The sequence below is a fragment of the Phaeodactylibacter sp. genome (assembly GCF_040219495.1).
In the GTDB taxonomy this organism is placed as follows: Bacteria; Bacteroidota; Bacteroidia; order Chitinophagales; family Saprospiraceae; genus Phaeodactylibacter.
On the sequence record NZ_JAVJSK010000096.1, the window covers coordinates 1 to 57,671 of the forward strand.

Annotated in this window: 34 protein-coding genes; 16 read left to right on the forward strand and 18 right to left on the reverse strand. The window is 51.7% G+C overall.

Annotated features, from left to right (window positions below; translation table 11 throughout):
• The first annotated feature begins 183 nt into the window (after positions 1-183).
• On the forward strand, positions 184-762 hold the full coding sequence (locus RIC19_RS14735) for a YdeI/OmpD-associated family protein (RefSeq protein WP_350179096.1): 579 nt from the start codon (positions 184-186) through the stop codon (positions 760-762).
• Positions 763-814: 52 nt separating this feature from the next.
• Here the strand turns inward: RIC19_RS14735 and RIC19_RS14740 are convergent, their stop codons facing one another.
• From RIC19_RS14740 to RIC19_RS14795, 12 genes are all read right to left on the reverse strand, one after another.
• On the reverse strand, positions 815-2,239 hold the full coding sequence (locus RIC19_RS14740; protein ID WP_350179097.1) for a T9SS type A sorting domain-containing protein: 1,425 nt from the start codon (positions 2,237-2,239) through the stop codon (positions 815-817).
• Positions 2,240-2,588: 349 nt separating this feature from the next.
• The gene (locus RIC19_RS14745; protein ID WP_350179098.1) at positions 2,589-4,247 is read right to left on the reverse strand and encodes an FAD-dependent oxidoreductase; all 1,659 of its coding nucleotides are present in this window, start codon (positions 4,245-4,247) and stop codon (positions 2,589-2,591) included.
• 172 nt (positions 4,248-4,419) lie between these two features.
• Positions 4,420-6,807: a glycoside hydrolase family 95 protein gene (locus tag RIC19_RS14750; RefSeq protein WP_350179099.1), complete on the reverse strand. Its 2,388-nt coding sequence runs from the start codon at positions 6,805-6,807 to the stop codon at positions 4,420-4,422.
• The gene (locus RIC19_RS14755) at positions 6,804-8,327 is read right to left on the reverse strand and encodes a sulfatase (RefSeq protein ID WP_350179100.1); all 1,524 of its coding nucleotides are present in this window, start codon (positions 8,325-8,327) and stop codon (positions 6,804-6,806) included. The genes RIC19_RS14750 and RIC19_RS14755 overlap by 4 nt, the downstream gene beginning before the upstream one ends.
• A gap of 292 nt (positions 8,328-8,619) precedes the next feature.
• Positions 8,620-9,981: an arylsulfatase gene (locus RIC19_RS14760; RefSeq protein WP_350179101.1), complete on the reverse strand. Its 1,362-nt coding sequence runs from the start codon at positions 9,979-9,981 to the stop codon at positions 8,620-8,622.
• Positions 9,982-10,022: 41 nt separating this feature from the next.
• Positions 10,023-11,300 carry a sulfatase-like hydrolase/transferase gene (locus RIC19_RS14765; protein ID WP_350179102.1) on the reverse strand — a complete coding sequence of 426 codons (1,278 nt, stop codon included), beginning with the start codon at positions 11,298-11,300 and terminating at the stop codon, positions 10,023-10,025.
• Positions 11,301-11,306: 6 nt separating this feature from the next.
• Positions 11,307-12,671, reverse strand: a complete 1,365-nt coding sequence (locus RIC19_RS14770; RefSeq protein ID WP_350179103.1) for a sulfatase family protein — start codon at positions 12,669-12,671, stop codon at positions 11,307-11,309.
• Between the two features lie 254 nt (positions 12,672-12,925).
• Positions 12,926-15,301, reverse strand: a complete 2,376-nt coding sequence (locus tag RIC19_RS14775; protein WP_350179104.1) for an alpha-L-rhamnosidase-related protein — start codon at positions 15,299-15,301, stop codon at positions 12,926-12,928.
• A gap of 100 nt (positions 15,302-15,401) precedes the next feature.
• The gene (locus RIC19_RS14780; protein WP_350179105.1) at positions 15,402-16,838 is read right to left on the reverse strand and encodes a sulfatase; all 1,437 of its coding nucleotides are present in this window, start codon (positions 16,836-16,838) and stop codon (positions 15,402-15,404) included.
• A gap of 87 nt (positions 16,839-16,925) precedes the next feature.
• Positions 16,926-18,407 carry a sulfatase family protein gene (locus RIC19_RS14785; protein WP_350179106.1) on the reverse strand — a complete coding sequence of 494 codons (1,482 nt, stop codon included), beginning with the start codon at positions 18,405-18,407 and terminating at the stop codon, positions 16,926-16,928.
• Between the two features lie 220 nt (positions 18,408-18,627).
• Positions 18,628-19,656: a zinc-dependent alcohol dehydrogenase gene (locus RIC19_RS14790; RefSeq protein WP_350179107.1), complete on the reverse strand. Its 1,029-nt coding sequence runs from the start codon at positions 19,654-19,656 to the stop codon at positions 18,628-18,630.
• A gap of 6 nt (positions 19,657-19,662) precedes the next feature.
• Positions 19,663-21,618, reverse strand: coding sequence for a GH39 family glycosyl hydrolase (locus RIC19_RS14795; protein ID WP_350179108.1), 1,956 nt, complete (start codon positions 21,616-21,618; stop codon positions 19,663-19,665).
• Positions 21,619-21,694: 76 nt separating this feature from the next.
• Between RIC19_RS14795 and RIC19_RS14800 the strand changes: the two genes are divergently transcribed.
• Both RIC19_RS14800 and RIC19_RS14805 read left to right on the forward strand, forming a co-directional pair.
• Positions 21,695-22,465 carry a formylglycine-generating enzyme family protein gene (locus RIC19_RS14800; protein WP_350179109.1) on the forward strand — a complete coding sequence of 257 codons (771 nt, stop codon included), beginning with the start codon at positions 21,695-21,697 and terminating at the stop codon, positions 22,463-22,465.
• Positions 22,458-23,225 carry a formylglycine-generating enzyme family protein gene (locus tag RIC19_RS14805; protein WP_350179110.1) on the forward strand — a complete coding sequence of 256 codons (768 nt, stop codon included), beginning with the start codon at positions 22,458-22,460 and terminating at the stop codon, positions 23,223-23,225. Before RIC19_RS14800 ends, RIC19_RS14805 begins: the two co-directional genes overlap by 8 nt.
• Before the next feature lie 186 nt (positions 23,226-23,411).
• Here RIC19_RS14805 and RIC19_RS14810 read toward each other — a convergent pair whose 3' ends face one another.
• The 5 genes from RIC19_RS14810 to RIC19_RS14830 form a co-directional block, all read right to left on the reverse strand.
• Complete coding sequence (locus RIC19_RS14810) at positions 23,412-24,773, reverse strand: hypothetical protein (protein WP_350179111.1); 1,362 nt, start codon at positions 24,771-24,773, stop codon at positions 23,412-23,414.
• 71 nt (positions 24,774-24,844) lie between these two features.
• Positions 24,845-25,840, reverse strand: a complete 996-nt coding sequence (locus RIC19_RS14815) for an alpha/beta hydrolase family protein (protein ID WP_350179112.1) — start codon at positions 25,838-25,840, stop codon at positions 24,845-24,847.
• Positions 25,830-27,227 carry a glycoside hydrolase family 28 protein gene (locus RIC19_RS14820; RefSeq protein ID WP_350179113.1) on the reverse strand — a complete coding sequence of 466 codons (1,398 nt, stop codon included), beginning with the start codon at positions 27,225-27,227 and terminating at the stop codon, positions 25,830-25,832. Before RIC19_RS14820 ends, RIC19_RS14815 begins: the two co-directional genes overlap by 11 nt.
• A gap of 9 nt (positions 27,228-27,236) precedes the next feature.
• A complete protein-coding gene (locus tag RIC19_RS14825; protein ID WP_350179114.1) occupies positions 27,237-29,876 on the reverse strand; it encodes a glycoside hydrolase family 2 TIM barrel-domain containing protein in 2,640 nt (879 codons plus the stop codon).
• Between the two features lie 47 nt (positions 29,877-29,923).
• A complete protein-coding gene (locus tag RIC19_RS14830) occupies positions 29,924-31,282 on the reverse strand; it encodes an arylsulfatase (RefSeq protein ID WP_350179115.1) in 1,359 nt (452 codons plus the stop codon).
• A gap of 102 nt (positions 31,283-31,384) precedes the next feature.
• On the opposite strand from RIC19_RS14830, the gene RIC19_RS14835 reads away from it, so the two are divergent.
• The 13 genes from RIC19_RS14835 to RIC19_RS14895 all read left to right on the forward strand — a co-directional run bounded on the left by RIC19_RS14835 (position 31,385) and on the right by RIC19_RS14895 (position 55,261).
• Positions 31,385-32,158 (forward strand): SDR family NAD(P)-dependent oxidoreductase, encoded by a 774-nt coding sequence (locus RIC19_RS14835; protein WP_350179116.1) that lies wholly within the window; start codon positions 31,385-31,387, stop codon positions 32,156-32,158.
• Between the two features lie 146 nt (positions 32,159-32,304).
• Positions 32,305-33,579, forward strand: a complete 1,275-nt coding sequence (gene tyrS, locus RIC19_RS14840) for a tyrosine--tRNA ligase (RefSeq protein WP_350179117.1) — start codon at positions 32,305-32,307, stop codon at positions 33,577-33,579.
• 71 nt (positions 33,580-33,650) lie between these two features.
• Positions 33,651-34,448: a PhzF family phenazine biosynthesis protein gene (locus tag RIC19_RS14845; RefSeq protein ID WP_350179118.1), complete on the forward strand. Its 798-nt coding sequence runs from the start codon at positions 33,651-33,653 to the stop codon at positions 34,446-34,448.
• 407 nt (positions 34,449-34,855) lie between these two features.
• Positions 34,856-36,367 carry a hypothetical protein gene (locus RIC19_RS14850; RefSeq protein WP_350179119.1) on the forward strand — a complete coding sequence of 504 codons (1,512 nt, stop codon included), beginning with the start codon at positions 34,856-34,858 and terminating at the stop codon, positions 36,365-36,367.
• A 20-nt stretch (positions 36,368-36,387) separates the two neighbouring features.
• Positions 36,388-38,847 carry a DUF5723 family protein gene (locus tag RIC19_RS14855; protein WP_350179120.1) on the forward strand — a complete coding sequence of 820 codons (2,460 nt, stop codon included), beginning with the start codon at positions 36,388-36,390 and terminating at the stop codon, positions 38,845-38,847.
• A gap of 65 nt (positions 38,848-38,912) precedes the next feature.
• On the forward strand, positions 38,913-39,608 hold the full coding sequence (locus tag RIC19_RS14860) for an SIR2 family NAD-dependent protein deacylase (RefSeq protein WP_350179121.1): 696 nt from the start codon (positions 38,913-38,915) through the stop codon (positions 39,606-39,608).
• A gap of 23 nt (positions 39,609-39,631) precedes the next feature.
• Positions 39,632-41,749 (forward strand): glycoside hydrolase family 97 protein, encoded by a 2,118-nt coding sequence (locus RIC19_RS14865; protein WP_502930842.1) that lies wholly within the window; start codon positions 39,632-39,634, stop codon positions 41,747-41,749.
• Positions 41,750-41,860: 111 nt separating this feature from the next.
• The gene (locus RIC19_RS14870) at positions 41,861-43,168 is read left to right on the forward strand and encodes an ABC transporter permease (RefSeq protein WP_350179122.1); all 1,308 of its coding nucleotides are present in this window, start codon (positions 41,861-41,863) and stop codon (positions 43,166-43,168) included.
• Positions 43,169-43,225: 57 nt separating this feature from the next.
• A complete protein-coding gene (locus RIC19_RS14875) occupies positions 43,226-44,173 on the forward strand; it encodes a magnesium transporter CorA family protein (protein ID WP_350179123.1) in 948 nt (315 codons plus the stop codon).
• Between the two features lie 383 nt (positions 44,174-44,556).
• Positions 44,557-45,783, forward strand: a complete 1,227-nt coding sequence (locus RIC19_RS14880; protein WP_350179124.1) for a DUF6089 family protein — start codon at positions 44,557-44,559, stop codon at positions 45,781-45,783.
• An 87-nt stretch (positions 45,784-45,870) separates the two neighbouring features.
• The gene (locus RIC19_RS14885; protein ID WP_350179125.1) at positions 45,871-46,839 is read left to right on the forward strand and encodes a glycosylasparaginase; all 969 of its coding nucleotides are present in this window, start codon (positions 45,871-45,873) and stop codon (positions 46,837-46,839) included.
• 658 nt (positions 46,840-47,497) lie between these two features.
• Positions 47,498-48,451 (forward strand): PorP/SprF family type IX secretion system membrane protein, encoded by a 954-nt coding sequence (locus RIC19_RS14890; protein WP_350179126.1) that lies wholly within the window; start codon positions 47,498-47,500, stop codon positions 48,449-48,451.
• A gap of 126 nt (positions 48,452-48,577) precedes the next feature.
• Positions 48,578-55,261: a T9SS type B sorting domain-containing protein gene (locus tag RIC19_RS14895; RefSeq protein WP_350179127.1), complete on the forward strand. Its 6,684-nt coding sequence runs from the start codon at positions 48,578-48,580 to the stop codon at positions 55,259-55,261.
• A gap of 76 nt (positions 55,262-55,337) precedes the next feature.
• Here the strand turns inward: RIC19_RS14895 and RIC19_RS14900 are convergent, their stop codons facing one another.
• Positions 55,338-57,614, reverse strand: coding sequence for a choice-of-anchor B family protein (locus RIC19_RS14900; RefSeq protein ID WP_350179128.1), 2,277 nt, complete (start codon positions 57,612-57,614; stop codon positions 55,338-55,340).
• Positions 57,615-57,671 lie beyond the last annotated feature (57 nt).

Here is a 57,671-nt window from a genome sequence, read left to right on the forward strand (position 1 = left end):
GACTTTAGTAATCGGTCTGTAAACTGCACTTTTTCGCTTATACTTCGCCCCGAAAATCCTCATTTAGCTTAGGCTAAACTCCGGTTTTCGGGTCTCGTCTAACCAAAAAATTGCTAGTTTTCGACTAGAAGACCAAAATCCTAACACGCTCTTATTTCCCTATTCAAAAGAATCATTGATGCCATGATAAAAACAGAGCATTTTAAAAAGGTAGAGGTCCACTCTGCTGAAGAACTTAGGCAGTGGCTATTGAAAAACTACACTCAAAAGGATAGTGTTTGGCTCGTAACCTACAAAAAATCAGAAGTTGGGAAATACGTTTCACGGGAAGAAGTGCTGGACGAATTGTTATGCTTCGGCTGGATTGATGGCATCCGCAGAAAGCTCGATGAAACACGTACCATGCAGCTTATCGCGCCCAGGAAAGCGCAGCATTGGGCAAAAACATATAAAGATCGCGCGCAAAAGTTGATGGATCAAAACCGTATGCACGAGGCGGGGTTGCAGTCCATTCAAACGGGCAAAGAAAGCGGGCTATGGGATTTTATGGACGATGTGGATAATCTGGTTGTCCCGGATGATCTAAACGCAGCACTACAACAATTAAAGGGTGCTAAAGACTTTTTTGACCGAATCAATGATTCAAGCAAACGGTTCGTCCTGCGATGGATCAAACTGGCCAAAACGGAAAAAACAAGGAAAAACAGGATCAACAAAATCGCACATCTATCCTCCATTGGAGAAAAACTGCCTGGGAGTTGATATGAAACAGTTTCGATTTACTTTTGGCGAGCAGTTTACTAACTCACGTACTTTACTTTTTCACAAAAGGCGCTGTCCCTAATATCTGCCCATTCTCTAACGAACGTATGTTTAGGTGATAAAGTCCCGGAGTAAGCCCGCTGACTACAATGCCATTGCCGGTAGTATCTCCGGTTTGCCAGAGCAAGAGTCGACCATCTGTAGAATATATTTCTGCAACAGTATGTTCCCAACTCGTATTTGATGGCAAGTCCACAAAGATCTCTGAGGTAGCAGGATTGGGAAATACCGTTAATGGGGGGGTAATACCTATGCCGATCGTCTCACTTTCAACCAGTAGTCCCTCGGCATTAGTTCGGACAATCAAGCATTTGTTTCCTACCCCCTGCTCGAAGAACCATCCTGCAAAAGTAATATGATTAGCTGAGGCAAGGATGTCATTGCTGGCTCCATTAATGGTTAGCCCATCAGTGCCTTCAATAATTCGCGACCAAATACTATCCCCGTTTTGATCTATTTTGAGTAATACTGGACCGCCACCGGTTGCCCAACCGCAGAGCACCATCGCTCCATCAGGTGTCTCCGTAATGCCATACGCAATTGCTCTGCCGGGAAAGTCGTAAGAACGTGTCCATAATTCTTCACCCCCGTAGCTCACTTTTTTGATTACCATCTGTCCCTCGGCGATTCCAAATTGCCCTTTTCCACCAACCACTACAAGCCCATCAGGTAGCAAGAGTGCATCCTCAAAATACTCGTTATCTTGGTATTCTCTTGTCCAATATTCCTCCCCGGCAATGCTCATAGCTTTCAGGAAAGAACGGACATTACCCGATAAACTAGGGCCATAGCCGCCCACAAAAATTGTATCTCCCTGACCCTCTATAAAGCTGATCATGGTCTCATAGTGGATACTAGAATTCTGAAAGGTATGGGACCACATCATACTATCTGCCTCCATATTGTAACGCCAGACAAATCCTTTTTCGCGGAAGGAGTGTTCTCCATCCATCGTACCTCCCAGGATATAGTCGCCATCATCAATAACATGCAGCCCGGACTGCAATTGTAAATTTGGAATATTGAGAACAAAAGAGTCTACTGTATTACCTTGCAGATCAGTTTCATACAACATTGTATAATGATAACCAATCAAAGTATCAGTAGGGTGGGTGACATTACTTAGGACAAACCCTTGTTGACCAGGGCGCTTCTCAAGGTTGTCAGTAGGCGAGCCATGACTATTGAGGTAGTCTTGTGGTCCGTACTGTTGCTGCCATTCATATTCACCTTCAGCGTTCACCTCGATTAGAAATGTACCGTTGAGCCCACCAAAGACTAAAAATTCCTCATTTTCCAGTGGAGCTAATTTATAGGCGACTCCGGGAAAATCTGATTTTACGAAAAGGGGTTGACTGACTCCCTGGAAGGCAGAAAAAACAAAGAAAAGCGTAAGCGCAGGAACAAGCGATTTCATGGTGAGCGGGTTGAGTTAATTCTAATCCTTTTAAGATACTAATTTTCGATGAAAATAAGTTGTATTGCCCAGCAAAAAGTAAGAGTATGTCTAAAATTTATCGCGCATTGAAAATCAGAGCTTTGTGGTTTTGACTAGACTCCGCCGAGGGCGTTTGGCGGGTCAAACAACCGAGGTGAGGCGAAGTCAAGTTCATAAAGCGTTATTTTTCAAAAGTTAGAAATTTAGACATACTCTAAACGCCCTTACGCTAAAAGACCTTAATTCTGAAGTTTGTAATTTTTAATCTTTAGCACTACTGGATTCGCCAATTTGTTTTCGACACGGTACAAACTATAAAGGTTAACTATCATGGTTTTTCGAAGCTCAAGATTTGCCCTACCTCTTCCAAATCCTTTTTGATACCAGTATACTCCACATCCTGAACATCAATGTTGTTTTCAATCGCATGTTCAGCAATCACGGCAGCACTCTGCCCCAAAATCATAAAAACGGGCTCCATCCGAATCGAGCCGAAGGCAATATGAGAGCTTGAGACGGCAACCGGCACTATGAGATTGGTGCATTCCGCTTGCTCAGGCAATATTGAACCCATATCAATTTGGTAGGGTTGTTTGGGCTTCACGCCAATATCTCCTTCATTTTGGACAAATCCCTCAGGTGTGATATAGCGCTGGGTATTGTGAGAGTCCATCACATAGGAGCCCATGCCTATTGAATTAGGGACTTGCCGGTGGCCTAAAACTTCATGCTCTGTCATGACGTAGGCCCCAATCATTCTTCTCGCTTCACGAACATAAATTTGATGCGGCCAATGCCCGTTATCAGTAAACTCATCTTTCGCCAATCCCCATTTTTTCATTTCTTCCTGAATGGAAGATGGAACTCTGGGATCCGTCTTGTAAAAATAAAGCAGCCCCTTTTGGTAGTCTTCGTGCTCCTGAATGATAGCTTTGCGTTGCTCATAATCAGCTTCAGGGTATTCATAGTTCATCCCAATAAAATCGAAGCTGAAGGGCCCATGGTTGTTGACATCCGTTTTTAAGTTGGGAATAGGGTCAAATTTGTTGAAGGTGCCGTCCCAACCACTACCCAGTATTCTGACCAGAAGCTCATAATTGGATGGGTCGTAGTTTTCAGGTTTTGGGATGGGAACTTTGTTTTCGTCTACTTTAGTCAGGCACATCCGAAAACAGTAGGCCTGTAGCCTGTGATCACCGGCGCCTTTTTCTCCGGGGGGCGTGGGGGAAACGCCGTAGAGTAGCCCACTCTCAGGATCATCAGGCAGGACATAAGGGCTGATTTTCGTATCCCCGAAGTGGTGTTGGTGGTGGAGTACGCCTACCTGAACACCATTCCAGGTTTCATTGTAGGTGTCGTTGGATTCTCTTCCGACATGATAACTGACCCCGGCTGCTGCCATGAGGTCGCCTTCATAGGTAGCGTCAATGAAAACCTTGCCTTTGAAGATTCGCTCGTTCAGCATTTGAATGGAGACAATTCTACCTTCCTCCATGCTGACGCCATTTTGCCGGTCCAACCAGTGGTTTCTAAAGACTTTGATGCCATATTCCTCAACAAAGTCCTCAAATACGCCCTCCGCAACGTGCGGTTCAAATATCCACATTGTTCTTTTATCCCCGTCTATAGCCGGGGTGCCCTGACCTACATTCCCATATTCCGATTTGGCTTGCCATCGCCAGGCTTCCTCTTTTTGATAATGGTCATATATTCTTTGGTAAAATTCTCTTGCGAGCCCTCCAATTACTGCTTTGTTGCCAGTATCTGTAAATCCCAAACCTCCGGAAGACAGGCCCCCCAGATGTTGATCCGGGCATACAATTACGACTTCCTTGTCTGCCTGTGCCAGTTGTACAGCCGCCATCACGGCAGCGGAGGTGCCTCCGTAAATGACTACATCAGCTTGAATGGTTTCGGCATTACCGGGGAGTTGCAATCCCAGAAAAGCGATAAGAAAAGTAAGTCCTGGTAACTGTTTGATATTCATGGCAATTAGTATTTTATACGATACGCTCTTAGCGAGACAGGTCCTGATCTGGCAAAAAATCCTCATTCATGACCTATACATTAATAAACTCTAATATAAACAATCACTAAATTTGTATTGCCGCTATCTGAGGGTCAGATAGTTGTGATCAACTTCTCCCGGTAAGTTTCCATTACCGGGTAAAAGTGTAAGTTTCTCCAGGAGAAAGGTTTAGGGACTGGCTTTCATCTTGATACACCAGCTTACACTTTCCTCCTACAGGTGCCGTAATGGTAGCACGGAGTAATTGGCCGTTTTCCCAAGTCATGGACACCTCGAAATTACCACGCGCTATCAGGCCACTGACTTCGCCCTTGTCCCAGGCATCGGGCAAAGCAGGAAGCAGGCGGATTACGCTTGATTCCTCCGATTGCAGCAGCATTTCGGCAATACCCGCTGTAACCCCAAAATTACCGTCAATCTGAAAACGATCGGGAGGATGAATATCGAAAAGGTTGTTCGATACCTGCCCGGCCAGCAATTGCTGCACATGGTGATGGGCTGCGTTGCCATCAAGCAGGCGGGCATAAAAATTCACTACCCAGGCGCGGCTCCAGCCCGTTTGCCCTCCACCTTCTTCCAGTCTCCTTTTGATCGTCTTCTGGGCTGCCTCAAACAGGGCCGGAGTTGCTGGGGTAATTTGATGGGAAGGGTATAAAGCATACAGGTGGGAAATATGCCGGTGACCTTTTTCTACCTCCTCATAATCCTCGTTCCACTCCTGTATGGTGCCGTTTGCACCGATCTTAATGGGCGGTAAGCGAGGCAGTGCCGCTTCAATCTCATCGGAAAGCTGATGTATACCCAATACTTTTTCTGCTTCCAGGCAGGCACCGAAAACGTCTCTTATGATCTGCATATCAATCGCTGCCCCAACCGTATTGCGGGCAGGTTGTCCGGTTTCGGGATTGATGTATTCATTTTCCGGGGAATAGGAAGGTACAGTGACCAATTGTCCTTTTTCATTCTCTTTTAATAAATCCAGAATAAAGCGGCTTGCACCCTGCAAAATTGGGTAGGCTTCCTCACGGAGGTAGGTGGTATCTTGTTGGAAAACATAATGCCGCCAGAGCGTAATAGACATCCAGGCACCAGCCAGTGGGAAACTGTAACCATTGGTAAGCTGAGACCTGACAGCTGAGCCGGAAGGGGTACTCCGCCCGAAAGGATTAGTGGCGTGGTGCGCCACCCAGCCTTCTGACCCAATAAACTTTTGGGCAGTGTTTTGTCCGCGCTCGGCAAGACCTTTCATCCAGTTGGACAGCGGTTGTACCGTTTCAGGCAGGTGGGTCACTTCCGCAGGCCAGTAGTTCATCTGCAAGTTGATGTTCAGATGATAATCGGCTTCCCAGGGTGCCCACATTTCCTCGTTCCAGATACCTTGCAGGTTGGCAGGTAAACGTGCATTCCCGCCCGAGCTACCCATGAGCAGATATCGTCCATATTGAAAGAATACCTGGGTCAGGTGATTATCCGTAGCTCCCTCCCTGACTTTTTGCAGCCGTATATCGGTAGGAATAGTATCTGGAATATATCCTCCTGTTAGGTTAAGATTTACCCGCTGATATACTGACTGGTGGTCGGTAATATGCTGTTGACGAATCTCTTCATAAGTAACGGACCGTGCTTTTTGCAGGGTTTTTCCGGCTATAGTCAGCGGGTTCTTTGTACGATCAAAAGTCATTTTTTCCAGGCTGTAGTCCGTGGCAGCGCTCAGGATGATGGTAAAGTCAGTCACATTATCCACCCGGAGCATCGTGTCTGCGGCGGCTACCTTGCCTGTTGGGGTAAGGATAGCAATTTGGGCGGCAAACTTCATGTGCTTTCCTCCCGGACCGGAACCACCGGGATTGTCATCGTAGCCTTCCGGGTCATCGTAAACCTGCCCTTCCACCAGCAGGGTTTTATCTTCCTGCACCCTGATCTGAATATCTTTCGGGCGCTCAAAATGGAGATCGCTGGTCAGGGGGGCTCCATCCAGACTGCGCACGTGGTGCACCACTACATCATAGGCCGTGGAAATCAGGGTTTCCCGTACAAAACGCTTTCCATCAATGGCATAGCTAACGGTATGGATGCCGGTGGACAGATCCAGGCTTCGCTCGTAGTCGGTTGGCTGGCTGTGCCCCTGTAGTCGCACAAACATATCGCCCAAAGGCTCATAAGAACGGAAAGAAGTGGGGTAGGCAGCCAAGTGTTCCTCCGCGTAGTTCATGGCTTCTTCAAACTTGCGTTGCAGGTTAAGTTCCTGAAACCGGGCATAATGCGCTCCTACATTCTCCGGGTAAGGTTCCGTAGGTTCACCCGCCCAGAGGCTCTCTTCGTTCAACTGAATGTGCTCCATTTCCGGCAGGCCATACACCATGGCTCCCAGGCGACCATTGCCCAAAGGCAGCGCTTCTTTCCAATGGCTTGCAGGTTGCTGGTACCAGAGCCGTTGATCCACTGGATCTGGGTTGCTACAGCTGGTTAAGATACCAAGGATTAAAAAAGTAACAGGGACAAATAAATATCGATTCATGAGGAAGTGATTTTTTCAGGATTACCGGAGGAACGAAGTCGGTTTTCCAGTAACTTTCTTTCCTGTTCGCCCAGTTGCAGACTGGATTTTAGGTTTTGATTGCCCGCTGCTCCGGGAATGTAGTTTTGGTTTTCTATAGGAAATTCGGCCTGCATCTGCTCCAGTTCTTTCTGAAGTAGCGCGTCCAATTCCGCTACTTTTCCAGGCATTTCCACGACCAGATTGACACGCTCGTAAGGGTCGGCGGCCAGATGATACAATAGAAAGCGCCCTTCCTCATCGTTGTAAAACCGGATCAGTTTCCAACCTTGGTAGATGATGGATGAAAATGGGCTGGCCGCATGGGTATAATGGGGGAAATGAAAAACAAGGGGCCGTTCCTTTATGGGCATATCTTGTAGTACAGGCAGGAAACTTCGCCCTCTACCCGGATCATCGGGGGCGGAAAGCCCGGCTACCTCCAGAAAAGTTGGAAAAATGTCACTTCCCAATACCCTTTCGTTCGTTTTGTTGGCTTTGATTTTTCCAGGCCAACGTACTACAAAAGGCACTTTCATTCCCGCTTCAAAAGGATAGCTTTTTCCACCTAGTAAGGGATAGTTGGAAGTTGACTTGGGTACCAATCCCCCGTTATCGGAGGTGAAGACGACTATTGTGTTCTCCGCCAGGCCCAGGCTATCCAGTGCCTGCATCACCCTGCCTACACTTCGATCTACGCTGGCCACCATAGCGGCATACTCTGGAATGTTCTGATCGTCGGTCTCGCGATTTTCAAACTTCCTGACCAGTTCAGGCAATCCTTGCAGGGGGCGGTGCACTAAGTAGTGGGATAAGACCCCTGCGAAGGGAGCGCCTCCGCTTTCCTCCATAAAACGGATCAATTCAGTGGTCAGCGCTTCTGAGACATAGGTTGTCGAATCGTACTGTTCTAAACCCGCCAGATTCCCGTTAAAGGAGTGAATGTAATGGCCTTTGGTAGAACTGTGCCTGGGCCGGTATCCTTTGGCTACATCAAAGCCCCGGGATTCAGGTAGAAATCCTTCGCCGGAGCCGCAATGCCATTTGCCAAAAAAGCCCGTTCGGTATCCTTGCTTTCTCAGGCGCTCTATCAGCATAGGAGTTTGACGTGGCACCGCATGGCGATGTAGCGCCTCTTGGTACTGATTGGTCTTCGCACCCGTATTCCGGCTGACTGCAAAAAGACTATCCCCTACAGGTACGTGGTTCCCAAATACGCAAGTAAATTGAGAGGCAGCCGGATTGAGACCGGTCAGAATTGCCCCCCTTGATGGTGAGCACACCGGACTGTTTGAGTAACCGTTGGTGAAAACACACCCTTCTTTCGCCAGGCGATCAATATAAGGCGTCTGGTAATAATCGCTCCCAGCATAGCCGACATCTTTCCAGCCCATATCATCAATCAGGATGAGCAGCATGTTAGGCGAGGACAATTGCTCTTCCTGTTTTGTTGAGCAGGCAAGCAGAAAGGTCATCAATAATAAAATCAGGGTGTGTTTCATTAGAGTTTATTAAGGTAAGTTTTGTGTAGGGTATGGATGAGTATTTTTTGCCAGATCAAGACCTGTCCCGCCAAACAGCGGGAGAACGCCCGGAACCTCGTAGCCTAAGCTACGAAGGTGAGGACGAGATGCAGAGCTGGTGAAAAAGACCATTCAGAGACATACAAAATTTGCGTTAATAAACTCTATTGTATAGAATATTTACCTTTCTGTGCCAATTCTCGCTTCAACACTTGTGCTTTTTCAGGTTGACAGTTCGAAAAAAGCTATATGAGCCCGGAACTGTTTGTTGTTACTTTTCTCCCCTGATCGGCCAGTATGGGCTAGGCTCATGCTCCTTTTGGATGATGGCTTCAAACTCCGCCACCAAATCTGGGCGCTCGTAGTGCCAGTTGTACAACTCTCCAGGGTCTTCTTCCAGGTTGTAGATTTGCAGCGGGCCGCCCATCCATTCTTTAACGCCTTTCCATTTGCCCTTACGCACTGCGAATTTGGCGTTGGGCTGATCCATGTAGGGGAATTCCCAGTAGAGATAATCCCTGGCCAGCGTATCGGCTTTGCCCGTAAGTAGCGGCACCCAACTAGTGCCATCTGTTCTTTGGGGAGGGTTTTCTGCCAATTCCCCCGCCGTAGCCATTAAATCATAGTAAGCCACAGGCTCTGCACTGACTATCCCCCCCTCAATAAAGCCTTCCCATTGGGCGATGAGCGGCACGCGGATGCCCCCTTCGAAGAGGTCGCGCTTCATGCCCCGAAAAGGGCCATTGGAGTTGAAAAACCGCGCATCGTGGTAAAAGTGCCGCTGCCCATTGCCACCCCCGTTGTCGCTCATAAACACGATCAGCGTATTTTCGGCAATGCCCAGGGAGTCCACTAAATCAAGCAGTTGCCCCATTTGCTGATCGATGGTATGAATCATGGTCGCCCAGCGTTTGTCGCCAACCGGCCAGGGCTTATCCTTATAGATTTCCGCAGGCTCGTAGGGCATGTACAGGTGGGGTAATTGGGTGGGGATGTAAGCAAAAAAGGGCGTGTCTGTAGCCGCTTCTTTCCGAATAAAACCCTTTGCCTTGTCGAAATACCAGTCGGCGGAGCTGTATTGCTTTTCTTCGGAAAGGGGTACAGGGATTTCCTGCTCATTTTCCCACAAGGAATCCACGTAGTAATAATGTGCCTTACGCTGATCAAGAAAGCCGTAAAACGCATCAAATCCTTTTTTGGTGGGGATGCCCTCGGTGCCGGGTTCGGCCAGCCCCCACTTGCCAAACAGCCCGGTGCGGTAGCCAGCATCTTTCAGCAGCTGCGCCACGGTGAAGGTAGAGTCGTTGAAATTGACCAGCTCGCGCTGCAAAGAGCGGTTGTTCCGTACCCGCGTATGCCCGGCGTGCAGCCCTTCCATCAGCGTGGAGCGGGAGGGCGCACAGACGGGTGAACCGGTGTAGGCATCGGTAAAGCGGATGCCCTGTGCTGCCATAGCGTCGAGGTTTGGAGTACTTATTTTGGACTGCCCGTAGCAGCCGGCATCGCCCCAGCCCATGTCATCGGCGAGGTAGAGGATGATGTTGGGGCGGGTTTTAATTTCTATGGGGCCTGATAATTGCTGGCTAGTTTCCTGTTTTGCTGTGCACGCTGATACAGAAACTGCTAGAAGCAATATTATGTAGTTGTATTTTTCAATCATACGCTTTTTAAAAATTAGTCTTTTATTACATTCTGCCTTTGTATTTGGAGGATGGGCAAGAGCTTTGCCAGTGCTTCCTGTGCAGCCGGGGAGAATAAGTCCGCTTCTTTCTCTTCCGGCAACTTCCGGCAATCTATCAACCGCTCCCCCTGATGGTGCAACCGCCACTGCCCATCAAAGACCACAAAGTCATCTTTAATAGCACCGGTTACCCATTGGCGGTGCCCTTCCTGCTGCCCCGCAAGTACCGGAAGCAAAGAGCGCCCATCCATTGTGAGTTCAGAGGGCAGAGGTACGCCTGCCAGGGCACAGATGGTTGGGAAAAGATCGGTCATGTCGACCAGTGCCTCAATGGTGAAGCCTTCGGGGAGGTTGGGACCGGCGATCAATAGGGGCACGTGCATCCCGCCGTCGTTTAGATCCCATTTGCCACCGTGGACGAGCCCGGTACGCGTGGAGCGAGGGGTCTGAGATTGGGTGCCATTGTCCCCGACAAAAATGATGTAGGTATTTTCAGCAATGCCCAGGCGTTCTAAAGTGGCCATCAGTTCTCCTGTGATCTGATCAAGATAGGTGATCATGCCGTCCAGGGAAGGATCGGTTCCATTAGCCCGGTCATCGGGCGTATCAATGATGGGGGTATGCGGCAAGACCATGTTGTGCTGTATGCAGAAGGGCTGACCTTTGGCAGTGGCTTTGGTCATTTCACTGATGACGTACTGAGCCATCAGGTCGGGTCCAAATGTAGCAGTGTCGACCGGAACAATAGCGCCATCCCGGTTATAAGTTACATTCCAGTACCGTTTGGTCTTAGCCTCCTCCTTCCATATTTGCCAGACGCACCAGGACTCAAAGCCGGCCTGCTTGCAGTGGTCAGGATGGTACTCCAGGGTAGCCAGCTGCCATTTACCGGTAACGGCAGTATGGTAGCCTTTCGCCTGGAGCAATTGGGCATAGCTGGTAAACTGCTCGAAATCCACGGCTTCCCGGGTACCCTTGTGCACAGGGAGTACCTCTGTGTAGCCATGCCGGTGGGCGTACTGACCGGTGTAAATGCTCATGCGGCTGGGGGTACATACCGGGCTGGTGTAGGCACGTTCAAAACGAACACCGGAAGCGGCGAGGCGGTCCAGGTTTGGAGTTTGGACTCCGATACCCCCGTAACAGCCCAGCTTTTCATAGCCCAGGTCATCGGCTACGATGAGCAGAATGTTGGGAGGCAGAGTGTCTTGGCTGATCCCCCCCTGGTAAAACATAACCAGGGCAGCAAGTGCCAGTATTTGCTTTTTCATCACAGGTTATTTTTGTAGGGGTGGAAGCGGAGCGATGCTGGCTTCGAAGGCTGCTATTCTGGCTTTTAGCTCGGCTACTTTATCCGGGTACTGATTCGCAAGATTCCGCTGTTCGCCGGGATCCTGAACGAGATTGAACAGGAGGTCATCTTCGTGTGGCATCGGCTCACCGCGGGCGCGGTCCGGGTTGGCCAGCTTCAGCTTCCAGGGGCCGGAACGGATGGCATTGAGCTGATCAAAGCGGTAAAAAAAGAAATCGCGCTCAGTCGTGGGTTTCAGCTTCAGCAGGTCTGTCCCATTTAGCTTGAGCTCCCTGGGTAGTGTGTAGCCGGTGATGGCTACAAAAGTAGGTAGCCAGTCGCACATGATACCAGGGGTGGAGATAATCTCACCTCCTTCAAAATATCCTTTTCCGTAAGCAATAGCAGGTACTCGAATCCCGCCCTCAAAGGTAGTCTGCTTCCGCCCCCGCAGCGGCGCATTGCTGCCACAGGTTTCCTTATTCCCCCAGCGCTGAGGCACCTGCCGGGCACCATTATCACTGGAGAAAACAATGATGGTGTTGTCTGAAAGCCCGAAGTCTTCCAGCGCCTTTAGGAGTTCGCCTACGCTGTTGTCCAGTTCCTGCACCACGTCGCCGTAGAGACCATACTTAGAGGTGCCTTCAAACTCGGCAGAAACGAAGAGCGGCTCGTGCGGGAAGGTATGCGGCCAATACAGAAAAAACGGCTCCTCCTGGTGCTTTGCGACGAACTGAATGGCTTCGGCCGTATACCGTTGCGTAAGCGTAGGCTGATGCACCGGCTGATCGATGATGGTGGTGTCCCGGTACAGGGCGAGCAATTGTTTGGGCTTGTAGTTGGGCTTCCAGGGGCGGGGCCAGTCCATATCATTGGAATACCGCAGGCCGAAAAAGTAGTCAAACCCATGCTGACTGGGATGGTGTTGCGGTTGATGCCCCAGGTGCCATTTGCCGATACAGGCGGTAGCGTAGCCCTGTGCTTTGAACAGCTCTGCCATAGTGAAGGTAGCGGTATCCAGCCCGCCTTTGCTCCAGGGGAAGAATACGGGCCCAATGCCATTCCGTATGGGGTACTGCCCGGTAAGCAGCCCGGCCCGGGAAGGCGAACAAATAGGTGAGGTACTGTAGAAGTCAGTATAGCGTACGCCATTCGCAGCGAGTTCGTCCAGATGTGGCGTATGTATGCTGTCGGCACCGTAACAGCCGAGATCACCGTAGCCCAGGTCATCGGCGTAGATGAAGACGACATTGGGACGTTGCTTCTCATTGGGTTGTGCGAAGGCAATGGCTGTGAGCAAAAGGAAAAAGAATACCACGCCAGCTTTGTAAATGGGTGTTTTATGATTCATAATTTGTTCTTTCTGGTGTGCTCACTCACAAGGTAAAACGCTTCACAATTTTTACGAATACATTCATTTAGAGCGTGTTGGGACTTTTGTCTTCTAGTCGAAAACTAACAATTTTTTGGTTAGACGAGGCCCGAAAACCGGAGTTTAGCCTTAGCTAAATAGCCTGTCCCGCAGTTTGCGGGAAGGATTTCCGGGACGAAGTATAATCAAAAAAGTGTAGTTTGCAGACCGATTACTAAAGTCCCAACACGCTCTTACAGCCTGTTGCTTCCGGTAGTAAGTTCGACGGTGCCCGTTTCCGTAATCAATTCGCCGGTAGTGCCTGCTGGCATTTCGACAGTTCCGCTTAACTTCCCGTTTTCCTTTTTGAGGTCTAGCTTGATATGTCCCTTAGGGTGGGGGTGCGTACATTGTAGGGTTTGCCCCTCTCTTAGTTGAGGCGCAATTCGTACGGCCTCAAACCCGGGCGCAGCCGGCTTCACACCCGCAGTAATGGTGTACAAATGGTAGTTCGGGCTAGCCCCCCAGGCGTGGCACTCTGAGCGGCTGCGCAGGGTGGTTTCCGGCCAGGTGGTGACCCCGGCGCGAAGCATCGTTTTCCAAATGCCCAGGTTGTCAAGGTATTCCTGCCCTAATCCGGCGGCTCGTAGGGCTTCAAACTGATAGAATTGCCAGTAGACTGTGGGCTGTGTCAGGGTGGTGTCGGTCAGGGCGCGGCGCATGAGCTGAGCAGCGGCTTCGCCTCGCACGATGCCGGTGAGGATGGCCAGGTGGTTGGTATGGGTAGAGTAGTGGTTACCATCCGGGGTGTCGGTATAGAGTTGACGACTGCTGTTCCAATAGTACTTCGGGATTGCTTCCATAAGGCCCTTGGCTGCGCTCTGATACTGATTGTAATAGTGGAAGTCGCCGGCGTAAGTTTCCAGCTCCATCGCCCACTCCAAGGCAAGTAATAAATGGAGGTCAACCAGTGCCGAATAGCCGTTGTCATCAAAGGGCGCTTCGCCTCTTGGGAATGCCCAGTCCACGAAGTTGTGGTAATCAGGCCGCCGGACGGTACCATCCTTCCGCAGCCGGTCCAAAAAGTAGCCCAGCAAAATGCGGGCAATGGGCAGCTTCTGCCGGATGAATGCCTTGTCGCCTGCGTACATCATATAGTCGTGCAGCATCCCAATCCAGTACAGGCTGTAGTTGGAGATGTAGTAGGTGGAATTGGTCGGGTAGCGGGCCGACAAAAAGCCCTCGCTGTTGAGCGACCAGGAAAACTGCTCGATGGAGTTTTTACCCAAACGGGCATCCCCAAACAGCACATAGCTGACCAGTGCCTGCACCCGGGTGTCGCCTTCAAACTGACTCTCCTCGTAGTAGGGGCAATCCATATAGGTATCGTGTGCACAAAGGCGGATGGTCCGCTCCCCAACCTCAAGAATCTTGTCGAGTGTATCCTGCTCAGCTGCGGGAATTCCTTCTACACGGAAGGTGGCTTCCGTGGTAAAGGGATAGGTAGAAAACCGGCTGTAAAAGTCTTCGATAACCAATGGCTCTTCCTGAGTTTCTATGGTCATTTCGATATACCGGAACGCCCGCCACCAAATCGGTTCGTAGTTTCGCTTGTTCCCGCCATCCGCTGTAAATTGATCGTAGTAGCCGATCAGCTCTTTGCCCGCTATTTCACCCCGGTGCCCCTTATTGCGGTCCTTTACAGGGCCGATGTTGGGGGCTTCCACGTATTCCAGCCGGATGCTCGCGCTCTTGCCACCACTAACTTGCAGTACCGGGTAAGCTGTGGTCATCACGCCCTGATCAAATACCAGTGTAGTTTTTGTTTTTGCCGGGATGGTTACCGGGGTGGCTTTTTTAGGAAAGCCTTTCGGAATGAAAACCCCTTCACTGCGCCTTACGCTTTGGAACCGCTGATCGGTTAGGGATTCATGCGGCAAAGTGCGCGGGGTCAGTTTCCAGCGGCTGGCCCAGATACAGGTTTTGGCGAAAGCGCTCTCCACCCGCTGGGCTGTCGGCCATTGGCTATCGTTATAGTCTAGGTCGCTCCAGCCCCAGTAGAGCTGCTGCCCATCCACCATTTCCCGGGAGCCGCCACCGTAGTAGCCCTGCACCTGACTGCCGTCTACGAGATTGGGCGAATAAGAAGGGTCGTGGATGGCTTTCCAGCCTTTACCGGTATTCAGCAACCGGAAGGATTGGTCGTCGGCAGCCAGCACAAAGCCGGTCTGTACACTCATTTGAGCGTCCGGCGGATGGGAACCGTAGTTGAGCACTTGCGCCGCCAAAACGTTCTTTCCGGGCTTCAAATAGGGGGCGATATCGGTAGACTCATAATACCAATGATTGAGGTCGCCCCGCTGCGGCCCGTAGGTTGCCCGCTCCCCGTTTACGAAAAGCTGATACCGGTTATCCCCGCTGCTGTGCACTACCAATCGTTCCGGGACGGTGTCCAGTTCAATGGTTTTCCGGAAACGATGCATGGCGTAGCTTTTCCAGGGGGCGTCTGACGGGGCAATCCACTGTGCGGGCCACACCTGAGTGAGGTCTTCGGGCTGCGCGGGTGAAACCGGGCTACACAAAAAGTAGGTCAACGTCGTAAGCGCAAGGGTGGTTAGTTTGCTTTTCATAGCATCAGTTTTTTGCTTTAGAGCGTTAGCGTCGAAAAACCAAGGGTAGATTAAACAGCCATGATCAAGACTTTATGTTGTTGATTAGTAGTACCAATCTCTATTCATTTTTAGAACGAAAATAAGGGTTGAATTTTGAATGGGAATACTCTGATGCCGGAGCCCATTGTGCCGGTATCCATTTCGAAAGCTGACTGATCGTATCCCGGTGGGCATCCAAAGGGGCCAGATTCACCCATTCATTGGGATCATTCAGAAGATCGTACAATTCCTGCGAGCCATCCTCGTATTGGATTAAGCGAAATTGCCGGTCGCGGACCACCACGTTTCCCGACCCGTAAAAAGACAAGGCTGGATAGGGCCAGTCAGCCTCCGGATCATTTATCAGGGGCAGCAGCGAACGGCCATCCGCCATCTCATAATCCGGTAAACCAGCCAAATCTGTAAGCGTAGGGTAGATATCCAGCAATTGCGCGGGCGCATCGATCCGTTGCCCTTTTTTCTGGCCGGGTTCTTTTACGATGAGAATCGTACGGGTATCCCGTTCCCAGATGGCCTGCTTGGCGAACCGGTTTTTCTCTCCCAGGTGGTAGCCGTGGTCGGACCAGAGGACGACAATAGTGTTTTCAGCATAGGCAGAGTTTTCCAATGCATCGAGCACCTTGCCTACCTGAGCATCTACAAATGCAATACACGCGAGGTAGGCCTGTATTACATCCTTCCACTCTCTGGAAGCGATCAAGTCCTCAGTGGTCGGCATCATCGGCGCCTCCGACACCCGGTAGCCCATCAGGGGAATATCTTCGAAGTCATTGGGGAGGTAGGGCGGGGTTTCAATCTTATCTTTGGGAAATTTATCAAACCATTTCTGAGGAGCATACCAGGGGACGTGCGGCCGTACAAAACCCACTGCGAGAAAGAATGGATCCTGATGCTCCTGATTCAGCTTATCAACGGCCCACGCTGCACTTTTGTAGTCTGTCATCAGGCTATCGTGCTCAGGGTAAGCCCCCCAGTCTGTTGCGGTATGCCCGATTTTTTCAGGCATCTGATGAGGGTCATAATTGAACCTTTCCTTCGGTTTGGGCCCAAACCAGTCAAATCCTCCACCGTACTCGTCGAAGGTGCTGGCCCGGTCTCCGTTATGGTATATTTTTCCCACGGCCATGGTTTTATAGCCGTGTGCTTCAAAATAATCAGGCATGAAGGTGGACTGGGCAACTGCGGCACTGCCTTTTTTAATGTTGACATCCTCTACCTGCTGGTAATTGCCGCTGCTGTGCGGTGAAAGTCCGGTGAGAATACTAGCCCGGGAAGGGCCACAGATAGGAGCCTGGCAGTGGGCGTTGGTAAACAGGGCACTCTGAGCGGCGAGCCGGTCTATATTTGGGGTTTCGGCTTTAATGCTTCCGCCCATGCAGCCCACGTAGTCATTCAGGTCATCAATGGCGATGAACAGGATATTAGGTTTTTGCTGGGCATGTGCCAGGAAAGTACCAAGTAACAGAAAGGTAAGTGGTATTGTAATTCTTTTCATCCTTTTTCATTTAGGTTAAGGTTTGAAGCCTGCAAATTGGGCAGCAGCCCATCTTACCCTGAAGCTTTACATTTTTAATTCCGTTGTTTACAGTATGGCATCATCGTGAACCCGCCGCTGCCAATCTATGATCAATTTGCGCAGGCTGTCTCTTTTAGCTTGGTAAGCTTTTTTGTAGTATAGATTGTGGACTTCACCGGGGTCATCATTTAGATTGAAGAGTTGGGAAAGATCGCTATCCCTTACACTTTGGCACATTTTGTAGCCATCCGGTGTGATAATGGTGCGGATCATTTGCTGGGCTGCGCGCAGGCAGTCTGCCTCATCCACTCCATCCGGACATCGTTCGATCTGGTTTTTGACCCCGCGGTAGCTGGAGTGCCATTCTACGAATACATTTCCGGCATGATCCTGATCAAGGTAAGGCAACAGGCTCTTACCAGGCAGTTTTGGAGGTATTTCCTGGCTCATAGCCGCGAGTAGGGTGGGTACCAAGTCGATTTGACTTACCGGATAGGTGATTTTTTTGGCCTCAACTCCGGGGACTTTAAGAAAGAAGGGCACTCGGGCAGCGGGATCGTATAGGACACTTTTACCGGTAAGGCCAAATTTACCCATCATCTTACCGTGCTCGCTGGTGTATACGATGATGGTATTGTCATAGAGCCCCAGTTCTTTTAGCTTGGCAACGATGGCCCCTACGCTCAGGTCAACCTGGTGAACCAGGCCCCAATATTTGGCCATTTCTTCCTGTAGTTTTTCTTTTTCAAGCCCTTCTTTATTCGGCTTTCGCTTGAGCTGATACTGTAGTGATTCATCCTCTGGCACAAAGTCCCCGTATGTCGAATCCAGCAAAATGGCTGAAGGGTCATGCAGATCGTCAAAGGGGCCGAAGTTGGGGGTATGTGGTTCGAGAAAAGAGAGGTACAGGGCAAAGGGCTTATCCTGGTTTTTTTCCAGAAACTCCAGAGCCTTTCCCTCCATATATTTGGATTTGGTATGCTCGAGCGGCAACCGGTTGCAAAAGCCACGGGAGAAGGTTCCCCAAAGTTCTACATCAGGCTGATAGCCTTTTTTCAGCAGCCATTGATGATAGTCACTGTACCGGGTGGTATCCGTTGCGGTATAGCCGTCTTCCGTGCTGATTCTTTCATCAAATCCTGCCCGTACATCGAGTTCCGAGCCCAGGTGCCACTTTCCAATGTAGCTGGTGACGAAAGTGTCGGGCAGTAAAGCGGGCAGTACGGGTACACTGTCCGGCAGGGGAATGTTATTGGCAGTCACGGTAGAGTAATGCGGGTAGTGCCCGGTCAGAATCGTTGAACGAGCCGGGGAACAGACCGGCTGGGTGACGTAGGCTTTTTCGAAAACCACCGCTTCCTGTCCTAATGCATTGAGATTAGGCGTTTTGATTTGTGGGTTGCCATAGGGCAGTGAGGTGTCAAAGCGGTGCTCATCGGTCAGAATGAACAGCAGGTTGTACTGATCCGGTTTTTGCTCCTCGGGTGAGCAGGACATCAGTCCCGCCAGGAAAATAAATCCAAGGGAAAAGCTAAGGTCTTTTATCATTCTTTTTACTGATTTAAGCCTCATAAAGGGCAGAGTTTATCCAAATCCTTCCAGCCTGGTTCCTAATTAAGACTATGCTGGGAATTCCCTTTTGAAGCGAATTCCCAATATAGTCTAAAGCAAATAGGGTATTGGGTGGCTGAATCTGCTCAGCTGGTTGAGCGGAATACAGATTGCAAGAACAGCAAAGCCCCAAAAGGAACAGGCTGGACGGAAGTTTTCACCGGCAGTCAATCAACACATGAATACTCTCCCGGTCTGATTTGTCATCCCGAAGGGTAAAGGCTTCACCGACTTTTTCCAGCGGAAAGCGGTGGGTGACCATTTCCACGGTATTGACAAGCCCGTCTTCTACCAACTGTAGGCCTTCCTGCCAGAACCGGCGCATGTCAATATCCCGTTTAGGTTCGGTAGAGTAGATATCCACGCGCTTTTTGTGCATCTTGAAGAAGTCAAAAGGTTCCTCGCAGGGGCCAATACAGCCGTACATCACAATACGACCGCCGAAGGCACAGGCATCAAGCGCATCCACCATGCCCGCACCTTCCAACAGGCAGGGGATGACCACATCGAAGCCATCGGGGAAGTCCTTCCCAACGATATCCATCGTGGGGGTGTCCTCGGACGGAATCTGATAGGTGTGAGTGGCACCGTACTTTTTTGCCAGTTCCAGCTTGGCCGGGTTGAGGTCGGTGACAGCCAGGTTTTTGGGGCTAAACAGGCTAATGACTTGTGTCATGACCAGCCCGCTAACGCCCTGCCCGGTGATGAGGACATTAGTGTTGGCCTGAATGTTGGACAGCTCCGCAGCGTGCAGAATGCCAGGCAGGACTTCCAGAGAACTGATCTCTTCGTCCGGAAAATTATCGGGTACGACCTTCACGTTGAAGGGCGTACAAACGATGTATTCCGCGAAAGCGCCCCAAACATAGCGGCAGGAAACCCGCTGCCCAACCTTCAGGGTGTGCACATTTGCCCCTACTTTATCGACCACTCCGGACACCTCGTGCCCCAGCCTTCCCGGGAAGGACACAAACTCGGGCCGCCGAATACCCCGGTAGGTTTCTATATCCGAGCCGCAGATGCCCACATAGTGCATGCGGATACGGATTTCCTCCGGCCCGGGCTCCGGGATTTCTGCATACACCATTTCGATCTGCCCGGGCTTTTGCAAAACCGCGACCCGTTGCGCGTTAGGGTGGCTGGCGTCTACAAATGAGAGGTCAGCCAGTTGCATTTTAGATGCCATGTTTTTTTACTTTTTTATAGTGAGTGTTTTCGAAAATGGGCCAGTTTGTTCCCCATAGTCTACCGCCCGGACTTTAAACTGCCAGCCTTCGGCTTCTTCCGTGGGGTAGGCAAAGCCTTTGCCCAGCAGGTGTGTGGGGTTCACTTTTTTAAACTCGGATGCGCCCGGTGCCTTGCCATAGACCTCATAGGTCAGCAGATTGCGGTGGGGCTGCTCGTCTTCCCAAAGGAGCATAACCATGTCTTCGCCGTTGTTACCCTGGTACAGGTTGTAATCCAGTTGGTTAGGTGCATTAGGCCCGGCTTTGGATTCCGGAGCAAGGATGATGACGCTGATGCCGCTCGATGGGAAGTCAATGGATTTGGAGAATTTGCCGCCACGTGTTTTGACCTTTTCGTTTTCGGTAATCGCCGGCTCCATAGTGGCAGCCATTTCCAGGTATTGCTCAGTGGTGGGGTCCTCCGGGCTGCCCATTGCGGTCCAGGTGCTGTAGGGGTTGGTATGCTCATCATCCACCCGGTAATGAACCATTTGGTAGTCTTTTCCGGTAAGGCCTTCAAGTTGTAGCGTTAACCGGGCACCCTGATTATTTAAGGCTTCCTGATGCTCCGGTGTCGGCTCCATGGTGGGCTTCCAGTTCAATGCTTTCAGATCAAGCTCAGGCTTGTTGAATAGCATAGCGATGACGGTGCCATCCGCTCTGCGCGTGACCATGCCACCGAGATTGGGGTGTTTTTCATCATCAATACCCAGCACATCGTGGCGGGTCTCGCCCAGCAGTTGCATAAGCGTCATCACGGTGAGGGAGGGTTGTTTGATGAGGAAAAACTGCTCTACCGGCGTCCGCTCATCTTCTTCCTGTCCTACTACCCTGGCCCCGCCCTGACGAGCGCTGCCCCGGGTATCCTGATCATTGTCGCCGGGCAGGAAACGGGCGAGTTGTGTGCGTTTGCCCCAGCTACCGAGGAAGCCATGGTCATTACTCAGTATTCGGTAATCGATATCCAGAGAGTCGATAATCAACCGGTTGTGGAGTTCCACAGATTGAGCGATAAAGGCACCGTACCACGGGCCCGTCCGCCAGTAGAAGGGGATGCCCCAGCCCGCAAGCGGGTCAGCTTCGTCATTAAAAACGGGAATACGCTCTCGGAATTGAGGGTAGTCGTTCTCAAAGTAGCGCCAGTTACCCAGCTCATCTTCGATCATTTTGTGGGGCGTATTCTTGCGGTGGGTCGACACAAAATCAATCCGCACGCCCTGCTCACCGGTGAAGTAGTTTTTGCCGTAAGCGCAGTGCTCCAGCAGAAGTTTGAACCAGGGCTTCACGCCTCTGGCATTGCCTGGACCACCGAACTTGATGTCTGGATCTGCTTCCCGCAGCCCTTCGCTGCAGGCATCATAATAATGCAGGAATTTGACGTACCCCTGATTCCAGAAGTGCCAGACATCGGGCTCATTTGTGTTTTCAAACCACCAGCTTTCCACCGTTTCTTCCCCGTAGCGATCGATAAGATGACGGGCTAAGTCCCTGACAAAGTTCTTCCAGGCGTATAAATCTTTGGGGTCTCCAAAGTCCAGCTCCCGGTCCGTGGGGTTGCCCATCAATTCAAAGATGAGGCGGAACCCCCGGTTGACCATAACATCCAGCTTGCTGTCCAGCCCGCTCCAGTCGTACGTGGGCCTGGGCGTGCCAAAACCTTCGACCTTCACATGATCAAGCAAATAGTGGGGCCGTAGGAAGAGAATGGATTCCGAAGCCTGCAGGTAGTCCAGCGTCATATGCATATCCGGGTAGTCGAGCAGGTCAGAGGGCGAAAACCCCGTGCTGCGCCAGTACTTCTCAAAGGATTTACCTTCTGATCCAAGATCAGTGGAAAAGGTGACCGAAGGAAGATCCTGAAGATGAGCGGTTATCGGCGTTAACAAGAAAGCCAGCAGCGCCAAACGGCAAATGATATTCATAATGGGTTACATTTTTTTTAAGTTATGGTCTTTGCTTTGAAGATGAAACTCAAGACCTTTTGTAATCGGAATTTTTATGTCTAGAGCGTTTTACTTATTGATTACTGTGATTGGCTTGCCGTTGCTGGCCGTTGCTCAGCCTTCTGCCAGGACGGTGTTTTTACCGGATAGTAAACCTTTGTATTTTCAGTACATCAGTACAGGTCAGTTTACTATGGGGAGCCCGGAATCTGAGCCGGGACGTGACCGGGATGAAGGGCCACAAAAGAAGGTGGGTATAGAAACAGGTTTTTACCTGGGCACCTACGAGGTCACCCAGCAGCAGTGGTTATCCGTAATGCATTACAACCCGGCTGTTTTTAAGCATCGGCCTAACCATCTGCAGTTTCCGGTAGAGTCGGTCTCCTGGTCAGAAGTACAGCTATTCCTGGAGCAGCTCAATCGTATGGGGCTGGGGCATTTCCGGCTGCCTACCGAAGCGGAGTGGGAATATGCCTGCCGGGCGGGCACAGATACACGTTTCTATTGGGGAGAGGAGGAGAACTGGACCGTCCATCGCAACGCCTGGGCGAACTCCCGGTCGATGGCAGAGCTTCATCCGGTCGGGGAGAAGCCGCCTAATCCCTGGGGGCTGTATGATATGTCAGGTAATGTATGGGAGTGGACTTCAGATAAGTATCAGCCTTACGACGAAAGCCGCCCGCCGGTGGACAGCCTCCGGGTATTCCGGGGCGGCAGCTGGTTCGATTTTGAAGATGCCGTCCGCTGCGCCAACCGCCACAAGCATGGCACCGCGCAGGGGTACCCGGCGATTGGTTTACGATTAGTATATGAGCCTAATGAATAGATTGAAATTGATTGTCCTTATCCTGGTGCTGGGCAGTACTTTATATGCACAGGAAATCCGTACTCTGGAGCTGGGTGAGAGCTTGTCCATGACCTTCGTCCGCATCCCGGCGGGCACCTTCGAGATGGGCAGCGAACCTGATAGCCCCCACGCCCAAAAAGATGAATTCCCCCTCCATAAGGTCACCCTCACTGAAGATTACTACGTGGGGCAGTACGAAGTTACCCAAGCGCAGTGGGAAGCTGTTATGGGCTACAATCCTTCCACCTTCCGGCACCCGGACCGCCCGGTGGAGATGGTGTCCTGGAATGATGCGCAGTTCTTCATTGAGAAACTGAACGCACTGGGCAAAGGGACCTTCCGCCTGCCCACCGAGGCAGAATGGGAGCGAGCCTGCAGACTGGGCGGGTACTCATTTCGGGACGATGAAGGGAAAATCGTGCCCTGGCAATTGCGGCAGTACGGCTGGTTTCACTCCCAGTCGGAAGGGCGCAGCCACCCGGTAGGGCGCAAAAAGCCAGGAGCTTTCCAACTCTACGATATGATGGGCAACGTCTGGGAATGGTGTAGCGATTGGTATGGATCCTATCCGGATTCGGTACAAACCGATCCCACCGGGCCGGCTTCAGGTGAGTTCAAAGTCTACCGGGGCGGCAGCTGGTTCAATGAGCCTGCAGCGCTTCGTCCAGTCAACCGCCACCGCCACCCGGTGGATGCTCGCTTTACGAATGCGGGGCTGCGACTGGTGATGGAGCCTTAGGTTGAGGTTGGTTCCGGGTGCCGCCCAAGGGAAGGCTGAGGCTGAGGCTGAGACCGCCCAAGGCCCTCCCCAGGGAGCGACAGCTTGCTGTCGCCGCCAGGAAGACCAAGCCAGGCCCCTCAACCTTAACCTCAGCCTCGACCTTAGCAAAAGCTTAGCTCTTTTCCGCCAGCACCTGATTATCTATTATTCCACCCGAATCAACGCCACACGGCTCTTGCCCTCGTCCTCATTTTTGATCTCCAAAGGCTTGCCGGAGCCGAGTTGCCGCACTGTGCTCCATTCCGATTGGTCAATGTCCAGCCACTGTAGCGTAATAGCATCTGAACCGGGTAAATTGAGGCGCACAGTCCCGGTATCGGGGAAGTACACCGCATAGGTTTTTCCGGATATGCCAATAACATAGGCCTCATTAGGACTGGCATTCATCAGGATTTCCGGCGTGGCGGTGGCTTCCCAAAAGGGTAGTGCATCGCAAAGCATACGCATGCTTTTGATATTAGCCTGAGCGATTGTTTCCAGCCCATGCCCGGAATTGGGCCGGTGAAAGCGAACAGAAGCGGCGCCGAGAAACGCACTCCGCCAAAACCGCTGTACTCCATCAATAGCGCTGCCGTGGCTGTTCTTACCGTAAGTTTTGACGGTATTCAGCGGCTTGGGGTGGGAGAGGGCAGCTACCTTATGGCGGTAAGCGCGGCCGTTGTCGTAGTGCTCCTGGCCTTTTTTGTGGTTGTTTTGGGAAATATCCAGGAAAGTAAAAATATCATCGTGGAACAGGTTGGTGAGGTGGTCAGGGTGGTCGAGGTCGTGCGGATCCCACATTTCAGTAACGTGCACCGTACGCCTGGCCAGTTTGGCTTTGGCCCTGATGTAGCGCGCCCAGAACAGCGCCCAGGTAGCCGTCACTGAAGTTTCGTTGTCGATGCAGTAAAGGACGTTGTCGTGCTTCAGGCTGATGTCCAGCAGCTGGTCCACAAAACGCTGCTGATAGGACAGGAGCTGGGTGTTGTTGTCCATCTCCGGTACCGACCAGAAGAAAGGGTTCTCCCGGAATATGGGGTGGGTGGAGACCGTGTCCGGCAGACGCGTACGCCTTTGGTTAAGGGTGCTGTTGTTTTTGGGATTGAAAGGATTTTCCAACCAGGGCTCCCGGTAAAAGTCAAAGGTCGCCCAGACTTCCACCTGAACGATGATGCCCCGTTCATCAGCCGCTGCCAGAAATTCGGCGAAGCGCTGCCAGTATTCCGGGTTGAATTCACGCAAATTGTATAAACCATCATCTCCCTTTGCGAAGGCCCAGATGTTGCCCTCGTCCCGGGAAGACATGGTGCAGCGGACGTAATTCCCGCCCAGGGATTGCAGCAGATCCAGCTGTTCCAGGTAGTCCGGGCTTTGAAAAAGATTGTCTTCGTTGGAACCGCCAATGAGCATCACAGGCTTGCCCTTGTAGGTCCAGTACCAGGGATGGTCCGGATTGATGTCGATGGGCTGTGCCTGCATATAAGACAGATACAGGCTGAACAGCGAAAGAAGTAGCAGATTTCTCATAGGGATAGGTTTTAATCCTCTAAAAATAAGTTGGTGAGCAGTGCTGACTTTCCCGGGCTGTCCTACCTGGTTTAAGGTTCCAAAATATGGTCTAGAGCAACGGGACTGACCATCTCATGCGCACCTTCAAAAATGGTCAGTTGCAAATTCTTAAACTGTTTCCTTAGGTGGATGAGGCGGTCGCCAAGGAAAAGGGGCGGTTGGGTTTGTGGAGGCTGATAAGTTCGCTGAGCTAAAAGGTGTACCAGTTGCCCTGCACTTACCTGATTGTCCGGTTGCCCGCCCAGCTCTTCCACCAATTGATTGTAAAAGTGTACAGACTGCGTTATAGGTACTGAGCCCTTGTAGCCGTCGTGAATGCCTGCGTAAAGATATAGTTGGCTCTGCTGGCGTTCCGGGTGTTCGGTATCCATGAAAATTGGGGACCGCCGGCGGGCTTCCGCAGCATTGAAGGTCAGGGAGTCACTCTGTGTCACGGCCTCCAAATGCCCGGCATATTTCAGCCCCCGGCTTTTGGAAGACCAGTACCAGTCCTCCAGATTACTGATGGGCACCCAGGCCGAAAAGCTACGGATGGGATGCCGGCTTTTCCGGTACATCAGGAGTGTAGCGTACCCGCCACCACTTGCGCCAATTACGTGGATCGAATTCGTGTCCACCCCGCCCTGATCAATGGCATACTGAATGGCATCCTCCAGGTCAGCTATCACCAAAGAGCTGCCGCAGGCTTCCGGACGGGTATTTGGGCCACGAAAATCAGGATGGATGTAGTTCCAGTTTTTATTAATGATTTCTTCTACCAGCCGGTCACGCTGATTATAATTCCCGCTCCAGGTATGCAGGCTGACGATGAGTGGCTGAGGCTCTGGCAGGGAGCTTTTGAAGTAGTAGGCTTTCTGAAAAGTACTGTCCGCCGTACTGGGAATAAATACCCGCTCTACCGATGCAGGCCAGTTGTCCCCTCTTGGGTCGTCCCACTCCGGCGGTGACTGCCCGTTTAGTATGTTGATAGACAGCAGGAGTATTCCTAAACTGAGAAGCAATGAAATAGAACTGCTAGTCTTCATCAATATTCAGTCTTTTGACCTCAATAAATTCGAATTTTGGCCTCGGATCATCCTGCGTAGAGGTTACGTTGAAGTTGCGGATCACTAACCCTTCCACATGCCGCGCAAAAAGACCGTGGGTGGGCAGGTACTTCCGGGACTTCAGCCCCTTGGTAAACATAGTGATTTCCGGATAGCGTCTCTCGTTTTCAGGCACCTCTGTGAACAGTTCATCCGCGCCCGGAGCTTCGTTGTACGCTATGTCAATGTTCTCCAGCGTTACATTCTGAATGTGGTGCCCAGGGAATCCCGTGACCGAGGAACTAAACGGCCCGGCGTCCGTAATCCTGAAGTTGGACAGGTGGATGTTACGCATCTGTCCCGGTGGAGGCTTAGGGGCGTCCTCGGTATGCTTGCGGGCCCGGTTGCCCAGCTTGACAAAAATGGGGGCATAAACGCTGTCTGCCCGAAGGTTATGAATCCGGATGTTTTCCATCGTTCCCCCGTCGACCAACTCCAGGGCCACGCCTGTAATAACCCGCCACAGTGTTCCGGTTTTGTAGTGAACGCTATCACTGGCGGAGATGGTAATGTTGGCAATATCGATATTGCTAAACCCGCCGGTGGTTTCTGTGCCAAATTTCAGCCCGTGGCAGTGAGATTTGAGGTCGCAATTGCGGACGGTAATGTTTTCGCACCGCGCCGGACCGGTGCTTTTGAACACCAAAGCATCATCGTGGGAGTCGATGCGGATGTTTTTTATGCTGACATTCCGGCAACCATCCACATTCAGCCCATCGTTGGTGAAGTTGCCATGGTTGATGGCGGTAATGCCTTCGATGTGCAGGTCTTCGCAGTTGAGGTAGTGCTGTAGCCATAGCCCTGCACTGGTCAGGGTTAGCCCTTCCACTTTGACGCGCTTGCAGGAAATGAGGCGCATGCCCAGCGGTTTGTCCCGCCCATGTTCCGCGGCTTTGAACTCCGGAGCATAGCTGTTGCCGTGTATCATGCCCCGTCCGGTAAGGGCGATATCAGTAGCGCTCTCGGCGTAGATGAACGCTTTGCGGCTGTAGCGCTCCGTGTAGGAACGGATCGTACGTTGCTCCATATCGGGATAGTCCCGTAGATGAGGGCTGCCGAGCAAAGTGTCCCCGGCTGTAATGTGGATTTCAACGCCGCTTTTGAGGACAAGCGTCCCGCTTACAAAGGTACCGCCGCTGATGAGTACCCTGCCGCCACCGGCTTCGTGAGCTGCGTCAATGGCCGTCTGAATGGCCTGGGTGTTTACTGTCATTCCATCCCCCTCAGCTCCATAATCCTGAACAGTGAAGATTGGCTGTGCCTGAGCCAAAAGGGAAAAGGGCAGGGCGAGGGTAGTAATTAGAATCAGAGTTCTGAATCGCTTCATGATCAGGTGTTAAAGTCCGCGAATGGTAATCCCGCTCAGAAAAGTGGTGCCGATTTCCGGTTCCAGTTCAATCCTCAGTCCTTGTTGCGCGGTGGCTTTCACCTGGAAGGATATAGCGGTAGCCTGAACGTCTTCCAGTTGCACAGCAGAACGTACCCTTTCTCCGTTGGCGCTGATGTGGAACAGCCGGTCTGCAACTACTTCTGCTTCGTCTCCCTCTGCACCGAGATTGTAAGCCAGCTTCTCCCGGCCGGACTTGCTGTACACCTCGGCAAAGTGGAGGGTAACTTCGTACCAGCCATCCGGCACATCAGCCCGGAAGTTGGTGAAGGTATCGCGGTGCGTCTGGTAAATGGGCTCATTATCGGAGCCGAAAATCTCCTTGTCACTGCCTACCCGGAACCCTTTCCAGCTCATCAGCGCAGTACCGTCCACATACCCGAAGGACCCCGGCTGATAGGCGCGCTCAGGGAGCCACGCCTCTTTGGTGAGCATATCCGTGTAGTGAAAGTGCGCCCCCAGGTTCATCCGCAGGTCAATTTCCTTGACGGAAAGATTGCTGAGGTTTGACGGGATGGCGTGTGCGTGAAATTCACTTTGCCGGGACAAGCCTTTGCCTGCGCTGACCTCAATAAGGTTGGTGCCTCCCCGGAAAGGGACCTCGACCACGGTGTGGTAATTGTCGGTTTCGAAAGTACCCAAGACATTACCATTCAGAGACACTTCAATGACCGGCTGATTGGAGAATATCCAGACCGGTTGGGTGAAGGTGCCGGTTTCATCCGTGAAATCTGCCCGGTAGCGCCAATCCTGACTGCCAATTTGCAGGTAGGGTTGTTGCGATAAAGCCGCCTGATAGTACAGGTAGCTGTCCTTGGGCGTCCGGTTGTGGTGCAGTATGCCTTTGCTATTGATATGGGGCACCGGGTCTTTTCTGCCCTCTGAGCCGAAGTCGGCAAAGTTCCAGATCGTTCCGCCCATCACGTGCGGGCGGGCGATGATCTGCTGGTAATAGCTGGCGTGGATCATCGTTTGCCATTCCACGGTAAAGTCAAAGCGTTTGGGGTCCGCAGCGTGTATGCGTGGGTCACTTCCGCCCCCGTATTCGGCTACGATAATACCTTTGTCCGGATGGTCCCGGTGGAAGCGGTCGAGGAATTCACCAGCCTTTGGCATATTTTCCGAGTACCAGCCGTAATAAAGGTTCCAACCAACCACGTCCGTGATGTCATTCATGCCCGCATCCTCGTACAGCTCATAGTTGCCATGATGGGCGATGGTCGTCCATCGGGTGGGGTCTTCTGCTTTTGCGACATCGTTGAGATGGCGGGTGAGCTTTTCCACGGCTTTCAGGTAGTCGGCTTCACGAACACCAGGATTGTCCTTTAGCCCGTTTTTTAAGCGGAGCAGCACCTCATTCATGAAACCCCACATGATGACTGCCGTGTGGTTATGGTGCTGCCGGATCATTTCCTGCAGGTTGCGGGTGCTGACTTGGGTAAAGTTTTCGGAAACGGTAATGGAGTTGACGATAGGGATTTCTTCCCAAACCAGAATGCCGAGTTCGTCACAGGCCTCAAGCAGAGCAGGGTCTTGAGGGTAGTGCGCAATACGGATAAAGTTGGCCCCCATGGCTTTAAGAATCTCCATATCGCGGCGGTGGAGCTGATCCGGCATGGCATTGGCCAGCCCGGGATAGTCCTGATGCCGGTTGGTACCGATGAGGTCGAGCGGCTTCCCGTTGAGGAGGAAAGCCCGGTCCTCGTCCATCTCAAACCAGCGGAAACCGTATTTGCAGGTGTAAAGGTCAATGGCTTTCCCTTTTTCATCCAGGAGTGCGACTTCCACCCGGTACAAATTAGGCTGTGCCGGCGACCAAAGATCGGGCTGGCTGACCATGACCTCCATCTCAGCTGTGCCCGGGCTGTTGCTGCTTAGCTTGAGTGGCTCTTCTGCTCTTGCGACCTGTTCCCCGCTCTTATCGAAAACTAAGGTTTGGAGAGCGAGCTTGGCACTTTTGGTTGACTTATTGAGCACACTTGCTTTTACCTTTAGGGAGGCAGAGCGTTTGGACACCTTCGGGGAGCTGAGGTACACACCCTTCGTACTGCCATCCAGCCGGTCAAAGTGGCGCTCTCCCTTACGGATGAGGTAGACATCCCGGTAAATCCCCCCGTAAAAAGTGAAATCGCCCGACATGGGTGGAATGGCCGGGTCATGCCGGCTATCTACCCGCACGGTGATGATGTTCTCCGCATTCAGTTGGGCATAGGGCGTAATATCCACCGCAAAAGCCGTATATCCACCTTTGTGCTCGCCCGCCAGTTGGTTGTTGACATAAACCTGCGCCCATTGATAAGCGCCTTCAAACTTGAGCAAAATTTGATCCTGCCCGGTTTTGGGCAGAAAAACCCGCTTTTGGTACCAACCCACCGACCTCAGGTAACCATCTGCATCGTCGAAGGCGTCGAGCTGGTTCCAGGTGTGGGGCGTGTTGACGGTGGTCCAGGTCTCGGAGTCCGGCAGGTCGTTAAGGTTTGTATCTTCCTCTAGCAGGAATTTCCAACCAGCATTGAAAGTGGATTCCTGCGCAAAAAATGTATTTGTAAAAAGCAGGCTGCTTAGGAGAAATAGCCAGGTAGGTTTCATATCAGATTGTTTTCGGTGCTTCAGTTTTAAAATGATCAGGCAGGCCCTCAATCCCTCGGAGCAGCTTTCCCTGCCGGCCAGTAAATGGAAGGGGAGCGGGCTTCTGCCAGATAACGTTCTATGGTTTTGACAACCTTTTTGTTTTTCCGGCTCACGTCGTTGTCTTCCGTAGGGTCTTCTGCCAGGTTATACAACTCAAGTTGGCCATCCAGCCCGTGGCGTACTGCTTTCCAGTTTTTCCAACGTACCGCCTGATCGAAGCCTTTCTCATGAAACTCCCAGTACATGAAGCGGTCGGTCACCGGCAGGTCTTCCCCAAACAAAACCGGGGCGATATTCATGCCGTCAATGTCCTTCGGTGCTTCAGTGCCCGCGACAGCCGCCAGGGTAGGGAGGACATCCGGGAAATACCACGGATAATCGCTGGTCTTTCCTTCCGGGACGCTTCCAGGCATCCAGGCAATCATTGGGGTGCGAATGCCGCCTTCGTACATATCGCGTTTGCGCCCCCGCAGTGGGCCGGAGCTGTCGAACAACCCTTCGTAACGGTTCGCCGCCCCATTATCAGAGCAGAAGAATACCAGGGTGTTTTCTGCAATACCATGCGCTTGGAGCAGGTTGAGCAGGCGGCCCATATCGCTGTCGATCATGCTAATCATACCTGCAAAGTGTTGCTGTTTGTCTGTCCAGTTTTTGTCTCGGTAAAGGTCTGCATAGGGTTGGGTGGCGGCAATTTCGCTATGTGGCAGACAGTAGGGCAGGTAAAGAAAGAAAGTGGTATCATGATGCCGGTCGATAAAGTCCAGTGCATAGTCAGTAAACAAGGGGTGGGTATGCTGCTCCCGCTGCCCATCGGTATTATCCGCCAGCTTCAGGGTGTCCTGGTTTTCCCAAAGGAATTCCGGATAGTGGCTGTGCGCCCGCCGTTGGTTGAGAAAGCCCATCCATTCATCAAAGCCCTGCCGGTTGGGTTCACCGGAAGTGGTGGCTTCTCCAAGCCCCCACTTCCCAAACATACCGGTAACGTAGCCCGCCTGTTTGAGTACTTCCGCTACGGTCGTATCTTCGGCTCGGAGTGGAATCCGCCTGGGCTTGGGCAATTCCGGGACTTCTACTGCCGAAAAATTGCCCCGAATTAGGGTGCGCCCGCTATGCTGCCCGGTCATCAATACGGATCGGGAAGGCGCACATACCGGCGCACCGGCATAAGCTTGCGTAAACCGCATGCCTTCCCGTGCCATTTGATCCAGAAAGGGGGTGGGGATGACGTCCTGCCCATAGCTGCCCAAGTCCCCGTAGCCCAGGTCATCGGTCATGATAAAAATAATGTTTGGGCGGGGCTTGTCCGGCTGAGCCGTAGCGGAAATGCTCAGCAAAAGAAATAGTGGAAAGATCAATCTGCTCAAAGCTTCAGGTTTTTTAGGAGGTAGATTACAAATGGGCGGTGTCATCTTCCTGTCTTCCAACATTACAATTTCTTAGTATTTTGACCTCAAAATAAAAAAGGTATGAAATTGGACTGGATAGCTGGTAAGGGAGCCATCGTAACTGGTGGCGCCTCGGGCATTGGGCGGGGCATCGCACTGGAAGCTGGCAAAGCGGGCGCCAAAGTGATTGTTGCCGACCTCAATGCCGAAATGGGACAGGAAACAGTGGAAATGATTGAAGCCGAAGGCGGGCAGGCGCTTTTTATCCCCACAGATGTGACCGACAGCCGGTCACTGGAGGCTTTTTTGACTCAGGCGGCCGCCTACGCGCCGGTCTGCTACCTGGCGAATTCAGTGGGGCTGCAAACTTACGGCACGGTAGATACCACTTCGGAGGCCGATTGGGACCGTACAATAGCTGTTAACCTGAAGGGGATGTTTCTGGCCACCAAAGCCATCCTTCCGCTTATTCGGGCCAACGGAGGTGGGGGCATCGTCCACATCAGCTCCATACAGGGCAAACGCTGCCAAAAAAATGTGCTGGCGTATTCCACATCCAAAGGCGCTGTGATCGCTATGACCCGGTCGATGGGCATCGACCACGCTGCTGAGGGGATTTACATCAACTGCATTTGCCCGGGCTCCATTGATACGCCTATGCTGCGGTACGGCGCCGGAGAGCATGGCCCGGTAGACGAGGTGATTGCCGAATGGGGGCGTAACCATCCCATCGGTAGAGTAGGGCAGCCGGAGGAGGTGGCCAAAACCACGCTTTTCCTGTGGAGCCCGGATTCCAACTTCATCGTCGGGCAGGCCCTGGAAGTAGACGGTGGTTTGGGCAGCGTTATTTTTTAAGAGATGCTATGTTGGGATTTTGCTTTTGGAGCGAACGCAGCCAGAAGTGTAAAATTCCAAAAAGCTCTAAGCCTTCAGGAACTTCCGGCGAGGATCGATAGTTTGGTATAAAAAATTAACTTTGCGCCAAACGAATCCAAGCTCAAATGGACTTTCTAAAAGAACTGGAATGGAGGGGGATGTTACACGATGCGACCCCCGGCATCGAAGAGGTATTACAATCGGGCAAGGTGGCCGGGTATATTGGTTTTGACCCTACCGCCCCTTCATTGACCATCGGCAACTATGTGCAGTTGATGCTGCTGACCCTGTTTCAGCGCTCCGGTCATCAGCCGGTTGTGCTTATGGGTGGCGCTACGGGTCGGATTGGCGACCCTTCCGGAAAAGATAAGGAACGCGAGCTGAAGTCTTACGAAGAGCTGGACAACAACCTGCAACATCAGGTGCGGCAGATGGAAAAGTTCATCAACTTCACGGAAGGCGATAATAAGGCGGTCCTGGTCAACAACCTGGACTTCTACAAGGATATGAATATCCTGGATTTCCTACGCGATGTGGGGAAGACCCTGACTGTCAATTATATGAGCTCTAAGGAATCGGTGAAGAAGCGGTTGGACTCAGGCTTGTCTTTTACGGAGTTTAGCTACCAATTGCTGCAAGCTTACGACTTCCAGGTGCTCTTCCACAAGCAGAACTGCATTTTGCAGATGGGCGGTTCTGATCAGTGGGGCAACATTACAAGTGGTACGGAGTTTATCCGCCGCAATCTGAATGAGAAAGCCTACGCGGTGACCACTCCGCTGTTGACTAAATCGGATGGCAGTAAGTTTGGGAAATCCACGGAAGGGAATATCTGGCTGGACCCCGACCTGACCACGCCTTACCAGTTTTACCAGTTTTGGATTAATGCCGATGATGCGGATATCCCGAAGTTTACCCGCTACTTCACTCTGCATACGCAGGAGGAAATCGAAGCGCGGGAAGTGGAACATGCTGAAAACCCACAGGAGCTTAAGCGGCTACTGGCCGAGGAGTTGACCATCCGTATCCACTCTGAAGAAGTCCACAAGTCGGTTTTGAAGGTAACAGAGCTGTTGTTTAACCGGAAAGCGAGTCGGGCGCAACTGATGGAGCTGAGCGAAAGTGAGCTCAAGACCGTAGCCGCCGAGATTCCAAGCTTCTCCCTGCCGAAAGAAGTGCTGGCCAGTGGGGCGAATATTGTAGACTTACTGGCAGAGCATACGCAGGTGCTGTCTTCCAAAGGTGATGCCCGCCGCGCCATCAAAGGCAACGCGATCAGCGTCAATAAGGAAAAAGTAGCGAGCCACGATGCAGTGGTCAACCACGAGGCACTGCTGCACGGTAAATACCTGATGATTGAAAACGGCAAAAAGAATAAGTTCATTCTGGAAGCCGAGTAGGAAATAACTAAGAGGGTTTGGTGCTCCTGTGCCAAACCCTCCACTCTTAACGCTCAATTCTGCACCCCGAAATGCCCAAACCAACGATTATTCCAATTTACCAGGTCGACGCTTTCACCGGCGAACGCTTCAAAGGTAACCCTGCCGCAGTTTGCCCGCTCAAAAAGTGGCTGCCCGATGATGCCCTGCAAGCCATTGCGGCTGAAAACAACCTCTCGGAAACCGCTTTCTTCGTGCCGGGCGGTGAAGGGGACTATGAGCTGCGGTGGTTCACTCCGATTACCGAGGTTGACCTCTGCGGGCACGCTACCCTGGCTGCCGCGCACTGCTTGTTTACACACCTGGGGTTTACAGGGAAGAGTATCGTTTTCAGCTCCCACAGCGGATTGCTGACCGTCACGCAGGAAGGAGAGGCGTATATGCTGGATTTTCCGGTGGACAATATCGAACCGGCCGTTGCGCCCCGGGTGCTCAAAGAAGCCTTAGGTACCGAGCCGGAAGAAGTGTTGATGGGTCGGGAAGATTTCCTCGTGGTCTTAGCCTCAGAAGCCGATGTGGCTCAGCTGTCTCCCGATTTCAGGTTATTGAAACAAGTACGCTGCCGGGGCATCATTGCTACGGCTCCGGGCAGTACAACCGATTTTGTGTCCCGTTGCTTTTACCCCAACGCCGGGGTAGATGAAGACCCGGTCACAGGCTCTGCTCATACCACGATGACCCCTTACTGGGCAGAACGTCTTTCTAAGCAGGAGCTGACCGCCCGGCAGCTGAGTAAGCGGGGCGGGGAGCTCCGGTGCATTATGCTCGGAGAGCGTGTGGCCATTTCGGGACAGGCTGTGACCTACCTCAAAGGCGAAATTTTTATTTAACTTCCTGCTCAATCCGTCAATTTCTACCTGGGAAGTCCGAATTCGCTTACTTTTTAATGGCATGCCGATACTTGTGGGAAGCGATTGAGAAAGGCTTGCAGCGTATGGCAAATTAACCCTGTAACTTTTAACGGATTTCTACGTAAACCTTTGCATTGGTGTTCTTTACCTTTAGAGCGTGTTGGTACTTTTGTCTTCCAGTCGAAAACTAACCATTTTTTGGTTAGACGACCTGCCTGCGTGTCGAACACTTCGGTCTCCGGTGGCCAAAGCCCACAGGCGACGAGACACAGGCAGGAAAGTGTCCCGGTTCACCGGGGCAGGCCGATTACTAAAGTCCCGACACGCACTTAGAGGCGTTATGTCAATATAGCGGCTCAAAGACCACCCAAGCAAAGTAAATGCATATGAAATACCTACCCTCTACCTGTCTGGCAGGAATTGCCCTTGTGCTCCTGTCCGGCTGTTTCCCTGAACGGTTTGAAGTGGCAGCGCCCGAGAACTGGGACCCTGCCTTCGGGGTACCCCTTATCAATACCTCCTTCAGTATCAACGATTTGCTTGATGACCTGGATGATGGCAGCCTTATTCAGACCGATATTGCCAATCGGCTGACGGTTGTGTATCAGGACCGTCTGGCAGTAGACCCTGAATTTGAGATTGACCCCCTGCCTACTATTCCGATCCCGATTGTTGAAAAAGAGCAAACGGTAACTTATCAGGCTCCCGGTGACTACCGCTATGAGCTTATCCGGTTGAAGTCAGGCTTGTTCCAATACACGGTGCTCAATCCTTTCGCGGAATCAGTAGCCTTCACGCTCAATTTTTCCAACCTCCGTTTAAACGGTAGCAGCCTTGCCATAACAGCTACGCTACCACCGGCCGGCATGGACGGTGCCTCGGAAACCACCGGCACGGTAGACCTCGCTGCCTACGACCTCGTTCTGGATGAAGATATTGAAACGGTCTATACGGCAAATCTGGTCTCAGATAACAGCCCTGTTGACCTGCCCTCTTTTCTGGTCACGATTGAACAGATGGACTACACCTATATACAAGGCTATTTTGGAAAGTTTGAAGTAAACCTTTCGGGCGATTCGCTGATGTTTGCTTTCCTGGACAACTGGGAAGCCGGTGAATTGGAATTTTTGGAGCCGGTTATCAACCTGACTTTTTACAACACGATGGGGGTGCCGCTGGAGTTGAACTCGGATACCTTCAATTTGCATACCTACCGCAACGGCATCGTTCCGCTCAATAATCCACTGTTGAGCAGTGGGCTGTTGTTTGCTTTCCCCTCCATTGACGAAGTCGGGCAGGCTAAGCCAACGCTGCTAAGCCTCAACCAGGATAACTCCAATATCGTGACGGCGATTTCGGGTATTCCTTTTCAGCTAGACTACGCTTTCAGTGCAGTCGCCAACCCCAATCAAAACAACCTAATTACCAATCATCTGACCGATTCAGTGAAAGTGGATATTGATATTGAGGTGGAAATCCCGCTCTATGCCCGGGCTAAAGGCTTCCAGATTGTCGATACTTTTGAAGTAGATCTGACAGATTTGGAAGATCTGGACCGGCTTGGTTTCAAGATGGTTGCCGAGAATGGATTCCCGCTGGAAGTGGGGATGCAGCTACAGTTTATGGACGATAGCGGGATGGTTTTTGACTCCTTGTTCCAGGAGGGCCCGCAGCTGGTTGCTTCCGGTAATTTGCGCACAGACGGTTCTGTGGAGAGCATCCGGGCGACTACCCTGGAAAGTGAACTTAACGGGGATCAACTGCAGCAAGTACTCAATAGGACCATCAACGCACGGGTCATTGCGACCTTAGAAAGCCCCAATAGCGGAACAACCGCTGCCCGTATGCTGGATACCTACACCCTAGGGGTCCGTTTAGGCATTCTGGCTGGATTTTAACTTCAAAAACCCCTCCTTATATGTATCGCTTAGTCGTAGTAACTGCTTTTTTGCTGGTGGTGAGTACGCTTCCCGCTCAGGAATATGGATTGTACCAGATGCGTGATGTTTGGAATGCCACACACCTTAATCCGGGCTTTTTCCCCAGGCAGGAGTTCGTTTTTTCCCTGCCTTCTGTACATACGAGCCTGAATGCTATCGGGATTAATCAGGAACGGTTGTTCGAGTACAATAGCACTGAAAACACGAACTACCTCAATCTGGACGGTGTGGTTGGTGAGCTGGAGCGGGATTTGATCCTTAAGAACTCCACCATCATTGACGGGCTTGGGCTGGGCGGGCGTATCGGAAAGTTTTTCGTAAGCCTGTCCACCAGTACAGTCGCTGATACTAAACTCACCCTGCCGGAAGCCCTGCTTCGGACCGTCTGGGAAGGCACGGAAAATTACCTCGATCAGCCGCTGGATATAGGCCCGGCTATGGATATGATGGCCTATCAGAAAATAGGGCTTGGGGTGAATTATGAAGTAACCCCCCGCCTGGCCGTAGGTGTGCGCGTCAACCGGTTGTTGGGCGGTGCAAGTTTTGTGACCGACCGCAGCAGTCTGGTCCTGACCCAAAGCAGCGACGTTTACCAAACTACAGCAGCAATGAATTACCGGGTCTTCTACTACGGTGCCGGACAATTTAATTTGCTGGATCAGACCATTGAAGGATTTGAAAATTTTGGGGATGCGCTGGATGAAGATGGCGTTGAGCCGGAGAATGGTAACGGGCTACGGCAATTTACCAACCGGAACAATGGCTGGTCTGTTGACCTGGGGGGCGAATACCTCATGGGCGACCGATTGACCTTTTCAGCCTCGTTGCTCAATCTGGGCAGCATAAAGTGGGAGAATGCCACCCAACAGATCAACCTCACCGGCACGGTAAATTTCGAAGGCGTAGACGCTGTAAACCTTGACGATGGTGAAGATTTTGAGGTGATTCCCGGTATCGATACCGTAGGGACCTTCGAGGCAGTGTCTAACGTGGGCTACACACAAGCGCTGGCACCCCGTACGTACCTGGGCGCTAATTATCAACTATTCCCCTTTTGGGATGTTGGCGGACTGCTTTACAATGAATTCTTTGCCGGGGGCACCTTTACTGCACTGTCATTGAGCACTAGATTCTCTCTGGGGCGAATTATGAGCCTGGGAGGGATGTATACACTGCAAAATGGCACGTTCAACAGCTTTGGCGCCAATGCTGCTTTAAAACTGGGCCCCTTGCAAGTCTACGCCATCGCTGACAATCTGTCCTCGGTCGTCAATCAGGAGCGCCTGGACGGGACCAACTTCCGGGCGGGACTCAATCTGACTTTCGGCCGCAAAAAATCTGACCTGAAACTGGCCGCTGCCCGGGGGCTGGATGCTGAAATGCCTGATCCTGTCAATCTACCCTCTGCCCCGGTGGTAGCCGACAGCAAGCCTGCAACGGAGCTTCCCACTCCGGATGACGGGGCCAATGAAGAAGAGCGCCTGGAAGAAACCATTTCACCCGTACCTGAGCCCTCAGTTGCTGAAAATACAAAACCGGAAACGACCGCGCCTTCCGAAGAACTGACTGAATCAGCACCATCAGACCTGCTGACGGCTCCTTCAGACCGTAGTGAGGAAGTATATCCTGAAAATCACCCGGCCAATTCGGAAGGGCTGAAGCTTTTTCCTTTCAGGCTCGAACTGCGGGATAATGAAGACCTTGGCCTGATTGAGGAAGCAACGGTGGATATTTTCCGGATTGAGGAAGGTGGTTATTTTAAGCTGATCCGGACAGATGAGGCCTTTGGTGGCCGGGTAAATCTGCAACTGACTGCCGAGAGAGCCCCCTATCAGGCTGTTGTTAAATCCAGCGGGTACGATAGCCTGTTTGTTGATTTCGAGCCCGGGCGCAAATCTGAACTTCACAAGGTTGTTTTTCTGGTGAAACCAGAAGCCCAGGCAGCAGCGGCACCGGAAACCGCTGCCGAAGAGGTGTCTGCTACGCCCGTTCCGGAAGCAGCCGTTCCGGAAGAGCCTGAGTCACCGGTCATTGATAAGCCCGAAGTAGCCGAACCCAAACCCGAGCTCAGCCCGGTTGTGCCAGCCGAGATATTGGAGCCGGAACCCGAGCCAGAGCCTATTCCTGAACCTAAGGCACCAGCCCCTGAACCTAAGCCGCAGCCCATCCCAGAACCTGATGCCCCTCAGGATGAAGGGGCTTCAGAGGCGGCCGATACCCGGTTTCCCGAGACGTTGCAGCCACCCTACATCACCTACCTGCTGACCCAAAGGACTAGTCTGCGGGAGGAGCCGAATTCCACGTCACGTGTGATTTCACGGATGCCAGTAGGCACAGAACTAAAACTGCTGGAAGAAACCAATGAATGGTGGTGGAAAGTGTCGATGGGCGGTTGGGACGGTTATGTTAAGGCCTCTTTACTGAAGTTAAGAGATTAGATTCGGGTTTTCCAGTCTGTTACGAAAGTGTATCTTTAGGTATCTAAACATACAGGACAGAAGAAATGGACAAACTTGTGGTATTGACAGGCGCAGGCATGAGTGCCGAAAGCGGCATCAGGACTTTCCGGGACGACAATGGGCTGTGGGAAGGGTACGATGTAATGGAAGTAGCCTCGCCCCAGGGCTGGCGTAAAAATCCGGAACTCGTTCTTGATTTCTATAATCAACGCCGCCAGCAGTTACATGAAGTAGTGCCCAACAGCGGGCACGAAGCCCTCAAGGCACTGGAGGGTGTTTACGAAACTACAATAGTGACTCAGAATGTAGACGATCTCCATGAGCGGGCAGGCAGTAATAATGTACTGCACCTGCACGGGGAGCTGTTTAAGGCGCGGAGCACGAAAGCACCTGACCTGGTTTATGAGTGGAAAGAAGACCTTAAGCTGGGAGACACTTGCGAAAAGGGGCATCAGTTGCGGCCTCATATTGTCTGGTTTGGAGAATCCGTGCCTCTGCTGGAACAAGCCGCTGTGGAAGTGATTGATGCCGATATTGTCCTTATTATCGGCAGTTCCATGCAAGTGTACCCTGCCGCCGGCCTTGTAGGATTTGCCCAAAAAGCCCGGAAGATCTACTACGTAGACCCGAAGCCTTCTATCAATCATGAGCTAAGTCAGATCAAAAAACTCCAGGTCATTGAAGCACCGGCCACCCAGGGCGTTCCGGTTGTGGTTGAAGATTTGATGAAAGTGAATTAAGCCACCGAAAACCAGAAAATTACATGACATACAATTGGTTCTTACCGATACTGGCGCTTACCTTACTGGCAGGTTGCACAAAAGATACGACCATGGATGAGCTCCTGGAAATCTCTTCTCCAAACGGTGATTTGCAGTTGCAGTTTACCCTGAATGAGGAGGGGTCACCGGTGTATTGGGTAAAGTACAAGGACGCACCCATTCTGGACACCTCGGCTCTTGGTTTTGAGTTGACAGGTGCACCGGCTCTGCGTACCGGCTTTGAAATGGCAGAATATTCCACCCGGGCACTGAACGATACCTGGGAAATGCCATGGGGCGAACAACGGGAAGTCATGAATCAATACAATGAGTTGACCGTAGAGGTCCGTGAAGTCCCCCCTCCAAACCGGAAAATGCGCCTGGTCTTCCGGGTATATGATGAGGGCTTTGGCTTTCGCTACGAATTTCCGGAGCAGGAGGGCTTAGAAACGCTGGAGATTGCGGAAGAGCGCACTGAGTTCCAGCTTACCGGCAACCACACCACTTGGTGGATTCCCGGCGATTGGGATATCTACGAGCACTTGTACAACGAGACTTCCATTTCCGGAATTGACGCCCTGAGCAAGCGCGATCATCCCAACCTGGCGCAAACGACCATCCCGGTCAATGCGGTTAACACGCCGGTCACTATGCGCACCGCCTCGGGCTTGCACCTGAGTATTCACGAAGCTGCACTCACTGATTACTCCGGCATGACCCTGATGGTGGATACGGAAAAGTACAAGCTAACGAGCAATCTGGTCGGCTCGGAGCGCACACCTTACAAAGTGAAGCGGAAACTACCCTTTTACACACCCTGGCGCACGGTGCAGGTCAGCCCGGATGCTGTCGGCCTGCTGGAGTCGAATCTCATTGTAAACCTCAATGAGCCGAATCAACTAGGCGATGTGGAGTGGTTCAAACCTACGAAGTACGTAGGCATTTGGTGGGAAATGCACCTGGGCAAGTCCTCCTGGGATCTGGCGAGCGGAAAGCACGGCGCCACGACAGAGAATGCCAAAAGGTATATTGATTTTGCTGCGGAGAACAACATTGGTGCGGTGCTGGTAGAAGGTTGGAATACCGGCTGGGAGCATTGGATTGGCTTTGAAGACCGGGAAGGTGTTTTTGACTTTGTTACCCCCTATGAGGACTACGATATCGAAGAGGTAGTCCGCTATGGGAAAGAGAAGGGCGTGGACCTCATCATGCATCACGAAACGTCGGCTGCCCCTCGCACCTATGAGCAGCAGTTGGATACGGCTTACGCATTGATGCAGCGCCTGGGCATCCACACGGTCAAGACCGGGTACGTCGGGAAAATCATCCCGGCTGGTGAATACCACCACGGGCAGTGGATGGTCAACCATTACCGCAAGGTGCTGGAAACAGCCGCAGAGTACCAGGTAGCGGTCAATGCCCACGAGCCGATCAAAGACACAGGGATCCGCCGGACCTTCCCGAACGCGATTTCAAGAGAAGGGCTGCGCGGCCAGGAATTCAACGCCTGGTCTGTAGAGGGGGGCAACCCGCCTGACCATTTGCCTACCGTGGCGTTTACCCGTATGCTGGCCGGCCCTATTGATTTCACGCCCGGCATTTTCAACCTCAAGCTGGCTCCCTACAAGGAAGACAGTCAGGTCAACACCACACTGGCGCATCAGCTGGCGCTTTACGTGGTCATTTACAGCCCGGTGCAGATGGCGGCAGATTTGCCGGAGTATTACGAAGATCATCCCGCTTTCCAGTTTATCCGAGAAGTTGGCGTAGACTGGGAACAAAGCCAGGTACTGAATGGGGAGGTTGGGGATTATGTCACGATTGCCCGTCAGGAGCGTGGCAGCGACCGTTGGTTCCTGGGCAGCATTACCGACGAACAGGAGCGGGAACTGAAAGCCTCCTTGGACTTCCTGCCGGCAGGAGCTAATTATAAAGCCACTATCTATAAAGATGGGGAAGGCGCGCACTGGGATGAAAACCCCTCCGCCTTCCTGATGGAGTCTTTTCTGGTGGATCAGAGCACCACCTTGCAACTCAACCTGGCACCGGGAGGTGGCACAGCCGTGACTCTGGTACCGGCCACAGCTGAAGACGAAGAGCGGTTGCAAACCTATCGGTAAACCTTTGCGTGTACAGAAAACAGAACGGGCCTCTTTCGGTATTACGGAAGAGGACAAGCCAGTTCATTTGCGTACAGGATTTGTCAAAGAATCCGTTATCTTTGACCGCATATGAATTTCCCTTACTTCATAGCAAGGCGGGTAGCCGCCACGGGGCAAGCTTCGTTTTCACGCCTGATCATCAGGATTGCGGTCGTGGCCATTGCGCTGAGCGTAACCGTGATGATCTGCTCCAATGCACTGATCGCGGGGTTCAAACAGGAAATCCGGGCTAAGATTTTTGGCTTCTGGGGGCATATCCATATCACGGATACGGATATCAACCGGTCAATGCTGGAAGCTTTCCCTATTGATAAAGACCAGGATTTTTACCCGCATCTTGATACCATCAAAGGGGTCACTTACCTCATCAAGGAGCCTTTTATGGGCAAGCGGGTGGAGCGGACGTACACCACAAAAGGCGGCATCCGGCATATTCAGACATTCGCCATTAAGCCCGGTATTATTGAAGCCGGTAAAGGCGATGAGCAGGATATAGAAGGGATCATCCTGAAAGGTGTAGGGGAGGATTTCGACTGGGCATTTATGGACCAGTACATTAAACGCGGCAAACGGCTTGCACTTCCGGAGGACGAAATGTCGAAGGATATCCTGATTTCGGCTCAAACCGCAAAGCGCCTGCAGGTCGATACCGGAGACACCTTCATCGTGCACTTCGTGGAGAAAGGCGAGCAGCTGCAGCGCCGCTTTTACGTAAGTGGCGTCTACCGCACCGGGCTGGAAGAATACGACCAGAAATTTGCGCTGGTCGACATCCGGCAGATACAGCGGCTGTTGGGATGGAGAGAAGATCAGGTCAGCGGCTTTGAAGTCTTCATTGATGATATTGACGACCTCTACCCACTCACGGAGTACATTTACTTTGAAGAACTGCCACCGGACCTGTATGCCGAAAGCATCCGCAACAAGCTGCCGGAAATTTTTGACTGGCTTGATTTGCAGGATATTAATGAGGTGGTCATTCTTACCCTGATGGTCATAGTAGCGATCATTAATATGGTCACGGCCCTGATGATCCTGATCCTGGAACGGACCAATATGATCGGGACCCTAAAAGCGCTGGGGACTTCCAACTGGGGCATCCGGAAGATTTTTCTGTACTATGCTGCCTATATTATTGTAGTTGGGCTCTTTTGGGGCAACCTCTTTGGTATTGGGCTATGTGTGATACAAGACCAATTTGAACTCATTCGTTTGTCTGAGGAAAACTACTACCTCAGCACCGCACCGATTGCCCTGCAGCCTTTGCCTATACTGCTGATCAATTTAGGCACGCTCGTTATCACTCTTCTCTTCTTGCTTTTGCCTTCTTACCTGGTCACCAGCATTAGCCCTGTAAAAGCCATTAGGTTTAAGTGATGAGAAATCGTATGTTTGTGAGCGAAGTCCGATTCCTCAAAATGACCAAGAGCAGCCATGATCCGGTATTACACCAAAGAGGACAGAACCCTACGGGAGCTTGAAGAGCCGCAGTATGGCTGCTGGGTAAACATCTCGCCGCCATTCAGCCACGAGGAACTGGAAGAACTCTCCCAACAGTTTGATATTCCACTTGATTTCCTGACCGACTCCCTTGATATCGACGAACGGTCTCGTTATGAGCGGGAGGACGATGTGCGCCTCATTGTGGTGAACACGCCCATCCTGAATGAAATTGAGGAGGAGAATGACGCCATCTATATCACGGTGCCCATCGGGATCATTCTGACCCCGGAACAGTTTATCACCATCACCGCCTACGAAAACCCGGTACTGCAGTTGTTTCTCGATGGCAAAGTCAGAGGCTTTAACCCCAATGATGAAAGCGCGTTTGTGCTGCAGATTATGGAGCAAAATGTGTACCGCTTCCTGACTTGCCTGAAAAAACTCAACCTGAAGCGCAATCTTATTGAGAAAGAGCTTTACGACTCGAGCCGCAACAAGGAACTCAAACAATTGCTTAGTATCGAGAAGAGCCTGGTGTACTTTGTCAATTCTCTCAGCGCCAATGAGCTGCTGAAAATGAAAATGAAGCGCACTGACTTTCTGAAAATCAGGGATGACGAAGATAAATCTGACCTCTTCGAAGATATCATCATCGACAATAGTCAGGCCCTGGAGATGGCGAATATTTACACCAACATCCTCAACGGGACGATGGACGCCTATGGGTCTATCATTTCCAATAACCTCAATATCACCATCCGCCGGCTTACCCTGATTACGATCATTCTAATGGTGCCCACTTTAGTCGCTTCCTTCTACGGGATGAATATCCCGCTGCCTTTGGAGGGCGAATCCTACGCCCTGCCTATCATCGTTGCGGTTTCTATCAGCCTGAGCCTGTTGGTTACCTGGTACTTTCAGCGTAAGCGGTTGTTTTAGAGCTTGTTAGGACTCTGGTAATCGGTCTGCGAACTGTTAGTATTCGGCTAGAAGTCCAAAATGCCAACGAGCTCTTAGTGGGTCAAAACATGTTAATTCTTATTCGTTTTTTTGATATATTACGGTTATGCTTTACCTTGTGTAGTAAATCTTTGCCCCCCTTCATCCGAATATATCCTGATGGCTCCCCGGTTCAGGGTGTACCGATCCAATTGTCTGAGAGCGTGCTGGTACTCTGGTTTTCCACTCGAAAACTAACAGTTCGCAGGTCGATTACGAAAGCCCCAACACGCTCTGAAAAGGAAAATAAACAACGTTACCAGATGTAACGTGAAAACGTGGTATTGCCGGAGGGAGCTTTCCGGCTGTGAATTCGATAAACAATGAGGCTACACACTATTTACTACACAGCCCTGGCGGTACTGCTGTCGGGGCAATTGCAGGCACAATCTGCACGATGGGAGGGCGGTTTTCTGGCAGGCTTATCGGGCTATCAGGGAGAGCTTACGGCAACGATGCTGCCGGAGCTGGACGAAACAGGAGGGCTCTACGGCTTTCTGGTCCGGTACTATCCTCATCCGGAATGGGCGCTGCGCACCAACCTTACGTACACTTCTTTTAGCGGGGAAGACCTGCCCCGGTTCACCAACAGAAATTATCAGTTCCAGTCTACAGTTGGCACAGCTACCGTGGCATTGGAGTGGGAACCCTTCGGGCAGCGACGTTATCCCGGCTCCAGGCAGTTTAAGCGTATCTTTTCCCCTTACTTCTACCTCGGCGCTGGCTGGATGGCTTACACTGCTGATGCTACCTTTGAAAGAGCTAATGCCGAGTTTAAAGCCCCGGAAGTGGAACAGGACCGTTCACAGACCTATCCTAAAAACAGTTTCCTGCTACCGGTAGGGATCGGTATCAAAGCAGATGTGACCCGAAGTATGGTCTTGGGCTTTGAGTTCAGTACGGCTGCGGCATTTACCGACCTGCTGGACGGTATTAGCCAGGCCGGCAACCCTGCTACGAATGATTGGATGCCTTCGGCTGCCCTTACGGTGACCTTCCGGCTGTTGCCTAAAGATCAGGATAAAGACGGGATTGCTGACGAAGAAGACCGTTGCCCGCAAATCAAAGGCAACTGGTCTGCACTGGGTTGCCCGGATGAAGATGGGGATGGGGTGGAAGACCTCGAAGACCTCTGCCTGGGCGAGCCCGGGCTGCCCCGGCTAAACGGCTGCCCGGATTCCGATGGTGATGGGATTGCCGACCGGGAAGACCGCTGCCCCAAGGTTTGGGGGAGCACGCACACTGAAGGCTGCCCCGATACCGATGCCGACGGGTTGGCTGACCTTGATGATCACTGCCCCCGATTGCCTGGCCCGAAAGGGCGCTTAGGCTGCCCGCCCCTGGATACCGATGCCGATGGCACATTGGCTGATGAAGCCCTTCGTTGCCAGGCAAGCCCAGAACTGGAATCCCTCAAAGCACTGGAAGATAACTTTATGCCGTTTTTTGAATGGCTCAAAAGATTGACCCCTGCCCCAAAAAGCCCCCCTGAGGATATCTCATTGCCGGTCCTTCCTTATCAGCAGGCACCCGGCGTCTTCAACTTCTGAAGATTTTTTAAAAGAATTTGTACCTTTCCGGAGACAGCCCAATGTATACGGCCACAAAACTATATAATCCGATCAACCAAAACGAACATGTCTTCCAGAAGAAAATTCCTAGAAAAATCCCTCGGTGGCGCTATCGGGCTCACCTTTGCTCCATTACTGATGCATGGTGTCCCTCCCGCTGCACCCGATGGCCCTATTGTGCTTTCTACCTGGAATAATAAAAAAGCGAATCAGGCCGCATGGTCGGCTGTGGAGTCTGGAAAGTCAGCTTTGGATGTGGTAGAAATTGGCGTAAAAACGGTGGAAGCAGACCCCAAAGACATGTCAGTGGGATATGGCGGCCGGCCTGACCGGGACGGCAACGTGACCCTTGACGCCAGCATAATGAATGCCGAAGGGGATTGCGGTTCCGTATGTTTTTTGCAAGACATCAAGCACCCGATTGCTGTGGCCCGAAAGGTTATGGAAACAACCCCTCATGTGATGCTTGCAGGCGAGGGCGCGCAGCAATTTGCTCTGGAAAACGGATTTGAAGCCGAAAACCTGCTGACCCCGGAAGCAGAATCGGCCTGGAAAAACTGGCAGAAGGAAGCTAAATACAAGCCCATCATTAATATAGAAAACCATGATACGATAGGTATGCTCGCTATGGACAAAAACGGGGATCTGTCCGGGGCCTGTACGACTTCCGGGCTGGCCTTCAAAATGCATGGCAGGGTAGGAGACTCCCCGATCATTGGCGCTGGCCTGTTTGTTGACAACGAAGTGGGCGGTGCAGTAGCAACGGGCATGGGCGAAGCCATCGTGAAAGTCTGTGGTTCCTTCCTGGTGGTTGAACTGATGCGGCAGGGACGTACTGCTGAGGAAGCCTGCAAAGCAGCGGTAGAACGGGTTGTAAAAAAGCAGAAAGGACACAAAGACTTCCAGGTATGCTTCCTGGCATTACGTAAAGATGGCACCTACGGTGGGTATGCCCTGCACAAAGGCTTTATGTATGTGGTCTCCACACAAGCGGTGCCAACCGTAATGGACAGCTTACACTACTTAAAATCCTAAAAGCAACCAGGAAAGTTTAACAACCCTGCCCATGAGTACCCTGAAGCCATCAGGACGTACCCGTCATTGAAGTGTAGTGGTTTGATAATCAGTAGATAAAGCCTGCCTTTTTTGGTTTGCGCTTTAAAAAAGAGCGCGGCTGTATTTCAACAGGCGCTAAAATTATCATAGATAAAATACACTAATCTAAAACCAAACCCCTAAATTTGGTCTCGCTTGAAAAACGCGGTAATTTGTCATGCGCAAAGGTGGATTTCCGGGCAGCAGTCGCAGTAAAGTGCGCCCGCTTAATTTCTCAAGTGAAGGGCTTGTACATAGCCTTCAGGAAATAAGAGAGGACGCTCTGCGTTCTTAAAATAACAGCCTGCAGTTAACGTACAGCCTATCAAGAGCTTTTAGAGGTACAGACTACAATACATGTTGGATTGAGGTTGGGATAACAGGACTACTGCTTACTTCCTTACCTTCGGCATTACACCCTCATTAATTTAGAACTAATGATGAATGGTGTAAGTGCTCTTGCCTGCACAGTCACTTGTACTGCATCTTTTTACGCATCTTGGATATTTTTATATGTTATTTTTTATAATTAATAACAGATCATTCGTTTTCTGAGCGTATAAATTTTCTAAATTTGCGCATCTCAAAAACTCATCCCATGACGCGACTTAAGTACAAGCTTTTGTTCCTGGTTCTCGTAGCTGCTGCCAGCCTCAATGCCCAGCAGCTTTCCTTATTTACGCAATACCGCGAGAATGCTACGGTCATTAATCCTGCCGCCGTAGAAAGCGACTTCCTGGCTTTTGGTCAAAATATTACTTTCGGTGGTTCCTACCGTGCCCAGTGGGTGGGGTTAGAAAACGCCCCGACTACACAGACGCTGCGCGGTTCTTATATGCATCTTGGCGGCTCTGGCGTAACGTTCATGGCTGGTGGCCATGTCATTAATGATCAGACCGGCCCAACCGGGTTCACAGGGGCCTACGGACGGGTTGCCGGTATCGTATCCGGTGATCCGGAAACCAGTGGCTTCGTCGTTGGACTAAGCGCCGGTGCGGTGAATTTCCGGGTCGATGCTTCTCAAATACGCCTGCGTGAGCAGGGCGATGTTGTTGGTACTACAGATCAGTCCCAGTTTTTTCCGGATGTGGGCGTAGGCTTATACTACTACCGCATGGTCGGGCGTAATGATAATATGATTTACGGGGGACTGTCCGTGCCACAGGTGTTCGGGCTTGATCTGACCTTCCAAAATGAAGAAGGAGAATACAGCACCAAGCGGGTACAACACTATTATGGTATGTTTGGCTTCTATGCCTTCCTCAACGACGACAGCTTCCTGGAACCTTCGGTTTGGGTAAAATACACCGAGGGTGCTCCTACCAACGTGGACTTCAACCTGCGCTACTTTACGCCCGTGAATTTCTGGGTAGGCGCGGGAGCCTCCACAGCGGGCACTGCCCATCTCGAAACAGGCGTTATGCTCGGAGACCTGGCTGGTTATGAGAATACTTTCAGAATCGGTTATGGCTTTGACTATTCCTTTAGCTCGTTTGGGCCCACTGCGGGCTCTACCCACGAGATCAACTTAACGATGTCGCTGTACCGCTAATCAGAATGGCTGAAACAACAAACACTTATACTGCTTACTCTAATGGACCGACACCAACCCGGTGGGCCACTAAAATGTGCTAGTCCCATGAATCTTCCGATCATACTTCCCAATTTCCGTATTCTCATGAAAAAATATACTTTTTCTCTAGCCTTGTGCTTCTTCTTTTTCGGGGCGCTGTCTCTACAGGCTCAAAACGTGGCTTACACCATGTACTTCGAGCAACCAGAGGAACCGCCCTGTCTTGATGAAGAAATCTGTATCAATGTGACGGTGCAGAACTTCTCCAACATCGCGACTACTGATTTCAATATCTTATGGGATTCTACCGCTTTCGAATTTGTTCAGGTCACGGGTTTCAACCTGCCTGGACTTAGTGCTGCCAACTTTACGGAGACCAGCGCCGGCTCCCTGAATACGATGTGGGAGGTGGAAGATTGCAGTACGATAAATGACGGGGAAGGCGTGACCCTCGATGATTGCGATAATACCTGCAGGCCAGTGATTTTTCAGTTGTGTCTGCGTGCAATCGGGACATACGGTAGCTCAACGTCAGTCACCGTTGGTCCGGACCGGTACACGACCAAAGACAACAGTAACTGTGTGAATACCCAAACCTTCGTAGAGCCTGCCTTTGTATCTACTTGCGTACGCCCATTCATCATTGATATTGGCAACAGCCAGGGCAATGAGGGCGATCTGGTTTGTCTGGACTTCTCCGTATCGGGCCTGGATAGCTTATCGTCTTTCCAGTTTCCAGTGGTATGGGACTCTACGCTGGCTTCTTTTGAAAGCGTAATCATCCCCCAAAACCTGCCCAACTTTGGTCCGGGTAACATCGGTAACCCGATCTCGGCTATGGGCGTTCAGGAAGGGAGCATTACTGTATCCTGGGGCGCACCACCTCCTGCCAACCTCTTGTCGCTCGCAGACTCTACACTCATTTTCCAGCTTTGTCTGCGCTTGAAGCCTGGTTCCTGCTCACGTGATCTTGATGTATTTATTGCGGATCAACAGCCCGGGCAACCCTTCTTCCGGCCCGAAGCGACTAATGATTTTATGAATGGGTTCTCCAATATTCAGGTGGGGCAAAACCCGGGTGTGATCGAAGTAGGTACTTGTAATCCGGAAGGCGTACAGGTCGTGGCGAACTGCGGTGATCCGGTAACCCTGAACGATCAGGTGTGCGTAGCGGTAGAAGCAGGCGGCAACTTCCAGAATGTCACCGACCTGGGCTTTTTGATGCAATGGAATACAAGTATCCTGGAATACACCGGTGTGCAGGGCTTTAACCTGCCGGGCTTGAATGGTACCGGCTTTAACGAATTGAACACCCAAAACGGTGTTTTGGGCTTTGAGTGGGACGGCTCCCCTCAAACCCGTGCAGAAGGGGACGTGATTTTTGAGGTCTGCTTCGATGTGATCGGGCTTGGCGGAAACAGCCCTTTCCAGTTCATCAACAATAATGCGGATGTTGGAGAAATCAATAACGGTGGAAATATCGGGATCAACCCCACAAACTGTGAGGTGACGGTCAATCAGCCTCCGGGCGTCGTCATGGAGCTGACCGGAGACCTGCAGGGGCAGCCGGGAGACACCCTCTGTTTCGACTTTATGGTGAACAACTTCGTCGATGTGGAAGAGATGCAGTTCAGTATCGTTTGGGAACCCGAACACCTGGAGTTTCTGCTCGTTGGAGGTTTGCAGAACATCAACCTGCCGGGTGCCAGTGCTGCCAACTTCAACTTCATTAGCTTCCAGAATGGTCAAATTCTATTTGACAACTGGGCTCCTTCCTCTCCGGTAACCTTACCCGATGGCACTTCCCTCTTTACCCTGTGCTTTCAAATTCCTGATGATGAAGCGCTCGCAGGTATCTGCGACGTGGTTCAGATTGCCAGCGACCCGCTGGTGGCTGAAGTTATTACTTCAAGTTCCAATAACGAAGATGTTGGCCTTTCCGGTATCGGTGGCGACTACTGCATCCTCAGCCCGGACGGCTTTTGGTTGGTTGGCGGACAAGTGGAAGGCGACTTGCGCGACACCGTATGTGTACCGTTTCAGGTCGGGCAGTTTGAAGATATCACAGGAGCCAGCTTCTGTGTAAACTGGGCACCCGGTTCGCTCAACTTTACAGAGTTTATTGACCCGGGCCTCATCCCCAACCTGAACTTCAACCTTGATGCAGAACCCGTAGGTGCTGCCTGTATCGATTTCACCAGCCTTGAGCCTTTATTGTTAGCAGACTCTGCAGTGATCTTCGAAATGTGTTTTGAATTGCTCGGCCCTGCTGATACCTGCTACGCGATTTCGGTCAATGAAATACCAAGCCCGACCGTATCAACGGGCAATGGCCCCGGTAGCCTGCTCGATTTACCAGCAGAGCTCTGCATTAATGATAAACTCTTTATTGATACGGCGATTGTGACTGCCGAAAGCTGCCCCGGTGTATGCGATGGTGAAGTACAACTGGTTGTCTCTGGTGGGGTGCCGCCTTATGCCTTCAGCTGGCAAACTTCCCCTCCTCAGTTTGGCAATACTGCGCGTTTCCTTTGCTCAGGGGAAGTGATCGTTACGATACTGGACAACTCTGGTTTGTCCCTAACCGATACCATCACTGTGCCAGTGGGGGGCTTTGACCTGTTTGTGGATGTAGGGCCCGACCGCGTTGCGAAGTGTAGCGACTGTTCGGATGCCAACTTCATCAGTGCTACAGCGACTACCATCAATGAAAACCCTAATGTTGTTTACGAATGGACGGCTTCCCAGGGAGGACAGATTTGTGGAGCTACTGACAGCCGCTTCCTGCTTGCAATCGGGCCAGGCTCTTTCATCCTTGAAGTCAGAGATGACAGCTCCGGTTGTGTAGTGCAAGACACGCTCCTTCTTACGCCTCCGGTACTGCCGGACGTAGGTGCCATTCAGGTGAGCCCGCAATCTGCTGAAATCAATTGCAACAACCCCGCTGTATCTATTGCCGTAGATTCTATCGATAATGTCGACTACCTGTGGTCAGGGCCGAATGACTTTACTGCGGATACGCATACAATAATGGCTTCCGACTCCGGGACTTATGTCCTGACGGTCTCTTTTATTGATACCGGGTGTAGCATTACCGATTCTACCACGATTGATGTTGACATCAATCCACCATTTATATTAGCCAGCCCGGGCACCGACTCTGTATTTGTGGGCTGTAATGATGCAGCCAATCTCAATGGCTTCGTAGCCGGGGATGTGCTGGACTTCACGGCACGCTGGCTGGATATGGCCGGTACAGAAGTGGCAAATGGGGAATCTTTCTCCACCATCACACCGGGTACTTACTTTTTTGAAGTGACCAACAACGAAAATGGCTGTACTGCTTTGGATTCCACTGTTGTTTCTACCGAGGCAGAACTACCGATGGTGATGATTGAGCAGGATCCGCCACCAGCAATCAACTGTAATGGAACTGAAGTGCAGCTCAATGCGGTAGTCACCAATGCCAACCCGAACGCCGTACAGGCAGAATGGACTTCTCCAGACGGTGGGCAGCTCGAGCCAGGTACTGAAGACCTGCTGACGCCTACGGTTATCGTGCCCGGTACGTTCAACCTGACCATAACGGATGAAGCAACAGGGTGTACGGCAACCGATATGGTTATGGTTAATTACGATACCATTCCGCCGGCAGCTATTGCTACAGTAGATGGGCTGATCAGCTGTGATAGTGAGACCGCTTTGTTGGATGGTTCTGCTTCCGGGCAGGGGCCGAATGTGACGTACAACTGGAGAAGCCTTTCACTTGGCGATGTGAGCAATAATATCACGGAGCCGGTAGGTGCGCCAGGGCTGTATGTACTGACCGTTAGGGATACCCTTTCGGGCTGCGTGGCAACTGATACGGTCCTCGTGGTGCAGGATACCTTACCACCTGTTGTGATGTTGACACCGGCTCAGAACCTTAACTGTAACCGGGATACAGTCTCCTTCGCTGCAAGTGTAGATCTGGACCCGGGCACCTTCACTGTTGACTGGGGCAGTAACATCTCCATAATCGAAAATGACACCATCGCCCGGGTTACGGAAGCGGGGACTTATACCATTACGGTGACCAACGATGTGACCGGATGTGAAACGATGCTAACCAGGGAAGTGGATGATCTTGATGACGAACCGGAGATAGTGCTGGCTTCAGACCAGCTTTCACTGGATTGTATCACAAATCAGGTGACCCTTGATGCCACGGGCTCTACAGTTAGCGACAGCTTAGTGACCGTACAGTATCAGTGGTCGTCTATTGAAGGCACCCTGATCTCGCCACTAAACGGGCAAACTGTACAAACGGATGAGCCCGGCATCTACGTGCTGACCCTGACAAATGTGGTTTCCAATTGTGCGGTGACAGATACCGTGGTGGTGGAAGACAATCAGGATACGCCAACGGCGGTGGTTGTGGAGAACCAGCTTCAACTCGATTGCCTGAACCCAACCGGCACACTGGATGGTACAGGTTCTTCTACCGGGGACAACCTGGTTTATATTTGGCAAGTTATCGAAGGGGGTGCAGTGGTAGATACCTTGGATATTGGTCCTGGTGTCCTAACCACAACTGTAACGAATGAAGGGATCTACCGGCTTCGAGTATTGAATACCACATCCGGCTGTTCTGCTGGTTCGGCTCCGGTACAGGTCAATATTGAAGGTGAGGTGCCGGAAATTGTATTTGGTGCACCAACGGATATTGGTTTGATCGACTATGACTGCAACGCTGCCGATACTATTGAGGTGGAAGTGAGCCTGGCCAATGATTCTCTATTCGGAGCAAATGACCTGGTTTACGAATGGTCTGCCGGTGTGGTATTCGATGGAGATGTCAATACAGTTGGTATTCTGGAGCCAGGCATCTACACGCTGATGGTTACCGATACGACTACCGGTTGTGTGGGCGAGAATGAAATTGTTGTGAACGACATCCGCGAATTCCCCGTGGTGCAGTTTGCCAATGAATCCCCTTCACTGACGTGTACAGAAACAACGATTGCGCTTGATGCCTCTGGTTCTACCTTCCTGCCTGACACTACAGTTTACAGCTGGATGGATATCGATGGTATGGAATTGGGCACGGATCCAACGCTTGAGGTTACAACGCCCGGCATGTATCAGTTTATGGTCACGAACACGATTACCGGCTGTTCAACGGTAGACACCATCATGGTTGGTGAAGACACCAATCCGCCTTCAGTCGTGCAGGAAGCACCGGAAGATTTCACTTGTATTTCAGAGGATATTCTGATCAGCGCGGCTCCTACGGGCGATGCCAACGACTTCACTACCGCGTGGAGTGTGGTAGACGGTGGCGGTGTGGTGCCTAATGACGGCACGCTTACCGCAAACGTAGATGCACCAGGCACTTACCAACTGACGCTGACTTCCAACCTCAATGGTTGTGATTCCACGGTAGTCTTTGAGGTAGCCGCAGATACCACTGCGCCGGAAGGTGAAATCGCTATGCCCGACTTCCTGGGCTGTGCCGGGCAAAACGTCACACTCGATGCTTCCACCTATGGCAACAACGGTGACTTTGACATTGAGTGGACCACTACTGCGGGTACTGTTTCTCCTGCTACCGGTTCCTTCCTGGTGGATGTAGACGCTGCGGGCACCTACTTCCTGTCCGTAACAGACCCTACCAATGGTTGCGAAGCTATGGATACAGTAGCGGTGGAGCTTGATCCCGAAACGCCAATTGCTGTGGGTGCGGCTCCGGACAACATCCTGGGCTGTGGCGATACCCTTACGCTGGATGGCACAGGCTCTTCAGAGGGCATGATCTATGATTACGAATGGGTAGCCACAGGCGGTATGGGCCTGCCACCGGTGCCCGTTACCAACCTGACCGCAACCGTGGATGCAGTAGGAGACTACCTCTTCATCGTTACGAATACCAATACCGGCTGCTCAGATACTTCTGAAGTGGTCTCTATCTTACCGGATGACAGTCTGCCTGATGCACTGGCTCAGGTGGACAGCGTTTTCTGTGATGGCTTTGCCTTCATTAGTGCGAACCTTCCAGATGGCTTTACCGGGCAGTGGACGGTCAACAGCGGTCTCGGTACCCTGGAATCGGATACCCTGAGTGCGACTCAGTTAAACGGTCTCGGTAAAGAAGTGACGGAGCTTACCTGGACGCTTTCTCAGGAAGGCTGCCCGGACTTCAGCTCCAGCAGCATTACTGTTGTGCCACAGCTTGCTCCAGAGGCTGCCAACGATATCATGACCGTTGATCAGGGTAATAATCAGGCGCAGCAAATCCTGGTGTCCAACGATATTCTAACTGGGGTACCGGCCTTCACTTTTGCCTTGACGGATCAGCCAACGCTGGGTACTGCAACAGATCAGGGTGACGGTGAGGTTTCCTACACCCTGACGTCCCTGCTCTTTGGGCCTGCACAGGACGCCTTTGGCTATGTAATCTGCAATGCAGATTGCCCAACGCTTTGTGACAGCGCTTCCGTAGAGGTTCAAATACAGCGCGACAGTATGGAGATCGAAACGCCAAACGGTATCACGCCAAACGGTGACGGACTCAATGAATCGTTGGTTTTTGATCAGCTGCTGCTGAATCCCGACAAGTATCAGAATAACGAGTTGATTATCTTCAACCGTTGGGGCGATATCGTCTTTGAAGCGGCACCTTACAGCAACAACTGGGAGGGCCAAAATATGGACGGTAGTAATTTGCCGGATGGCACCTACTACTATATCCTGAGACTGGATATTGGCGGAGGGGAAATCCTGAGAGGGGATGTGACCATACTTCGGTAAGGGAGCCTAATCTTAACCCTAAAAAAGCCCGCTCTGTGCAATTGCATAGAGCGGGCTTTTGTGTGCTTTGGGAGGCTTACTGCTTGATGAAGCGGCGGTGTATCCAGGCTTCTTTTTCCAGTTTAATGCTTATGGCGTATGCCCCTGCCGGCCAATTGCTGAGGTCGATGGGGCTATTGTAGCCCGATGACTGGAAAACCAGTTGTCCTTGTGCATTGTAGATCAATATTTCCTGTACCAGAGCCGCTGCCTCGAGGTGCAGTTGATACCGAACGGGGTTGGGGAAGAGCTGTAGTGGCTCCTGTACCGCGGTTTCCGTACCGCTCAGCATGAAAAAAAGCGGGTCTGAGAAGCCCAGGCAAAAAGCCTCGTTATACGCACCCACCTGATATTCGCCATCCTGAGCCGGAAGGTAAAAAGGGACCGTCGTCGTGTCAACCGGAGTGCCGTCAAGTAGCCAAATGAACAGCCCGCTGCTGTTCAGGTCGCAGAGTAGGGTATCTTCATTTTGCTGAATGCCGGGCATGGGGACAGGTGCAGGTTCTTCACCGAGCAGGAAAAGCGTGTCACAGCTCCCATTAGTGGCTGTGATTTCGTAGATATCCGCTGGCACAAAGAGCAGGATTGAGTCAGTGAACGTGAGCCCCAGTGTTCCAATTGTGTAGGTGTAACCCAGGCTTTGTTCCAGGTTTAAAGCCAGGCTGTCGCCTTCGCAAAGGGGCGGGATGAATGGCAAGAACGCAGGTGCAGGTGCGGAAGGAAACTGCAGGGCTTCAAATGGTGTGGACTCGGCGGTGCAGCCTTCTAAGAAACCCGAAAGCGTAAAAATTCCGGGTTCCGGCAAAGTGAAGACCCCGGAGTTGGAGTTGCCCAGCGGGATATTGCCAGGTTGTTGTTGCAACAAAACAGAGTCAAAGCCAGGCTCGGCACTGAAGGTAATTTGCAGGGCCTCGCCCGGGCAGAAGCTGTAAGCTGAATCCAACCCGGTAAACGCCGGCAGTTCGGTATAGCTAACGGTAAGGGTATCCGAATAGAGAGGGAAAGTCCCGGTGTTGTTGACCAGATAGTACTGCCCCGGTGCATCGATGCTTAAGGGGGCTGCCGGTAGATCGGGCAAAGCCACGCCATCTTTTTCCCACAACCACCCGTCGCCAGAAAGGGTGGCCGAAAGGCTGAGTTCTTCTCCCTCGCACAACCGGACACTGCCGCTGAGGCTAAGGGTAGCGGAGAAAACAGGCGCACTCTCAAAGCTCCACCCCTGTGGCTGCAGGACAAACAAGCCATTTTCTGTATCTGAGGCAATGATCGTGCCCGAGGGGAAGAACGGATAAACGCCCCAGCAACCATCGTACCCCTGGTAGTTGGTATTCTGCGGATGGGTGTCATAGTAAGCAAACGGCTCCACGTTTTGCGGGTCACTGATATCAAATATCTGCACGCCCTCGTGGTAGTAAGAAATCACTGCGTAATTGTTACGGATGAAAGGGTTGTGGGCGATAGACCCGGTGGCCTGAGGGGCAAGCAACTCCGATTTGAACAAGTCGATGACTTCCATTTCCAGTGGATCGCTCACATCGACCATTTTCACGCTGCGCCCAAAGGTTTCATCGGCGAATACGAGGTGATCACCATCTTCATGGAGCCAGCTTGAGTGGTTATAGCCCTGCTCCGGGTAGTTGGTCAGGGTGCCCATCGTCACCGGATTTACGGGGTCGGACAAGTCATAAATGGAAAGGCCACTCGTACCGTGCGAGCAGTAAGCGATATTATCCCTTACAAAGATATCATGAATATAGCCACCGGCAGGCAGTACCGGGTTGCCCAAAAGGGTAGGGGCAGCGGGGTCCTGGGTGAGATCAAGGATGGTCACGCCATTGGAAGGGTTGTTCCCGCCGGCGGCGTAAAGCCGGCCGTGGTCCTCATCGATAAAAATATTATGTGCCTGTGTAAAGAAAGCGGTATTCTGGTAAACCTGGATGACGGTATCCGGCAATTGGGTTAAGTCAAAAATAGTCAGGCCTTCTGCGCCCTGATCGGCACACATGTAAGCGTATTGCCCATAGGTCTTATAGTCCCGCCAGATCGAATTGAGCTGGCCCGGTATACGGGCTACTTCCACAATAGCATCTGGAGTGGTGATGTCAAAGAAAACGGTAGTGCCTACATTGCCCAGAATCGCGTATTCACGCCCATCGGGTGCCGTGTAGCCCCAGATATCATTGTAACTCAGGGACCCAAGAGTGGGGAGGCTGTTGTCGTCCCATTGCGACAGGGCAGTCAGGTTGAGGCTGTCCTGAGCGTAAGTTAAAATCGGGCTGCAGCAAATAAGCAGCAAGATAAGCAGTCGTTGCATGATGATTTTTTATTTATTTTAGCGAGCACTCGAGCCATACTCGAACGGGAAGGAAAA

Coding starts and splice junctions, on each gene's coding strand:
- RIC19_RS14735 (WP_350179096.1), top strand. CDS start 184: ATGATAAAAACAGAGCATTTTAAAAAGGTAGAGGTCCACTCTGCTGAA.
- RIC19_RS14740 (WP_350179097.1), bottom strand. CDS start 2,239: ATGAAATCGCTTGTTCCTGCGCTTACGCTTTTCTTTGTTTTTTCTGCC.
- RIC19_RS14745 (WP_350179098.1), bottom strand. CDS start 4,247: ATGAATATCAAACAGTTACCAGGACTTACTTTTCTTATCGCTTTTCTG.
- RIC19_RS14750 (WP_350179099.1), bottom strand. CDS start 6,807: ATGAATCGATATTTATTTGTCCCTGTTACTTTTTTAATCCTTGGTATC.
- RIC19_RS14755 (WP_350179100.1), bottom strand. CDS start 8,327: ATGAAACACACCCTGATTTTATTATTGATGACCTTTCTGCTTGCCTGC.
- RIC19_RS14765 (WP_350179102.1), bottom strand. CDS start 11,300: ATGAAAAAGCAAATACTGGCACTTGCTGCCCTGGTTATGTTTTACCAG.
- RIC19_RS14770 (WP_350179103.1), bottom strand. CDS start 12,671: ATGAATCATAAAACACCCATTTACAAAGCTGGCGTGGTATTCTTTTTC.
- RIC19_RS14775 (WP_350179104.1), bottom strand. CDS start 15,301: ATGAAAAGCAAACTAACCACCCTTGCGCTTACGACGTTGACCTACTTT.
- RIC19_RS14780 (WP_350179105.1), bottom strand. CDS start 16,838: ATGAAAAGAATTACAATACCACTTACCTTTCTGTTACTTGGTACTTTC.
- RIC19_RS14785 (WP_350179106.1), bottom strand. CDS start 18,407: ATGATAAAAGACCTTAGCTTTTCCCTTGGATTTATTTTCCTGGCGGGA.
- RIC19_RS14790 (WP_350179107.1), bottom strand. CDS start 19,656: ATGGCATCTAAAATGCAACTGGCTGACCTCTCATTTGTAGACGCCAGC.
- RIC19_RS14795 (WP_350179108.1), bottom strand. CDS start 21,618: ATGAATATCATTTGCCGTTTGGCGCTGCTGGCTTTCTTGTTAACGCCG.
- RIC19_RS14800 (WP_350179109.1), top strand. CDS start 21,695: ATGTCTAGAGCGTTTTACTTATTGATTACTGTGATTGGCTTGCCGTTG.
- RIC19_RS14805 (WP_350179110.1), top strand. CDS start 22,458: ATGAATAGATTGAAATTGATTGTCCTTATCCTGGTGCTGGGCAGTACT.
- RIC19_RS14810 (WP_350179111.1), bottom strand. CDS start 24,773: ATGAGAAATCTGCTACTTCTTTCGCTGTTCAGCCTGTATCTGTCTTAT.
- RIC19_RS14815 (WP_350179112.1), bottom strand. CDS start 25,840: ATGAAGACTAGCAGTTCTATTTCATTGCTTCTCAGTTTAGGAATACTC.
- RIC19_RS14820 (WP_350179113.1), bottom strand. CDS start 27,227: ATGAAGCGATTCAGAACTCTGATTCTAATTACTACCCTCGCCCTGCCC.
- RIC19_RS14825 (WP_350179114.1), bottom strand. CDS start 29,876: ATGAAACCTACCTGGCTATTTCTCCTAAGCAGCCTGCTTTTTACAAAT.
- RIC19_RS14835 (WP_350179116.1), top strand. CDS start 31,385: ATGAAATTGGACTGGATAGCTGGTAAGGGAGCCATCGTAACTGGTGGC.
- tyrS (WP_350179117.1), top strand. CDS start 32,305: ATGGACTTTCTAAAAGAACTGGAATGGAGGGGGATGTTACACGATGCG.
- RIC19_RS14845 (WP_350179118.1), top strand. CDS start 33,651: ATGCCCAAACCAACGATTATTCCAATTTACCAGGTCGACGCTTTCACC.
- RIC19_RS14850 (WP_350179119.1), top strand. CDS start 34,856: ATGAAATACCTACCCTCTACCTGTCTGGCAGGAATTGCCCTTGTGCTC.
- RIC19_RS14855 (WP_350179120.1), top strand. CDS start 36,388: ATGTATCGCTTAGTCGTAGTAACTGCTTTTTTGCTGGTGGTGAGTACG.
- RIC19_RS14860 (WP_350179121.1), top strand. CDS start 38,913: ATGGACAAACTTGTGGTATTGACAGGCGCAGGCATGAGTGCCGAAAGC.
- RIC19_RS14865 (WP_502930842.1), top strand. CDS start 39,632: ATGACATACAATTGGTTCTTACCGATACTGGCGCTTACCTTACTGGCA.
- RIC19_RS14870 (WP_350179122.1), top strand. CDS start 41,861: ATGAATTTCCCTTACTTCATAGCAAGGCGGGTAGCCGCCACGGGGCAA.
- RIC19_RS14875 (WP_350179123.1), top strand. CDS start 43,226: ATGATCCGGTATTACACCAAAGAGGACAGAACCCTACGGGAGCTTGAA.
- RIC19_RS14880 (WP_350179124.1), top strand. CDS start 44,557: ATGAGGCTACACACTATTTACTACACAGCCCTGGCGGTACTGCTGTCG.
- RIC19_RS14885 (WP_350179125.1), top strand. CDS start 45,871: ATGTCTTCCAGAAGAAAATTCCTAGAAAAATCCCTCGGTGGCGCTATC.
- RIC19_RS14890 (WP_350179126.1), top strand. CDS start 47,498: ATGACGCGACTTAAGTACAAGCTTTTGTTCCTGGTTCTCGTAGCTGCT.
- RIC19_RS14895 (WP_350179127.1), top strand. CDS start 48,578: ATGAAAAAATATACTTTTTCTCTAGCCTTGTGCTTCTTCTTTTTCGGG.
- RIC19_RS14900 (WP_350179128.1), bottom strand. CDS start 57,614: ATGCAACGACTGCTTATCTTGCTGCTTATTTGCTGCAGCCCGATTTTA.